This is a genomic window from Pseudomonas sp. TE21435 (genome assembly GCF_056279265.1).
In genome coordinates this window covers 228,546-285,601 of sequence record NZ_JBWBQZ010000001.1, presented here as the reverse complement: position 1 = coordinate 285,601, position 57,056 = coordinate 228,546, and the positions used below count along the sequence as shown (strand labels likewise).

The 57,056-nt window shown below is 65.1% G+C and carries 48 protein-coding genes, 1 tRNA gene and 1 pseudogene (1 of these 50 only partly in view); 20 read left to right on the top strand and 30 right to left on the bottom strand.

From position 1 onward, the window contains the following. Positions 1-58 precede the first annotated feature (58 nt). The gene (gene queF / locus ACZ9C1_RS01190) at positions 59-889 is read right to left on the bottom strand and encodes an NADPH-dependent 7-cyano-7-deazaguanine reductase QueF (RefSeq protein WP_476253407.1); all 831 of its coding nucleotides are present in this window, start codon (positions 887-889) and stop codon (positions 59-61) included. A 68-nt stretch (positions 890-957) separates the two neighbouring features. After that, positions 958-1,476: a cupredoxin domain-containing protein gene (locus ACZ9C1_RS01185; RefSeq protein WP_277503330.1), complete on the bottom strand. Its 519-nt coding sequence runs from the start codon at positions 1,474-1,476 to the stop codon at positions 958-960. A gap of 158 nt (positions 1,477-1,634) precedes the next feature. Here ACZ9C1_RS01185 and ACZ9C1_RS01180 point away from each other — a divergent pair, with 158 nt between their 5' ends. Further along, a complete protein-coding gene (locus tag ACZ9C1_RS01180; RefSeq protein ID WP_102683161.1) occupies positions 1,635-2,315 on the top strand; it encodes a heavy metal response regulator transcription factor in 681 nt (226 codons plus the stop codon). Continuing rightward, positions 2,312-3,658, top strand: coding sequence for a heavy metal sensor histidine kinase (locus tag ACZ9C1_RS01175; protein ID WP_277505578.1), 1,347 nt, complete (start codon positions 2,312-2,314; stop codon positions 3,656-3,658). The genes ACZ9C1_RS01180 and ACZ9C1_RS01175 overlap by 4 nt, the downstream gene beginning before the upstream one ends. 101 nt (positions 3,659-3,759) lie before the next feature. Here ACZ9C1_RS01175 and ACZ9C1_RS01170 read toward each other — a convergent pair whose 3' ends face one another. From ACZ9C1_RS01170 to ACZ9C1_RS01160, 3 genes are all read right to left on the bottom strand, one after another. After that, complete coding sequence (locus tag ACZ9C1_RS01170) at positions 3,760-5,004, bottom strand: lipoprotein-releasing ABC transporter permease subunit (RefSeq protein ID WP_277503329.1); 1,245 nt, start codon at positions 5,002-5,004, stop codon at positions 3,760-3,762. Between the two features lie 62 nt (positions 5,005-5,066). Next, entirely contained in the window at positions 5,067-5,750 is a 684-nt protein-coding gene (gene lolD / locus ACZ9C1_RS01165; protein WP_172670900.1) for a lipoprotein-releasing ABC transporter ATP-binding protein LolD, read from the bottom strand. Positions 5,751-5,757: 7 nt separating this feature from the next. After that, entirely contained in the window at positions 5,758-7,008 is a 1,251-nt protein-coding gene (locus tag ACZ9C1_RS01160; RefSeq protein ID WP_046856390.1) for a lipoprotein-releasing ABC transporter permease subunit, read from the bottom strand. 93 nt (positions 7,009-7,101) lie between these two features. Between ACZ9C1_RS01160 and ACZ9C1_RS01155 the strand changes: the two genes are divergently transcribed. Together ACZ9C1_RS01155 and ACZ9C1_RS01150 are read left to right on the top strand one after the other, a co-directional pair. Continuing rightward, positions 7,102-7,686: a PilZ domain-containing protein gene (locus ACZ9C1_RS01155; RefSeq protein ID WP_102683159.1), complete on the top strand. Its 585-nt coding sequence runs from the start codon at positions 7,102-7,104 to the stop codon at positions 7,684-7,686. A gap of 30 nt (positions 7,687-7,716) precedes the next feature. Next, positions 7,717-8,433 carry a glycerophosphodiester phosphodiesterase gene (locus ACZ9C1_RS01150; protein WP_102683158.1) on the top strand — a complete coding sequence of 239 codons (717 nt, stop codon included), beginning with the start codon at positions 7,717-7,719 and terminating at the stop codon, positions 8,431-8,433. A gap of 48 nt (positions 8,434-8,481) precedes the next feature. Here the strand turns inward: ACZ9C1_RS01150 and sthA are convergent, their stop codons facing one another. From sthA to ACZ9C1_RS01135, 3 genes are all read right to left on the bottom strand, one after another. Beyond that, a complete protein-coding gene (sthA, locus tag ACZ9C1_RS01145; RefSeq protein WP_023631920.1) occupies positions 8,482-9,876 on the bottom strand; it encodes a Si-specific NAD(P)(+) transhydrogenase in 1,395 nt (464 codons plus the stop codon). 203 nt (positions 9,877-10,079) lie between these two features. Continuing rightward, positions 10,080-11,114, bottom strand: coding sequence for an FAD:protein FMN transferase (locus ACZ9C1_RS01140; RefSeq protein ID WP_371918080.1), 1,035 nt, complete (start codon positions 11,112-11,114; stop codon positions 10,080-10,082). Between the two features lie 149 nt (positions 11,115-11,263). Continuing rightward, a complete protein-coding gene (locus tag ACZ9C1_RS01135; protein WP_046856393.1) occupies positions 11,264-12,727 on the bottom strand; it encodes a glyceraldehyde-3-phosphate dehydrogenase in 1,464 nt (487 codons plus the stop codon). Between the two features lie 167 nt (positions 12,728-12,894). Here ACZ9C1_RS01135 and mfd point away from each other — a divergent pair, with 167 nt between their 5' ends. The 3 genes from mfd to ACZ9C1_RS01120 are packed head-to-tail and all read left to right on the top strand — an operon-like array spanning position 12,895 to position 20,230. Beyond that, a complete protein-coding gene (gene mfd / locus ACZ9C1_RS01130; protein WP_476253406.1) occupies positions 12,895-16,344 on the top strand; it encodes a transcription-repair coupling factor in 3,450 nt (1,149 codons plus the stop codon). Positions 16,345-16,353: 9 nt separating this feature from the next. Further along, entirely contained in the window at positions 16,354-16,914 is a 561-nt protein-coding gene (locus tag ACZ9C1_RS01125; protein WP_110698734.1) for a CsiV family protein, read from the top strand. A gap of 4 nt (positions 16,915-16,918) precedes the next feature. Beyond that, on the top strand, positions 16,919-20,230 hold the full coding sequence (locus tag ACZ9C1_RS01120; protein WP_476253405.1) for a DEAD/DEAH box helicase: 3,312 nt from the start codon (positions 16,919-16,921) through the stop codon (positions 20,228-20,230). Positions 20,231-20,297: 67 nt separating this feature from the next. Here the strand turns inward: ACZ9C1_RS01120 and nagZ are convergent, their stop codons facing one another. Together nagZ and ACZ9C1_RS01110 are read right to left on the bottom strand one after the other, a co-directional pair. Continuing rightward, positions 20,298-21,296 (bottom strand): beta-N-acetylhexosaminidase, encoded by a 999-nt coding sequence (gene nagZ / locus ACZ9C1_RS01115; RefSeq protein ID WP_172670930.1) that lies wholly within the window; start codon positions 21,294-21,296, stop codon positions 20,298-20,300. A gap of 180 nt (positions 21,297-21,476) precedes the next feature. Further along, positions 21,477-22,181 (bottom strand): TetR/AcrR family transcriptional regulator, encoded by a 705-nt coding sequence (locus tag ACZ9C1_RS01110; protein ID WP_046856397.1) that lies wholly within the window; start codon positions 22,179-22,181, stop codon positions 21,477-21,479. A 209-nt stretch (positions 22,182-22,390) separates the two neighbouring features. On the opposite strand from ACZ9C1_RS01110, the gene lexA reads away from it, so the two are divergent. Together lexA and sulA are read left to right on the top strand one after the other, a co-directional pair. Then, positions 22,391-22,999, top strand: a complete 609-nt coding sequence (gene lexA, locus ACZ9C1_RS01105) for a transcriptional repressor LexA (protein ID WP_110698740.1) — start codon at positions 22,391-22,393, stop codon at positions 22,997-22,999. A 13-nt stretch (positions 23,000-23,012) separates the two neighbouring features. Next, positions 23,013-23,489 (top strand): SOS-induced cell division inhibitor SulA, encoded by a 477-nt coding sequence (gene sulA, locus ACZ9C1_RS01100; RefSeq protein ID WP_277503327.1) that lies wholly within the window; start codon positions 23,013-23,015, stop codon positions 23,487-23,489. Positions 23,490-23,540: 51 nt separating this feature from the next. On the opposite strand, the gene ACZ9C1_RS01095 is transcribed toward sulA, so the two are convergent. The 7 genes from ACZ9C1_RS01095 to ACZ9C1_RS01065 form a co-directional block, all read right to left on the bottom strand. Continuing rightward, positions 23,541-23,774: a hypothetical protein gene (locus ACZ9C1_RS01095; RefSeq protein ID WP_023630868.1), complete on the bottom strand. Its 234-nt coding sequence runs from the start codon at positions 23,772-23,774 to the stop codon at positions 23,541-23,543. Between the two features lie 51 nt (positions 23,775-23,825). Beyond that, the gene (locus tag ACZ9C1_RS01090; RefSeq protein WP_198753863.1) at positions 23,826-24,347 is read right to left on the bottom strand and encodes a DUF6586 family protein; all 522 of its coding nucleotides are present in this window, start codon (positions 24,345-24,347) and stop codon (positions 23,826-23,828) included. A gap of 109 nt (positions 24,348-24,456) precedes the next feature. Beyond that, on the bottom strand, positions 24,457-27,066 hold the full coding sequence (gene topA, locus ACZ9C1_RS01085; protein ID WP_476253404.1) for a type I DNA topoisomerase: 2,610 nt from the start codon (positions 27,064-27,066) through the stop codon (positions 24,457-24,459). Between the two features lie 100 nt (positions 27,067-27,166). After that, positions 27,167-27,418: a DUF1653 domain-containing protein gene (locus ACZ9C1_RS01080; protein ID WP_102683169.1), complete on the bottom strand. Its 252-nt coding sequence runs from the start codon at positions 27,416-27,418 to the stop codon at positions 27,167-27,169. A gap of 78 nt (positions 27,419-27,496) precedes the next feature. Continuing rightward, positions 27,497-28,672, bottom strand: coding sequence for an acetyl-CoA C-acyltransferase FadA (fadA, locus tag ACZ9C1_RS01075; protein WP_023629457.1), 1,176 nt, complete (start codon positions 28,670-28,672; stop codon positions 27,497-27,499). A gap of 30 nt (positions 28,673-28,702) precedes the next feature. Beyond that, positions 28,703-30,850, bottom strand: a complete 2,148-nt coding sequence (gene fadB / locus ACZ9C1_RS01070) for a fatty acid oxidation complex subunit alpha FadB (RefSeq protein ID WP_277503324.1) — start codon at positions 30,848-30,850, stop codon at positions 28,703-28,705. 475 nt (positions 30,851-31,325) lie between these two features. After that, a complete protein-coding gene (locus tag ACZ9C1_RS01065) occupies positions 31,326-31,763 on the bottom strand; it encodes a hypothetical protein (RefSeq protein WP_102683148.1) in 438 nt (145 codons plus the stop codon). Positions 31,764-31,873: 110 nt separating this feature from the next. Between ACZ9C1_RS01065 and ACZ9C1_RS01060 the strand changes: the two genes are divergently transcribed. Beyond that, positions 31,874-32,317, top strand: a complete 444-nt coding sequence (locus ACZ9C1_RS01060; RefSeq protein WP_046856401.1) for a universal stress protein — start codon at positions 31,874-31,876, stop codon at positions 32,315-32,317. A gap of 81 nt (positions 32,318-32,398) precedes the next feature. Here the strand turns inward: ACZ9C1_RS01060 and ACZ9C1_RS01055 are convergent, their stop codons facing one another. Further along, a complete protein-coding gene (locus ACZ9C1_RS01055) occupies positions 32,399-34,330 on the bottom strand; it encodes an ATP-binding cassette domain-containing protein (RefSeq protein ID WP_102683168.1) in 1,932 nt (643 codons plus the stop codon). Between the two features lie 206 nt (positions 34,331-34,536). Here ACZ9C1_RS01055 and ACZ9C1_RS01050 point away from each other — a divergent pair, with 206 nt between their 5' ends. Then, positions 34,537-36,465, top strand: a complete 1,929-nt coding sequence (locus ACZ9C1_RS01050; RefSeq protein WP_102683147.1) for a transglycosylase SLT domain-containing protein — start codon at positions 34,537-34,539, stop codon at positions 36,463-36,465. Positions 36,466-36,527: 62 nt separating this feature from the next. Here ACZ9C1_RS01050 and ACZ9C1_RS01045 read toward each other — a convergent pair whose 3' ends face one another. Together ACZ9C1_RS01045 and ACZ9C1_RS01040 are read right to left on the bottom strand one after the other, a co-directional pair. Further along, complete coding sequence (locus ACZ9C1_RS01045) at positions 36,528-37,331, bottom strand: MOSC domain-containing protein (protein WP_457377967.1); 804 nt, start codon at positions 37,329-37,331, stop codon at positions 36,528-36,530. A gap of 55 nt (positions 37,332-37,386) precedes the next feature. Beyond that, positions 37,387-38,322, bottom strand: a complete 936-nt coding sequence (locus ACZ9C1_RS01040; protein ID WP_102683145.1) for a chemotaxis protein CheV — start codon at positions 38,320-38,322, stop codon at positions 37,387-37,389. 338 nt (positions 38,323-38,660) lie between these two features. On the opposite strand from ACZ9C1_RS01040, the gene ACZ9C1_RS01035 reads away from it, so the two are divergent. From ACZ9C1_RS01035 to ACZ9C1_RS01025, 3 genes are all read left to right on the top strand, one after another. Next, positions 38,661-39,173 (top strand): histidine kinase, encoded by a 513-nt coding sequence (locus ACZ9C1_RS01035; RefSeq protein ID WP_139673188.1) that lies wholly within the window; start codon positions 38,661-38,663, stop codon positions 39,171-39,173. A 375-nt stretch (positions 39,174-39,548) separates the two neighbouring features. Next, positions 39,549-40,445, top strand: a complete 897-nt coding sequence (locus ACZ9C1_RS01030) for a sensor histidine kinase (protein ID WP_046856406.1) — start codon at positions 39,549-39,551, stop codon at positions 40,443-40,445. Beyond that, complete coding sequence (locus ACZ9C1_RS01025; protein ID WP_139672407.1) at positions 40,435-41,097, top strand: response regulator; 663 nt, start codon at positions 40,435-40,437, stop codon at positions 41,095-41,097. The genes ACZ9C1_RS01030 and ACZ9C1_RS01025 overlap by 11 nt, the downstream gene beginning before the upstream one ends. Here the strand turns inward: ACZ9C1_RS01025 and yegS are convergent. Then, the gene (yegS, locus tag ACZ9C1_RS01020; RefSeq protein ID WP_277503322.1) at positions 41,081-41,968 is read right to left on the bottom strand and encodes a lipid kinase YegS; all 888 of its coding nucleotides are present in this window, start codon (positions 41,966-41,968) and stop codon (positions 41,081-41,083) included. The two genes, ACZ9C1_RS01025 and yegS, sit on opposite strands and share 17 nt — an antisense overlap. A gap of 273 nt (positions 41,969-42,241) precedes the next feature. Here yegS and ACZ9C1_RS01015 point away from each other — a divergent pair, with 273 nt between their 5' ends. Together ACZ9C1_RS01015 and ACZ9C1_RS01010 are read left to right on the top strand one after the other, a co-directional pair. After that, positions 42,242-43,699 carry a mannose-1-phosphate guanylyltransferase/mannose-6-phosphate isomerase gene (locus ACZ9C1_RS01015; protein ID WP_476253403.1) on the top strand — a complete coding sequence of 486 codons (1,458 nt, stop codon included), beginning with the start codon at positions 42,242-42,244 and terminating at the stop codon, positions 43,697-43,699. Between the two features lie 64 nt (positions 43,700-43,763). Next, complete coding sequence (locus tag ACZ9C1_RS01010; protein ID WP_139672417.1) at positions 43,764-44,999, top strand: glycosyltransferase family 4 protein; 1,236 nt, start codon at positions 43,764-43,766, stop codon at positions 44,997-44,999. Here the strand turns inward: ACZ9C1_RS01010 and ACZ9C1_RS01005 are convergent. After that, positions 44,988-46,208 (bottom strand): molybdopterin molybdotransferase MoeA, encoded by a 1,221-nt coding sequence (locus tag ACZ9C1_RS01005; protein WP_457377969.1) that lies wholly within the window; start codon positions 46,206-46,208, stop codon positions 44,988-44,990. The two genes, ACZ9C1_RS01010 and ACZ9C1_RS01005, sit on opposite strands and share 12 nt — an antisense overlap. Then, entirely contained in the window at positions 46,192-46,731 is a 540-nt protein-coding gene (moaB, locus tag ACZ9C1_RS01000) for a molybdenum cofactor biosynthesis protein B (RefSeq protein WP_046856412.1), read from the bottom strand. The genes ACZ9C1_RS01005 and moaB overlap by 17 nt, the downstream gene beginning before the upstream one ends. Positions 46,732-46,911: 180 nt before the next feature. Here moaB and ACZ9C1_RS00995 point away from each other — a divergent pair, with 180 nt between their 5' ends. Beyond that, positions 46,912-47,133: a YgdI/YgdR family lipoprotein gene (locus ACZ9C1_RS00995; protein WP_023632528.1), complete on the top strand. Its 222-nt coding sequence runs from the start codon at positions 46,912-46,914 to the stop codon at positions 47,131-47,133. Positions 47,134-47,215: 82 nt separating this feature from the next. Then, positions 47,216-47,292: transfer RNA gene (locus tag ACZ9C1_RS00990), tRNA-Pro, on the top strand. Between the two features lie 97 nt (positions 47,293-47,389). Here ACZ9C1_RS00990 and mqo read toward each other — a convergent pair. The 4 genes and pseudogenes from mqo to ACZ9C1_RS00970 all read right to left on the bottom strand — a co-directional run bounded on the left by mqo (position 47,390) and on the right by ACZ9C1_RS00970 (position 52,821). Beyond that, entirely contained in the window at positions 47,390-48,955 is a 1,566-nt protein-coding gene (gene mqo / locus ACZ9C1_RS00985) for a malate dehydrogenase (quinone) (protein WP_476253402.1), read from the bottom strand. A 289-nt stretch (positions 48,956-49,244) separates the two neighbouring features. Further along, positions 49,245-49,949 carry a methyl-accepting chemotaxis protein gene (locus ACZ9C1_RS00980; protein ID WP_371918082.1) on the bottom strand — a complete coding sequence of 235 codons (705 nt, stop codon included), beginning with the start codon at positions 49,947-49,949 and terminating at the stop codon, positions 49,245-49,247. Positions 49,950-50,177: 228 nt separating this feature from the next. Then, a pseudogene (locus tag ACZ9C1_RS00975) lies at positions 50,178-50,288 on the bottom strand (hypothetical protein); the annotation flags it as partial. 769 nt (positions 50,289-51,057) lie between these two features. Then, positions 51,058-52,821, bottom strand: a complete 1,764-nt coding sequence (locus ACZ9C1_RS00970) for an ABC transporter transmembrane domain-containing protein (RefSeq protein ID WP_476253401.1) — start codon at positions 52,819-52,821, stop codon at positions 51,058-51,060. 246 nt (positions 52,822-53,067) lie between these two features. Between ACZ9C1_RS00970 and ACZ9C1_RS00965 the strand changes: the two genes are divergently transcribed. After that, positions 53,068-53,238, top strand: coding sequence for a PA1571 family protein (locus ACZ9C1_RS00965; protein ID WP_173862435.1), 171 nt, complete (start codon positions 53,068-53,070; stop codon positions 53,236-53,238). A 53-nt stretch (positions 53,239-53,291) separates the two neighbouring features. Here the strand turns inward: ACZ9C1_RS00965 and pdxB are convergent, their stop codons facing one another. The 3 genes from pdxB to rlmM all read right to left on the bottom strand — a co-directional run bounded on the left by pdxB (position 53,292) and on the right by rlmM (position 55,896). Continuing rightward, positions 53,292-54,434 (bottom strand): 4-phosphoerythronate dehydrogenase PdxB, encoded by a 1,143-nt coding sequence (pdxB, locus tag ACZ9C1_RS00960; RefSeq protein WP_476253400.1) that lies wholly within the window; start codon positions 54,432-54,434, stop codon positions 53,292-53,294. Positions 54,435-54,481: 47 nt separating this feature from the next. Beyond that, on the bottom strand, positions 54,482-54,724 hold the full coding sequence (gene tusA / locus ACZ9C1_RS00955; RefSeq protein WP_139672427.1) for a sulfurtransferase TusA: 243 nt from the start codon (positions 54,722-54,724) through the stop codon (positions 54,482-54,484). A gap of 107 nt (positions 54,725-54,831) precedes the next feature. After that, positions 54,832-55,896: a 23S rRNA (cytidine(2498)-2'-O)-methyltransferase RlmM gene (gene rlmM / locus ACZ9C1_RS00950; protein WP_476253399.1), complete on the bottom strand. Its 1,065-nt coding sequence runs from the start codon at positions 55,894-55,896 to the stop codon at positions 54,832-54,834. Positions 55,897-56,115: 219 nt separating this feature from the next. On the opposite strand from rlmM, the gene acnA reads away from it, so the two are divergent. Further along, positions 56,116-57,056, top strand: partial view of an aconitate hydratase AcnA gene (gene acnA / locus ACZ9C1_RS00945; RefSeq protein ID WP_476253398.1) — the 5' end (the start) only. It continues 1,801 nt past the right edge of the window; 941 of the gene's 2,742 nt are visible here — the first part of the coding sequence; its start codon is at positions 56,116-56,118; its stop codon lies beyond the right edge, outside the window.

Here is a 57,056-nt window from a genome sequence, read left to right as displayed (position 1 = left end):
ATCTGCTCTCTGTGGGAGCCGGCTTGCCGGCGATGGGCCGCTTCGCGGCCCGGTTACATTACTGCCGCACCAACCGCAGGTTCTGTGGGTTGATCGCCCCGGTGCTGCGGTACGGGTTGATATCCAGCCCACCCCGGCGCACATACCGTGCATATACCGTCAGGTGCTCAGGCTTGAGCAGGTTCTTCAGGTCCAGGTAGATCCGCTCCACGCACTGCTCGTGGAAGTCAGCATGCTGGCGGAAGCTGATCAGGTAGGTCAGCAGGCTGGCATGGTCCAGTGCCCGCCCTTTGTATTCCACCACCACGCTGCCCCAGTCCGGCTGGCCAGTAACCGGGCAGTTGGATTTGAGCAGGTGGCTGTGCACGGTCTCTTCCACCACGCGATCCGCCGCGAAGCGCAGCAACTCAGGCTGCGGCTGCTCGTAATTGCTGATGCTCACATCCAGCGCATCGATGCACTGGCCCGGCAAGGCGCTCACGCCTTGGCCTTCGACCTCGGCCAAGGTGCTGACCTTGACCGCGACCGGTTTGCCCGCAGCGGCAGACAAGTCGTTCGCCAGGCACGCCTGCAACTCGGCCACCGAGGCGAACACGGTCTGGTTCAGCGAGTTGAGGTACAGCTTGAAGGACTTGGACTCGATGATGTTCGGCGAGTCGCAAGGGATGGCGAACTCGCCGATGGCCACCACCGGCTTGCCTGAGGGCAGCAGCCAGGAAAGCTCGAAGCAGTTCCAGAAATCCACGCCCTGCCACGGCAGCGCGTCGCCACTGACACCCAGCTCGGCCCACTTGGCCAGGCGCGGGATGGGGAACAGCAGCGAGGGGGTGTAGGTGGCGATGTATTCACTGGACTTGCCCAGCGGGGAGTGTTCGGCGGCGGGATGCATGGAAACTGACCTGAAGGTTCGAAATTGCCCCTAGTCTACCGGTTTTGCCTCCCGCCTTGGAGGCGATGTCACTCGATGGTCAGCGGCCCGACCATGCCGGCCTGGTAATGGCCCGGTACGTTGCAGGCGAACTCGATGGGCGCCGATTTGCGGAAGGTCCAGGTCAGCTCCGCGCGCTGGCCAGGCTGCACCAGCACGGTGTTGCCGGTGTCGTGGCCATGGCCGCCGCCCATCATCTGGCTGTGGTCCATCTGGCCATGGTCCATGCCTTCGTGATTCATGCTGGCGGTAAAGATCTTGCCCTGCATGGCGACCATTTCCTTTTGATGTGCGGCATGCATGGCCTTGTCGCCGAGATTGAACTCGTGGGGCAGCTTGCCTTCATTGACCAGCACGAAACGTACGGTTTCGCCGGCCTTGACCTTGATGCTCTTGGGTTCGAAGGCGATGTCCTTGAGCACCACCTCGACAGTGCGGGTGGCCTTGGCTGCCGGCGCCGGCTCGCCGAAAGCGAAGGGTTTGGCTTCGCCAGCGAAGGTGGGCAGGCTGGTCAGGGCAAGCGCGGCGGTGAGGAACAGGTGTTTCATGGGTGACTCCAGATCAATGCAGCGAAGATGGCGCCATTGTCGAAAAGGCTGGCTGGCAGCTGGCTGACGGGAAGATTACAACTTTGTCAGCTTGGGCAGGCCGCCAGATCGTCACGTATCATTTCGGCATCACGTTGGCCCGAACCGTTGGTAAACACATGAAACTGCTGATCGTCGAAGACCAGGCCAAGACCGGCCAGTACCTGAGTCAGGGCCTGAGCGAGGCCGGCTTCGCCACCGAACTGGCCAGCGATGGCGACACCGGCCAGCACCTGGCCCTGAGCGGCGACCACGACCTGCTGATCCTCGACGTGATGCTGCCGGGGCGCAACGGCTGGCAGATCCTCCAGGCGGTGCGCCAGGCCGGGCTGGACACCCCGGTGCTGTTCCTCACCGCCCGCGATGCCGTCGAGGACCGCGTGCACGGCCTGGAGCTGGGCGCCGACGACTACCTGGTCAAACCCTTCGCCTTCTCCGAACTGCTGGCCCGTGTACGCAGCCTGCTGCGCCGTGGCGCCAGTGCCAGCCAGGATACCTGCCTGGCCCTGGCCGACCTGCGCCTGGACCTGATTCGCCGCCGCGCCGAGCGCGCCGGTCAGCGCATCGATCTGACCGCCAAGGAGTTCGCCCTGCTCGAACTGTTGCTGCGCCGCCAGGGCGAGGTGCTGCCCAAGTCGCTGATCGCCTCGCAGGTGTGGGACATGAATTTCGACAGCGACACCAACGTCATCGAGGTGGCCATCCGCCGCTTGCGCCTGAAGATCGACGACAGCCATGCCGCCAAGCTGATCCATACTGTGCGCGGCATGGGCTACGTGCTCGAAGAGCGCCACGACTGATGCGCCGCCTGTCCCTGGGCAGCCGCCTGGCGCTACTGTTCGCCGCCTGCACCGCGGCCGTGTCGCTGGGCGCCGGCCTGCTGTTCAACCGCGCCAGCGAGCAGCATTTCGTCGAACTCGACCAGCAACTGCTCAGTGGCCGGCTTTCGCTGATGAGCAGCCTGCTTGCCGGTGTCACCACCCAGCAGCAACTGGCCACGCGTCTGCCGGCGCTGCTCAACGAGCTGAGTCACCAGTCCGACCTGGCCTTGCGTGTGAGCGGCGCCGACGGCGAGCCGTGGTTCGCCAGCCGGGGCGAGCTGCCGCAGGCCCCCACCCCTACCGGCCTGGCCACGCTGCACAGCCACGGGGTGGATTACCGCAGCCTCAGCGCGCCACTGGTCGACGGCCAGCCCGCTTCGCCACAACTGACCCTGTTCCTCGACATCACCCACCACCAGCACTTCCTGCAAGGCATGCAGCGGTTGATCTGGCTCACCGTCGGCCTGTCAGCGCTGGCCACCGCGCTGCTCGGCGCCTGGGCCGTACGCCGTGGCCTGAAACCGCTGCGGCAGATGGGCAAGGTGGCCGCCAGCGTCACCGCCGGCTCGCTGACCACGCGCTTGCCGGCCGCCGAGATGCCCGAGGAACTGGCCGAGCTGGCCGGCACCGTCAACGCCATGCTGCAGCGCCTGGACGACGCGTTTCAGCGCCTGTCGGCATTCTCCGCCGACATCGCCCACGAGCTGCGCACGCCGCTGTCCAACCTGCTGACCCACACCCAGGTCACCCTCACCCGCCCGCGCAGCCTCGAGGAGTACCGCGAGGCCCTGCACGGCAACCTCGAGGAGCTGCAATGGATGGCCCAGTTGGTCAACGACATGCTCTACCTGGCCAAGGCCGACCACGGCCTGCTGATACCCAGCCGCCAGGCGCTGGACCTGGCAACGGAGGCCGATGCGTTGCTGGAGTACTACGCGCCGCTGGCCGAGGACGCCGAGGTGCGTTTGTTGCGTGAGGGCCAGGCCCATGCCAAGGGCGACCGGCACATGCTGCGCCGGGCGCTATCGAACTTGCTGGACAACGCCCTGCGCTTCACCCCCGCCGGGGGTGAGATTAGGGTAAGCCTGGAGCCTGGGCTGCGCATCGTGGTGGCCAACACCGGGCCGGCGATTGCGCCGCAACTGCTTGAGCGATTGTTCGACCGCTTTTACCGGGCGGATCCGGCGCGCCAGGAAGGCAGCAGCGAGCATGCGGGGTTAGGACTGGCGATCACCCGCTCGATCGTGCAGGCACATGGGGGACGCATCAGGGCAGAGTGCGCGGATGGCTGGACGCGGTTTGTGATCGAGTTGTCCGAATAGGGGCTGCTACACAGCCCATCGCTGGCAAGCCAGCTCCCACAGGGCTCTTGCAAGCCTGTACTTTGTGGGAGCCGGCTTGCCGGCGAAAGGGGCGCCATGCCTTACTCGTAACGCAACGCCATGGCCGGCTCGATCTGCGAGGCGCGGTAGGCCGGGTAGATCGTCGCCAGGAAGCTCATCACCAGCCCCGCCACGCAGATGATCGCCACATCGCCCCATTGCAACTCCGACGGCAGGCTGCTGATGAAATAGATGTCGGAGGTGAAGATATGCTGCCCGCTGACTCGCTCGAGCCAACCGACCACCGCGCTGACGTTCAGCGCCAGCATCACCCCCAGCACTCCGCCAAGCAAGGTGCCGACGATACCGATCAAGCTGCCCTGGACCATGAAGGTGCCCATGATCTGCGCCGGCGTGGCGCCGATGGTGCGCAGGATGGCGATGTCCGCGCCCTTGTCGTTCACCACCATCACCAGGGTGGCGATGATGTTGAACGCGGCCACGGCGATGATCATCATCAGCAGCAGGCCGATCATGGTCTTTTCCATCTTCATCGCGCTGAACAGGCTGCCCTGGGTGTGCGACCAGTCATCGGCGCGGTAGCCTTCGCCCAGGCCCGCGGCGATGGCCTTGGACACCTGTGGCGCGGCATACAGGTCATGCAGCTTCAAGCGCACGCCCTGCACCTGGCCCGGCGCCCAGCGCTGCATTTCGCCGGCATCGGCTACGTGAATGTAGGCCTGCGAGCCATCCAGTTCGGCACCCACCTTGAAGATGCCGACCACGGTGAGGCGCTGCATGCGCGGAGTGATGCCGCCCGGTTCCTTGCTGATCTCCGGGACGATCAGGGTCAGCTTGTCACCGGTGTTCAGGCGAAAACGCCGCGCCGTCAATTCACCGATGACCACGCCATACTCGCCCGGCACCAATGCCTGCAAGCTGCCCTGGACGATGTGCTGGGTGACGATGGAGACTTTGCCTTCCTCGGTCGGATCGATGCCGGCGACCTGGATCGGCTGCATCGCCCCCTTGTACGAGAGCATACCTTCCATCTCGGTGATCGGCGCGGCAGCCATCACCGCCGGATTGCCTTCGGCGGCGGCGGCGACCGTACGCCAGTCGTCCAACGGCTGCGCGCCGAGGATCGCAGCGTGTGGCACCAGGCCAAGCACCCGCGAACTCATCTCGCGCTGGAAGCCGTTCATCACCGACAACACCGTGATCATGGCCAGCACGCCGAGCGACAGGCCGATCATCGAGGTCATGGAGATGAACGAGATGAAGTGGTTGCGGCGCTTGGCACGGGTGTAGCGGGCACCGATGAACAAGGACAAGGGTCTGAACATGAACGGGAACACCCAAGTAGAAAAAGAACCGGGGCCGCCTCACGGGGCCCCGCGCAAGCGACTCAGATCGCCACCAGGTGCCCGTCTTCCAGGCTCAGCACACGGTCCATCTGGCGCGCCAGGTTGAGGTCGTGGGTCACTACCAGGAAGGCGGTCTGCGAGTGGGTCGACAACTCGCGCATCAGCTCCTGGATACCCTGGGCGGTGTGGTGGTCGAGGTTGCCGGTGGGCTCGTCGAGCATCACCAGGCCGGGGCGGTTGACCAGGGCGCGGGCAATCGCCACGCGCTGGCGCTCACCACCGGACAGCTCGGCCGGCTTGTGATTGAGGCGGTGGCCCAGGCCGACGCGCTTGAGCAGCGCCTCGGCGCGCTCGCGGGCCTCGCTGATCGGGGTCTTGCCGATCAGCAGCGGCATGCAGGCGTTCTCCAGGGCGGTGAACTCTGCCAGCAGGTGGTGGAACTGGTAGACGAAGCCCAGCGCGCGATTGCGCAGCAGGCCGCGGGCCCGCTCGCCCAGTGCCGACAGCTCTTCGCCGGCCAGCCAGACACTGCCCTGCGTCGGCGTGTCGAGACCGCCCAGCAGGTTGAGCAGCGTACTCTTGCCCGAACCCGAGCTGCCGACGATGGCCACCCGCTCGCCCGGGTGCAGTTCGAGGTTCAACCCAGACAACACCTGCACCGACTCCGGGCCTTCCTCGTAGCTCTTGCCCAGGTTGCGGCAGCTCAACACGGCTTTATCACTCATGCGCGACTCACTCATAACGTAGCGCCTCTGCAGGCTGGGTGCGCGAGGCGCGCCAGGCCGGGTACAGGGTGGCGAAGAAACTCAGGACCAGCGCCGCACCGCAGACCATGTACACGTCCTGGGCCTGGATCTGCGACGGCAGGTAATCGATGAAGTACACGTCGGCATTGAGGAACTTGTGCCCGATCAGGGCTTCGATGCCGGCGATGGCCGCGCTTACGTTGAGCGCGCCGAGGATGCCCAGCACCGCGCCGATCAGCGTGCCGACCACGCCGATCACCGTGCCCTGGACCATGAAGATGGCCATGATCTGCCCGGGCGTGGCACCCAGGGTGCGCAGGATGGCGATGTCGCCGCGCTTGTCGTTGACCACCATCACCAGGGTGGAAATGATGTTGAACGCCGCCACCGCGACGATCAGCAGCAGCAGCAGGCCAATCATGGATTTCTCCATGCGGATTGCCTGGTACAGGTTGCCGTGGGTGCGGGTCCAGTCCCGCGGGTAGTACTCCTGCTCGCCCAGCTGCTGGGCAATGGCCCAGGTGGCGCGGGGGGCCTGGAACAGGTCGTCGAACTTCAGGCGCACGCCCTGGACCTGGTCGGCCTTCCAGCGATGCAGGCGCGACAGGTCGGCAATGTTGGTCAGGCCCAGGTAGCCGTCGATCTCGCCGGCACCGACATGGAAGGTGCCGACCACGGTGAAGCGCTTCATGCGCGGGAACATCCCCGCCGGGGTCACGCTGACCTCGGGGGCGACGAAGGTCAGCTTGTCGCCGATGGCCACGCCCAGCTTCTGCGCCGCCTTGTCGCCGATCATGATCCCCCACTCGCCCGGCGCCAGCTTGTCTAGGCTGCCGTCGAGGACGAACTTGTCGATGATCGACACCTCGCGCTCGCGGGCCGGGTCGATGCCGTTGAGCAGCACCTTCTGCACCTTGCCCTCATGGGTCAGCAGGCCCTGCATCTGGGTGAAGGGCGCGACCGCCAGCACCTGCGGATTCTGCTTTACTTTAGAGGCGAGGGCCTGCCAGTCGTCGATCGGCTGACCGGTCTCCAACGTGGCGTGGGGGATCATACCCAGCACGCGGGTACGCATCTCGTGGTCGAACCCGTTCATCACCGACAGCACCACGATCATCACCACCACGCCCAGGGCGAGGCCGATCATCGAGGTGAGCGAAATGAACGAGACGAAGTGATTGCGGCGCTTGGCACGGGTGTAGCGCGTACCAATGAATACGAATAGAGGTCTGAACATGTCGGGGCTTGTTCGGATGAAAGGGAACGTCCTTGTGGCGAGGCGCCTACGGCGGCTTTACACTCGGACCACCGCCGTAACCTTGGGTTCGCCATGACGACATTAGACGAAGAAGATCGCCGCGAATACTACCGCATCGAAGATCGGATCGCACTTCAAATCAGCCCCCTCAGCGCGGCCGAAGCCCTTGAGACAGAACTGTTGCAGGATGATTCGGAGCTGTTCAACCTGCTCAGCGAACTGCACCTGTCCGACTTCGAGTCGCAACACCTGCTGCGCCAGTTGAGCGAGAAGGACCGCACCCTGGCCGCCTTCCTGCGCGCCCAGAACAAACGCCTCGACCTGCTGAGCGCCGTGGTCGCGCAAACCTTGATCGGCGAAATCGGCCAGCCGATGCCGGTGATCATCTCCGAAGGCGGCATCGAGTTCGCCCAGGCGCAGAAGATCGCGCCCGGCACCCGGGTCAAGGTGAAGATGGTGCTGATGCCCCGAGCCCACGGCCTGCTGCTGCGCGGCCGGGTCACCCATTGCGACCCGCGGCCGGACGGCGACTTCGAGGTCGGCACCGAATTCATCGACATGACCGACGCCCAGCGCCAGCTCCTGGCCCGCTACATCCTGCAGCGCCAGCAACAGCAACGGCGCCAGGCGCTGGAGCAGAACGAGCCGGACGCATAAGCCCTTTTTCCCTGATTTGAAGGAACGAACGTGACCCTAATCTATGGCCACCGCGGCGCCAAGGGCGAAGCACCCGAGAACACCCTGCAGAGTTTCCGCCAGTGCCTGTCCCATGGCGTGGACCGCTGCGAACTCGACCTGCACCTGTCGGCCGACAACGAGCTGATGGTGATCCACGACCCGAGCCTCAAGCGCACTACCGGCAGGCGCGGCAAGGTGGTCGAGCACACCGCCGCCGAGCTGGTGACCTACGACGCCCGCAAGGGAGGCCCGGGCCATGTACAGCCCTGCCACATCCCACGGCTCGAGGAACTGTTCGAGAAGTGCCCGTTCGAGCATTGGCAACTGGAGGTCAAGAGCGCCTCGCGCACCCGCGCCGCCAGCACGGTGCTGGCGATCCGCGAACTGGCCCTGCAGCACGGCCTGCTGGACAAGGTGACCATCACCTCGAGCTCACGGGAAGTGCTCGGCGCCGCCCAGGAGCTGGTGCCCGATGTGAAGCGCGGGCTGGTCGCCGAGTACGCCTGGCTCGACCCGTTGAAGGTCGCGCAGAACTACGGCTGCGAGATGCTGGCGTTGAACTGGACGCTGTGCACCCCCGAGCGCCTGATCAAGGCGCAGCGCCAGGGTTTGCACGTGTCGGTGTGGACGGTCAACGAACCGGCACTGATGCGCCGGCTCGCTGACTTTGGCGTGGACAGCCTGATTACAGACTTTCCCGGTTTGGCCAGGACCACCCTCGGGTAGGGCTGAAATCGGTCTCCCCGACCGGCTCAGGCCACCGGTCGGAGCCGCTCAAAAAAGCCGGTTCAGACCATCATAGGCGGCTACCCGATAGGCCTCGGCCATGGTTGGGTAGTTGAAGGTGGTGTTGACGAAGTATTTCAGGTTGTTCTGCTCGCCCGGCTGGTTCATCACCGCCTGGCCGATGTGGACGATCTCCGAGGCCTGGTAGCCGAAGCAGTGCACGCCGAGGACTTCCAGGGTCTCGCGGTGGAACAGGATCTTCAGCATGCCTTGCGGCTCGCCGGCGATCTGTGCGCGGGCCATGCTCTTGAAGAAGGCCTTGCCCACTTCGTAGGGCACCTTGGCCTGGGTCAGTTCCTGCTCGTTCTTGCCGATCGAGCTGATCTCCGGAATGGTGTAGATGCCAGTCGGCACATCGTTGACGAAGCGCCAGCTACCGTTGTCGACGATGCTGCCGGCCGCCGAACGGCCCTGGTCATGGGCGGCGCTGGCCAGGCTCGGCCAGCCGATCACGTCACCGGCACCGTAGATGTTCGGCACGCTGGTGCGGTAGGTCTCGTCGACCTCGATCTGGCCGCGGCTGTTGACCTTGATACCGATGTTCTCCAGGCCCAGCTTGTCGGTGTTGCCGGTACGGCCATTACACCACAGTAAGGCGTCGGCCTTGATCTTCTTGCCCGACTTCAGGTGCAGGATCACCCCGTTGTCCAGGCCCTCGACACGGTCATACTCCTCGTTGTGGCGCACGGTGATGTTGTTGTTGCTGAAGTGGTAGCTCAGCGCCTGGGAAATCTCCGAATCCAGGAAGCTCAGCAGCTGGCCGCGGTTGTCGACCAGCTCCACCAGCACACCCAGGCCGCTGAAGATCGAGGCGTATTCGCAACCGATCACCCCGGCGCCGTAGACGATCAGCTTGCGTGGGGTATGGCTGAGGCTGAGGATGGTGTCGCTGTCATAGACGCGCGGGTGGTGGAAGTCGATGTCGGCCGGGCGGTATGGGCGCGAGCCGGTGGCGATGATGATGTGCTTGGCGTTGAGCTTCTCGACCACGCCGTTGGGGCAGACCACTTCGACGGTCTGCTCATCGGCGAAGCTGCCGGTGCCGACGAACACATCGACGCGGTTGCGCGCGTAGTAGCCGGTGCGCGAGGCGACCTGCTTGCTGATGACCTTCTCGGCGCTCTTGAGCACATCAGGGAAGGAGAACCAGCGCGGCTCGCCGATGGCGCGGAACATCGGGTTGGTGTTGAACTGCATGATCTGCCGCACGGAGTGACGCAGCGCCTTGGACGGGATGGTGCCCAGGTGGGTGCAGTTGCCACCGACCTGGCGACGGCTGTCGACCATGGCCACCTTGCGCCCTGCTTTGGCGGCGTTCATTGCCGCGCCCTCTCCGGCCGGGCCGGAACCCAGCACCACTACGTCGTAGTTGTAGACAGCCATGCGTACTCCTTCAGAACTGGCCCGCCGGCCGGATGGCCGCGGGGCGCGATCATGTCGCCGGGGCGCCATGAGAAAATTCGGGTGCAGTCTAATCAAGCGTGAACGCCGCGCACATTAACCCTTGGTCGCGTCGTAGGCCATTATTGCCTGCACTACATGTCGTTTCACCGTTTCCCTGGCTTCGATCATCCGTGGCTTGCCTTTCACTTGCCTTTCACCCGCTGCTCGAAGGCCGGCGTGGAACGAGAGACGAAACCACCCTCGACCCGGGTCACCAGTACTGCGGCGATACCGTGGGCGATGGCGAAATCCCAGCCCTGCTGCGGCCCAAGGATCAACAACAGGGTCGAGTAGCCGTCGGCCAGCAGCGCCGAAGCGTCGAGCACCGTCACCGCCGCCAGGTCGTGCGCGACCGGGCGCCCGAGGCGGGCGTCGAAGGTGTGTGAATAGCGCCGGCCATTGTCCTCGAAATAATGCCGGTAGTCACCCGAGGTCGACACGGCCAGGTCCTGCACGTCGATGACCTGGCGGGCGATCTGGCGATCCTCGCGCGGCAGTTCCAGGGCCACCCGCCAGGCGCTGCCATCGGGCTTGCGGCCCACGGCCTTCAACTCACCGGTGGCCTCGGCAAGAAAGTTGTCGATGCCCATGGCGCGCAGGCGCTGGGCGATCAGGTCGACGGCGTGGCCGGCGGCGATGCTGTTGAAATCCAGCTCGACGGCGGCGTCCTTGCACAAGGCCTCGCCCTCAAGGCGCAAGTGGCGGTAACCCACGCGCAGGCGTGCCCTGGCCAGCGCCTGCGGCTCCGGCACCTGCATTTCGCGGGCCTGCGGGCCGAAGCCCCAGAGGTCGAGCAGCGGCTCGACGGTAAGGTCGAAGGCGCCCTGGCTCTGTTCGGCCAGGTGCTGGCCGAAAGTAACCAGTTCCAGCATGTCGGCATCGATGGGCAGGCACTGATTGGCCGGCAACTGGTTGAAACGGCTGACGATGGAGTCGCCGCGGTAGGTGGAGTAATGCGCGTCGACGGCCTGCAGGATGCTTTCGACCGCCGCCTGCACCTGCTCCGGCGCCGGGCCGCCGGGCTGGCGCACGTACTGGATGCTGTAGCTGCTGCCCATGGTCGGGCCGCCAAAGCGCTCGAGGGTCGGGGTTGGCTTGCAGGCTGAAAGCAGCGTAAGGATGGACAACAGTAGTATCGCGCGCAAACGAGAGCTCTCAGGAGACTGCACTGGCCTCATCGCCGGCAACGGCTCCCACAAAAGGCTCGGCGCCAGCGCCTCTGTGGGAGCCGGCTTGCCGGCGATGAGGCCGGTACAGGCACAGCAGTTATCAGGCAAAAAAAACGGGAACCCGAAGGTTCCCGTTTTCTCAACGCATTACAAGCGGATCAGCGTGGAAACGCTGGCGGGTTCACACCGGCCATGTCTTCCATCACGCGCACCACCTGACAGCTGTAACCGAATTCGTTGTCGTACCAGACGTACAGGACAACACGATTGTCGTTGCAGATGGTCGCCTCGGCGTCGACCACACCGGCGTGGCGCGAACCGACGAAGTCGGTCGATACCACTTCCTGGGAGCTGACGTAGTCGATCTGCTTGTGCAGCTCGGAGTGCATGGCGGTCTGGCGCAGGTACTCGTTCAGCTCTTCGCGGTTGGTGGCCTTCTCGAGGTTCAGGTTGAGAATGGCCATCGACACGTTCGGCGTCGGAACACGGATCGCGTTACCGGTCAGCTTGCCCTTGAGCACTGGCAGGGCCTTGGCGGCGGCGGTCGCGGCACCGGTCTCGGTGATGACCATGTTCAGCGGCGCGGCGCGGCCACGGCGGCTGCCCTTGTGGAAGTTGTCGATCAGGTTCTGGTCGTTGGTGAACGAGTGAACGGTTTCGACGTGGCCGTTGACGATGCCGTACTGGTCGTTGATGGCCTTGAGCACCGGCACGATGGCGTTGGTGGTGCAGGACGCCGCCGAGATGATCTTGTCGTCGGCGCTGATGTCGCCGTGGTTGATGCCGTGCACGATGTTCTTCAGCGCGCCCTTGCCAGGTGCGGTGAGGATCACGCGGGCGGCGCCCGGGCAGGCCAGGTGCTGGCCGAGGCCGTCGGCGTCACGCCAGACACCGGTGTTGTCGACGATCAGCGCATCGTTGATGCCGTACTGGGTGTAGTCGACTTCGCTCGGGCTCTTGGCGTAGATCACCTGGATCAGGTTGCCGTTGGCAGTGATGGTGTTGTTGGCTTCATCGATGACGATGGTGCCGTCGAACGGACCGTGCACCGAGTCGCGGCGCAGCAGGCTGGCGCGCTTGACCAGGTCGTTCTCGGCGCCCTTGCGCACAACGATGGCGCGCAGGCGCAGGCCGTCGCCGCCACCGGTCTTCTCGATCAGGATACGCGCCAGCAGGCGGCCGATGCGGCCGAAGCCGTACAGCACGACGTCGGTGCCCTTGCGTGCGGAAGCGTTCTGCTGACCCACGACGTCGGCCAGTTCGTCACGGACGAACTGTTCGGCGCTGCGGCCATTGCCTTCGACCTTGAACTTGTTGGCCAGCTTGCCCAGGTCCACCGAGGCGGCGCCCAGCTTCAGCTCGCTCATGGCCTTGAGCAGGGGGAATGTCTCGTGGACGGACAGCTCGGTCTCGTCGGTCTGACGGTGACGGGCAAAGCGGTGTGCTTTGAGGATCGAGATAACCGAACGGTTGATCAGGCTGCGGCCATAGATCGAGCTCACCACGTTGTTGTTGCGGTAGAGCTGACCGATAAGCGGGATCATCGCTTCAGCCAGGGCTTCACGATCGATCCACTCACCAAGACACTGGTCGGGCTTCTGAGTCACGGTAACCTTCCACATGTAGGGGAACAAAAAAGGGGCTACATTATGACGCCCCGCGGCGTATCGGGCAATGAGCGCCTGTCGCCGGCGCCAGCCCCCGTCGCCAAGCCCTTTCGAACCTGACAGCGCGCCTCGTCACCGGTACAATCGACCTCTTTGCCGCAACGCTTGGAGTCCGATCTCCCGTGTCAGTTCTGCGCCTACCGCAAATGTCGGCCACGGCCGGCAAACAAACCTGGGGCAACCTGCCCGGCGCGGCCTTGAGCCTGGCCGTCGCCGAGGCTGCCAGTACCGCCGGTCGCTTCACCTTGCTGCTCACCGCCGACAGCCAGGCGGCCGACCGCCTGGAGCAAGAGCTGCGCTTCTTCGCGCCAGAACTGCCGGTGCTGCCTTTCCCCGACTGGGAAACCCTGCCCTACGACCTGTTCTCGCCGCACCAGGACATCATCTCCCAGCGTATCGCCAGCCTCTACCGGCTGCCGGAGCTGGACCACGGCATTCTCGTCGTGCCGATCACCACCGCCCTGCACCGCCTGGCCCCCACGCGCTTCCTGCTGGGCAGCAGCCTGGTGCTGGACGTCGGCCAGAAGATCGACGTCGAGCAGATGCGCGCGCGCCTGGAAGCCAGCGGCTACCGCTGCGTCGACACGGTCTACGAGCATGGCGAGTTCGCCGTGCGCGGCGCGCTGATCGACCTGTTCCCCATGGGCAGCAAGCAGCCGTACCGCATCGACCTGTTCGACGACGAGATCGAGACCCTGCGTACCTTCGACCCGGAGAGCCAGCGCTCGATCGACAAGGTCGACTCGATCCGCCTGCTGCCGGCGCGCGAGTTCCCCATGCAGAAGGACGAGGTGACGCGCTTCAAGGCGCGTTTCCGCGAACGCTTCGACGTCGACTTCCGCCGCAGCGCGATCTTCCAGGACCTCACCAGCGGCATCATCCCCGCTGGCATCGAGTACTACCTGCCGTTGTTCTTCGAAGAAACCGCCACCCTGTTCGACTACCTGCCGGCCGACACCCAGGTGTTCTCGCTGCCGGGCGTGGAGCAGGCCGCCGAACACTTCTGGAACGATGTGCGCGGGCGCTATGAAGAGCGCCGCGGCGATATGAGCCGGCCGCTGCTGCCACCGGCGGAGCTGTTCCTGCCGGTGGAGGATTGCTTCGCCCGCCTCAAGCAGTGGCCACGAGTGGTGATCAGCGGCGAAGATGTCGAGGCCGGCGCTGGCCGTGAGCGCTTCGCCGCCCGCGCCCTGCCCAACCTGGCCATCGAGGCCAAGGCCCACCAGCCGCTGGCGGAGCTGGCCAACTTCCTCGACCAGTTCAGCGGCCGCGTGCTGTTCACCGCCGAGTCCGCGGGCCGCCGCGAAGTGCTGCTCGAGTTGCTCGAACGCCTCAAGCTGCGCCCGCAGACCGTTGACGGCTGGGCCGACTTCGTCACCGGCGGCGAACGCCTGGCGATCACCATCGCCCCCTTGGACGACGGCCTGTTGCTGGACGACCCGGCCATTGCCCTGGTAGCGGAAAGCCCGCTGTTCGGCCAGCGCGTGATGCAGCGCAGGCGCCGCGAGAAACGCGGCGAGGCGGCCAACGACGCGGTGATCAAGAACCTCACCGAGCTGCGCGAAGGCGCGCCGGTGGTGCACATCGACCATGGCGTGGGCCGCTACCTGGGCCTGGCCACCCTGGAAATCGACGGCCAGGCCGCCGAGTTCCTCACCCTCGAATACGCCGAGGGCGCCAAGCTCTACGTGCCGGTGGCCAACCTGCACCTGATCGCGCGCTACACCGGCAGCGACGACGCCCTGGCCCCGCTGCACCGGCTGGGCTCCGAAGCCTGGCAGAAAGCCAAGCGCAAGGCCGCCGAGCAGGTGCGCGACGTCGCCGCCGAGCTGCTCGACATCTACGCCCGCCGCGCCGCGCGCAAAGGCTACGCCTTCGCCGACCCGGCCGCCGACTACGCCACCTTCAGCGCCGGCTTCCCGTTCGAGGAAACCCCCGACCAGCAGACCGCCATCGAGGCGGTGCGGGCCGACATGCTCGCCGGCCAGCCCATGGACCGCCTGGTGTGCGGCGACGTCGGCTTCGGCAAGACCGAGGTGGCCATGCGCGCCGCCTTCATCGCCGTGCACAGCGGCCGCCAGGTGGCGGTGCTGGTACCCACCACGCTGCTGGCCCAGCAGCACTACAACAGTTTCCGCGACCGCTTCGCCGACTGGCCGGTGAAGGTCGAGGTGATGAGCCGCTTCAAGTCGGCCAAGGAAGTCGCCAGCGCCGCGGCGGAACTGGCCGAAGGCAAGATCGACATCCTCATCGGCACCCACAAGCTGCTGCAGGACGATGTGCGCTTCAAGGACCTGGGCCTGGCCATCATCGACGAGGAACACCGCTTTGGCGTGCGCCAGAAGGAACAGCTCAAGGCGCTGCGCAGCGAGGTGGATATCCTCACACTGACCGCAACGCCGATCCCGCGCACGCTGAACATGGCAGTTTCGGGCATGCGCGACCTGTCGATCATCGCCACCCCGCCAGCGCGGCGCCTGTCGGTGCGCACCTTCGTCATGGAGCAGAACAAGAGCACCGTGAAGGAGGCGCTGCTGCGCGAACTGCTGCGCGGTGGCCAGGTGTACTACCTGCACAACGATGTGAAGAGCATCGAGAAGTGCGCCGCCGAGCTGGCCGAGCTGGTGCCCGAGGCACGTATCGGCATCGGTCACGGGCAGATGCGCGAACGCGAGCTCGAGCAGGTGATGAGTGACTTCTATCACAAGCGTTTCAACGTGCTGATCGCCTCGACCATCATCGAGACCGGCATCGACGTGCCGAGCGCCAACACCATCGTCATCGAGCGCGCCGACAAGTTCGGCCTGGCGCAATTGCACCAGTTGCGTGGTCGGGTCGGGCGCAGCCACCACCAGGCCTATGCCTACCTGCTGACGCCACCGCGCCAGCAAATCAGTGCCGACGCCGAGAAACGCCTGGAGGCCATCGCCAACACCCAGGACCTGGGCGCGGGCTTCGTCCTGGCCACCAACGACCTGGAGATCCGCGGCGCCGGCGAACTGCTCGGCGAAGGCCAGAGCGGGCAGATCCAGGCGGTCGGCTTCACCCTGTACATGGAGATGCTTGAGCGCGCGGTCAAGGCCATCCGCAAGGGCACCCAGCCGAACCTCGAACAGCCGCTCGGTGGCGGCCCGGAGATCAACCTGCGCCTGCCGGCGCTGATCCCCGAGGACTACCTGCCCGACGTGCATGCGCGCCTGATCCTGTACAAGCGCATCGCCTCGGCGGCCGACGAAGAGGGCCTCAAGGACCTGCAGGTGGAGATGATCGACCGCTTCGGCCTGCTGCCGGAGCCGACCAAGAACCTGATGCGCCTGACCCTGCTCAAGCTGCAGGCGGAAAAGCTCGGCATCAAGAAAGTCGATGCCGGCCCCAACGGCGGCAAGCTCGAGTTCGAGGCCGAAACCCCGGTCGACCCGCTGACCCTGATCAAGCTGATCCAGGGCCAGCCCAAGCGCTACAAGTTCGAAGGCGCGACCCAGTTCCGCTTCCTGGTGCCGATGGAACGCCCCGAAGAACGTTTCAACACTCTGGAAGCGCTGTTCGAGCGCCTCACCCCACAAAATCCATAAGGAAGCTTCATGCGTGCCATCCGTTGCCTGACCCTGCTGCTGGCCCTGCTCGCGCCAGCTGCCTTCGCCGCGGGCCCCTACCAGGTGGAAATGGTCCTGGTGCGGCAGAACGCCGTGCCGGCGATCACCAGCCCGTTCGCCCCGGAAGACTGGAGCGCCGGCGCGCCGCGCCTGGAAAAAGGCGCCGAACGCCCGACCGGCCTGGGTGACGAAGTCACCCGCCTGCAGGCCACCGCCGACTACACCGTGCTGCTGCACAAGGCCTGGCAGCAGGATGGCGAAACCGTTGCCCTGAGTGCCGGTGACGAACAGTTCGGCCACTTCCCGATCGAGGGCAACCTGAGCATCCAGGAAAGCCGCTTCATCGCCGTGGACGCCAACCTCTGGGTCAACCAGCTCGACAGCAATGGCAGCGTGCTGCGCAGCGAGCAGTTCAAGCAGAGCAACAGCAACATGAAGGCCGGCCAGCTGACCTTCCTCGATGGCGGGCACCTGGCCGTGCTGCTCAAGGTTTCACCGGCCGGCATGCGCAAGATGCCGCTGCCCGACCCGGAAATGATGGAGCAGTGAAACCGTGAACGCCGATGTGCAGAAGCTGGCGGCCGAGAACCCGAGCTGGAAGCGCGACTTTTCCGCGGCCACCCTGCAACGTGGCGAGCGCTACGCCGAACAGGGCCTGGTGCAGATCCAGTCCCACGGCGATTCACGCATCGAGTCCACCTGCCGCGGCAGCGGCGGCAATGTCTACCGCCAGCGGATCATCATCACCGCGGGGCCATCCGGGCAATGCCATGTGCGCGGCAACTGCTCCTGCCCGGTCGGCGAGAACTGCAAGCACTGCGCCGCCGCGCTCTACACCCTGGCCAGCAGCTACGGGCGCGGCGCGGCCAGCGGCGAGCAACTGCCCCATCACCTGCAGCATTGGTTGCAAGGCCTGGAGCAGCCCACCCCCTGGCAAGACGGCGCTGAAGACCGGCGCGGGCGCATGGTCTGCTACCAACTCATGCTCAAGGACGACAAGAGCTGCGCCTTGCGCGTGCGCAAAGGCACCCGCGAAGAGCATGGCATTCGCTACAGCCGCATCCATTCGCTGTACGAACTGCTCTACGAGCCGCCAAAATACGTCAAGGAAGAAGACCTGCGCATCCTGCGTCAGCTGTCGGCGCAGAACGCGCCTTTCGGCCAGGAGCGCGGTTTCGCGCTGAAAGGGCACGAGGGCGGCGAACTGCTGCAGCGGGCACTGGATACCGGGCGCCTGATGTTCATCGAAGACTTTCCCTTGATGGTTCAGGGCGCCCCGCGCCAAGGGCAATTCCGCTGGGTACGCCTGAACAGTGGCGACTATCGGGGCATGTGGTACAACGGCGAGGAACCGCTCAATTGCGTGCTGCCGCTGGTGCCGCTGTTCTACTTCGATGTCGACAGCCAAGAAGTCGGCACCGTCACCCACACCCTCGACCCGCACACCGCCCTGCAGCTGTCCCTTGCCCCCGATGTACCGGAACACCTTATCGTGCCCCTCAGCCACAAGCTCAACGCGCTCAACCATCGCCTGCCGACCCCCACCGCCGTGCAGGAGGAACAGCTCGACGGCATCGAGCCGACCCCACACTTGACCCTCGGCAGTCTCGAATTCAGCGCCTACACGCCCAAGACCGGGCGCATGCAACGCCAGATGCAGCACCGCGCCGCGCTGGCGTTCGACTACGACGGCCTGCGTGCCAGCGGCAGCGACGACAAGTCACTCAGCCGCCTGGTGGGCACCACCAGCCAACGCATCCAGCGCCAGCCACAGGCCGAGCAGGCCCTGCGCATGGCCCTGCGCGACCACGGCTTCAAGGTGGCGACCCGCCAGAGCAAGGCCCTCCCCGACAGTGCCGGCGAAATGTACCAGTTGCCCGACGACGAAGCCTGGCTGCGCTTCGCCCGCGAGGGCCTGCCGCGCCTGCGCGAAGCGGGCTGGGCGATCGACGTGCACCGCGACTTCGCGTTCAACCTGCACGAGGTCGACGACTGGTATGCCACCATCGAGGAAGCGCCAGGCCACGAATGGTTCGACCTCGAGCTGGGTATCGTGGTCGACGGCCAGCGCCACAGCCTGCTGCCCATTGTCCTGCAACTGCTGCGCACCAGCCCGGAACTGCTGCGACCCAGCGAACTGGCGCGGCGCAATGACGACGAGCACCTGCTGATTGACCTCAACCGCGCCCGCCATGACGGCCCGGCACTGCGGGTCGCCCTGCCCTACGGGCGCATCAAGGCGGTGATGGGCACCCTGGGCGAACTGTACCTGCACGAGGACGCCGTGGGCCCGAGCCTGCGCCTGGACCGCACCGATGCCGCGCGCCTCAACGAAATCGACCACCTGCCGCTGCAATGGGAAGGCGGCAGCCATGTGCGCGACCTGGGCCGACGCCTGCGTGACGCTCGCGACCTGCAGGTGATGCCGCCCAAAGGCCTGAACGCCACATTGCGCCCCTACCAGCAGCAAGGCCTGAACTGGCTGCAGGCCCTGCGCGAGATGGGCACCGGCGGCATCCTCGGCGACGACATGGGCTTGGGCAAGACCCTGCAGACTCTGGCCCACCTGCTGCTGGAGAAAGAAAGCGGGCGCCTGGCACATCCGGCACTGGCGGTGATGCCCACCAGCCTGGTGCCCAACTGGCTCGACGAAGCCCGGCGCTTCGCCCCCGACCTGCGCGTGCTGGCCTTGCACGGCCCAGGCCGCAACAAGCACTTCGCCAATCTGGCCGACTATGACCTGGTGCTGACCACCTACGCCCTCGCCCCTCGTGACCTCGAACCACTCAAGGCCCAGCCCTGGCACCTGCTGGTGCTGGACGAGGCGCAGAACATCAAGAGCAGCACCAGCAAGGCGGCCCAGGCCGTTCGCGAGCTGCAGGCCAGCCAGCGGCTGTGCCTGACCGGCACGCCGATGGAGAACAACCTCGGCGAGCTGTGGTCGATCTTCCACTTCCTGATGCCCGGCTGGCTGGGCGACAGCAAGCGCTTCACCCAGGACTACCGTACCCCGATCGAGCGTCACGGCGACGCTGAGCGCATGGCCCATCTGGCCAGCCGCATCCGCCCGTTCCTGCTGCGCCGTACCAAGGAACAGGTGGCCACCGAACTGCCGGCCAAGACCGAAATGATCCACTGGGTCGAGCTCAGCGACGCCCAACGCGACACCTACGAGGCGCTGCGGGTGGCAATGGACAAGAAGGTCCGCGACGAGATCGCCCGCAACGGCGCCGCGCGCAGCCAGATCGTCATCCTCGACGCGCTGCTCAAGCTGCGCCAGGTGTGTTGCGACCTGCGCCTGGTCAAGGGTACCGAGGCCAAGGGCACATTCGCCGACAAGGGCAAGCTGGGCAGCCTGCTGGAGATGCTTGAGGAGCTGCTCAGCGAGGGGCGCAAGGTGCTGCTGTTCTCGCAGTTCACCTCGATGCTCGCGCTGATCGAGTTCGAGTTGGAGAAGCGCGGCATTCGCTACAGCCTGCTGACCGGCGATACCCGTGACCGTCGCGCCCCCGTGCAGCAGTTCCAGAATGGCGACAGCGAGGTATTCCTGATCAGCCTCAAGGCCGGCGGCACGGGGCTTAACCTGACCGCCGCCGACACCGTGATCCACTACGACCCGTGGTGGAACCCGGCCAGCGAGAACCAGGCCACCGACCGCGCCTATCGCATCGGCCAGGACAAGCCGGTGTTCGTGTTCAAGCTGATCACCCGTGGAACGGTGGAAGAGAAGATCCAGCAATTGCAGCAAGAGAAGGCGGCACTGGCAGCCGGGCTGCTCGATGGCGGGCAGGCCGGGCAATGGCGGTTGGGGGATGAAGAGATCGAGGCGCTGTTCGCGCCGCTGCCGGGCAAGCGAAGTAAGTAAAAGCCCGCTCCCACGAACCCTCAGGGGGGGCGTGGCAGCGGGCTTGCCCGGGACGAGGCCAGCGAGGTCAATCGACCAGCTGGGCTTCCTTCAACGCCCCCAACGCCTCCAGCCAGCGCGGCTGCTGGCGGTAATCGGTACGTGCGAAGCCCTGCCCGCGCATCCGCGCAATTCGCGGCGACGGCTTGACCTTCATGCGCTGCGCCGCGCTTAGCGCCAGCTCGGCCGAAGCCCGGTCATTGCACACCAGGCCCATGTCGCACCCAGCACTGAGCGCCGCCTCGATGCGGCTGGCGGCATCGCCCACCACGTGGGCGCCGGCCATGGACAGGTCGTCGCTGAAGATCACCCCGTCGAAGCCCAGCTCGCCGCGCAGGATGTCCTGCAGCCAGCGCCGGGAGAAGCCGGCCGGCTGGTTGTCGACCTGCGGGTAGATCACGTGGGCCGGCATCACCGCCGCCAACTGCCCGCTCAGGCGGGTGAACGGCACCAGGTCGGCCGCGCGCAGCTGTTCCAGGCTGCGCTCATCGACCGGGATCGCCACATGGGAATCGGCCTCGGCCCAGCCGTGACCGGGGAAATGCTTGCCACAGGCGGCCATGCCCGCGGCATTCATGCCACGGATGAAGGCGCCGGCCAGTTCGGTAGCCCGCTGCGGATTGCCTTCGAAGGCGCGGCTGCCGACCACGGCACTGCGCTGATGGTCGAGGTCCAGCACCGGGGCAAAGCTCAGGTCCAGGCCTACCGCCAGCACCTCGGTGGCCATCAGCCAGCCGCACTGCTCGGCCAGGTATTCGGCATTGGCGTTGTCGGCGATGGCGCGCATGGCCGGCAGGCGCACGAAGCCCTGGCGCAGGCGCTGGACCCGCCCGCCTTCCTGGTCCACGGCGAGGATCAGCTCGGGGCGGATGGCGCGGATCGAGGCGCACAGCTCGCGCACCTGGCGCGGGCTGTCGATGTTGCGGGCAAAGATGATCAGGCCGGCCACTTCGGGCTGGCGCAGCAGATGGCGGTCTTCGGCGGTCAGCCATTTACCGGCGATATCCACCATCAGGGAGCCTTGCAGGCTGGCAGTCATTGGGAATCCTTCATTGGAGATCCGGAGGTCGCGCAGACGCACGCACACATCGGACAACGCGGTGTCCGATGGTTCAGTGGCGAAGCTGCCGTGCTGACGGGAATTGCGGCGGGGGCGAGTTCAGGCATGGGCGCTAGCTTAGCGCAAGCGCCCTGCCCCGCCCAGTGCTCAGGCCTTGGCGGGCGCGCCGGACTTGCTGCGTGGGCGCAATTGCGCCGCGGCCATGGCCTGGTCGGTGACACCGCTGTCGGCACGCATGCCGGCGGCCAGGAACGGCACCATCAGGCGCATCACCTGCTCGATCGAGGTGTTGATGCCGAAGTCGGTTTCGGCGATGGCGCGCAGGGCCTTGATACCCGACATGCTGAACGCCGCGGCGCCGAGCATGAAGTGCACGCGCCAGAACAGCTCCAGTGGCGGAATGCGCGGCGCGGCCTCGTTGACCAGCAGCATGTAGCGGCGGAACACCTTGCCGTACATGTCTTCCAGGTAACGGCGCAGGTGCCCCTGGCTCTGGCTGAAGGCCAGGCCCAGCAGGCGCATGAAGATCGACAGGTCGTTGTTGCTGCGCGGTTGCACGACCAAGGCCTGCTCCACCAGCATTTCCAGCAGCTCCTCGAGCGAAGCCTTCTGCTCGGGACGCGCCTGGTGGCGGTCGAGCTCACGCTCCAGGCTGGCGCAGAACGGGCCCAGGAAGCGGGAAAAGACCGCCTGGATCAGGGCTTTCTTCGAACCGAAATGGTAGTTCACCGCCGCCAGGTTGACTCCGGCCTTGCTGGTGATCAGCCGCAATGAGGTTTCCGCGAACCCGCGCTCCGCGAACAGCTGCTCCGCCGCATCGAGGATGCGCTCAACGGTTTCCGATTGGGCCATGACTACTCCGCCTGACAAACAGTTGTTTGAAACATACGTTTCAAGCCTGATTATGTCAAGGCTCAGTGACTGGGTGGTCGCTCATTTAAACACAGCCACAAGGCATTGAATGCGCACGCTTTGCAGCGGTTGTTCGGCAAGGGTGCTTGCAGCTTGCCAGCTACTGTATATAATTCCAGTCACTGTATATAAAGACAGAGCCCTCGCCCATGCTGAAACTGACGCCACGCCAAGCCGAGATTCTGGCTTTCATCAAACGCTGCCTCGAAGACAACGGCTTCCCGCCGACCCGTGCCGAGATCGCCCAGGAGTTGGGCTTCAAGTCGCCCAACGCCGCCGAGGAGCACCTGAAAGCCCTGGCCCGCAAGGGCGCCATCGAGATGACCCCTGGCGCTTCCCGCGGTATCCGCATCCCCGGCCTCGAGCCCAAGCAAGAGGACAGCGGCCTGCCCATCATCGGTCGCGTCGCTGCCGGTGCACCGATCCTCGCCGAGCAGCACATCGAGGATTCCTGCAGCATCAACCCGGCCTTCTTCCATCCGCGCGCCGATTACCTGCTGCGGGTACACGGCATGAGCATGAAGGACATCGGCATCTTCGACGGCGACCTGCTCGCCGTGCACACCACCCGCGAAGCCCGCAACGGCCAGGTGGTGGTAGCCCGCATTGGCGACGAAGTGACCGTCAAGCGCTTCAAGCGCGAAGGCAGCAAGGTCTGGCTGATCGCCGAGAACCCCGAATTCGCCCCCATCGAAGTCGACCTGAAAGACCAGGAACTGGTGATCGAGGGCTTGAGCGTCGGCGTCCTGCGCCGCTGAACCAGGAGGCGTCATGCAGCCGTTCACCCATGCACCCCAGCAAGCCCAGCTGCCGCTGTTCGAGGCCTTCCTTGCCCAGCCGGTGCTACCAGGCCTCAAGCCCAGCGCGCCACCGCGCAAGAGCAGCCAGCCAGAGCTGTTCAGCGAGCTGGCCCTGCGCGGCGCGCCAGGGCACTGCCAGAGCCTGCTGGCGCCGATCCTGCGCGAACTCAGCGAAGAAGACGACAGCCGCTGGCTGACGCTCATCGCCCCACCCGGCAGCCTCACCCAGGCCTGGCTGCGCGACGCCGGCCTAAACCGCGAACGCATCCTGCTGCTGCAACCCGGCGGCAGGCAGACAGCCCTGCAACTGGCCTGCGAGGCACTGCGCCTCGGGCACAGCCATACCGTGGTCAGCTGGCTGGGCACCATCAACAGCAACGCCCGCCAACAGCTGCAGCGCGCAGCGGCCAGCGGAAACGCACAAAGCCTGAACATCCGCCTCGGCTGATGTTCAGGCTTTGCCTGTCAATCGCTTGAAACCCTGGGCCGCTACCGTGGCTCAGTGAAGGACGCGTGGCCCCTCTTCACGCTCGAAGTCACCTTCAACCAAGCGACCGGCCATTTGCACGCCAACGCTGAGCATGGCCTTGGCCACCTCCACATGCTGTCCTTGCAGGAATGCCTTGGCATCCTCGGAGAAATCCAGGGTTACCAGGGAGCCTTCATCCTCGGCGCGGCGCAGCTCGATCCGGCCATCAGGCAACTCGACAATTTCTAGAAAGGACGTTGACATAAAGGGCCTGCTTTTCACGAAAGGCCATTAGTGTACCAGCCATGGAAGCGCTCAGCACTCACTCAGCGCATCGCGGAATCGTCTCACCAGGCTTTTCAGGTTCTGCCGCCAGGCCTCCAGTTCCTCCCGGGAAAGCTCGACCGGCTCAGGCTCGTCCAGATTGACGGCCTGGATCAGCGGCTGGGTAACGTCACCCTTCAGGGTTTTCTTCGCGACCGGTGGTCGGAACAAATCGGCATAAGCCGCCAACAGACGCGCCAGCCAGGTTTCCGGCTGGCGGGCCAACTCCAGCAGCTCGGCCATTTCCGGGATCGCCACGCTCTGCAGCACCTCGTCGCTGAACAGCAACTCCGCCCGTGCCGCCGAGGCCTGGGGCAGGCGGTAGAAGCCGGCGATCTCGTGGCACAGCCCAAGCAGCGCGCCATACAGGTGGAACAGCGCCGACTCGCGCTCGGCCTGGAGCAGCCCCTGGGCATTCAGCGCCTGGCTGTCCGCGGCCTTGGCCATGGACTCCAGCGCGAGGCCGGCGAAGAACAGTTTCTGGTTGGTGCGAGTGTAGAGTTCCTGGGCCATTTCGACTGACTCCTGAAGGCTGCAAGGCGATTGCTTGCAGTTTCAGGGATTGCGCTTTGCTTGTCATCAAATGACTGGGGCCGCTCCGCGCCCCAGTCACGCCTTCAGATCAGCGCTTGTCTTCGACCTTCCACGCCTTGCCGTCGTAGAACGCCTTCCAGCCGGTAGGCTTGCCGTCAACCTCGGACTGCACGTACTGCTCCTTGGTCTTGCGGCTATAGCGGATCACCGTCGGGCGCCCTTCCGGGTCCTTCTGTGGCGCCTCGCAGAGGAAGTGATACTTCGGATCGATCTCATGCTTGTGCGGGACGATCTCCAGCACCAGCGGCGCACGGGTTTCGCGGTTTTTCGGGAACTGGCTGGCGGCCAGGAACAGACCTGAGGCACCGTCACGCAGCACGTAGGTATCGTCGACCTTCTCGCACTTGAGCTCCGGCATGTCCACCTTGTCCATCTTCGGTGGCGCCGCCTCGCCGCTCTTGAGCAGCTTGCGGGTGTTCTTGCAGCTTGGGTTGGTACAGCCGAAGAACTTGCCGAAACGGCCGGTTTTGAGCTGCATCTCGCTGCCGCACTTGTCGCATTCCAGGCTCGGGCCTTCGTAGCCCTTGATGCGGTAGTTGCCTTCTTCGATCTCGTAGCCGACGCAGTCCGGGTTGTTACCGCAGATGTGAAGCTTGCGCTTCTCGTCGAGCAGGTAGGCATCCATCGCCGTCGCGCAGATCGGGCAGCGGTGCTTGCCGCGCAGCACCAGGGACTCGGACTCGCCCTCGTCGTCAGCGGCGATTTCGTCGCCCGGCACCAGGTTGACCGTTGCCTTGCAACGCTCCTTTGGCGGCAGGCTATAGCCCGAGCAGCCGAGGAACACGCCGGTGGACGCGGTACGGATCATCATTGGCCGGCCACATTCCTTGCACGGAATGTTGGTCAGGGTCGGCTGGTTGGCGCGCATGCCGTGCTCGCTGGACTCGGCGGTCTGCAACTTCTTGCTGAAGTCGCCATAGAACTCGTCGAGGACGTTCTTCCAGTCACGCTCGCCCTGGGCCACATCGTCGAGGTTCTCTTCCATGCCGGCGGTAAAGCCGTAGTCCATCAGGTTGGAGAAGCTCTCCGACAAGCGCTCGGTGACGATGTCGCCCATCTTCTCGGAGTAGAAGCGACGGTTGTGCAGGGTAACGTAGCCGCGGTCCTGGATGGTGGAAATGATCGCCGCATAGGTGGATGGGCGGCCGATGCCGCGCTTTTCCATCTCCTTGACCAGGCTGGCTTCGGTGAAGCGCGCCGGCGGCTTGGTGAAGTGCTGGCTGGGATCGAGCTGGATCAGCTTGAGCGCTTCACCCTGGGCCATTTCCGGCAGCACGTCGTCTTCGCCCGGTTTGCTCTGCTGCGGCAGGACACGGGTGTAACCATCAAACTTGAGGATACGGCCCTTGGCGCGCAGCTCGAACTCGCCCGCCACCACGGTGACACTGGTGGACAGGTACTGCGCCGGCGGCATCTGGCAAGCCAGGAACTGGCGCCAGATCAGCTCGTACAGGCGTTCGGCGTCACGCTCCATGCCACTGAGCTTGGTCGGGTGGGTACTGACGTCGGACGGACGGATCGCTTCGTGCGCCTCCTGGGCCCCTTCCTTGCTGCCATAGACGATGGGCGCGGCAGGCAGGTACTGCTTGCCGAACTCCTTCTCGATGTAGCTGCGGGCCATCTCGACAGCGTCGGTCGACAGGTTGGTCGAGTCGGTACGCATGTAGGTGATGTAGCCGGCTTCGTACAGACGCTGGGCCATCATCATGGTCTTCTTCACCCCGAAGCCCAGGCGATTGCTTGCGGCCTGCTGCAGGGTGGAGGTAATGAACGGTGCCGAAGGCTTGCTGCTGGTCGGCCGGTCCTCGCGCTTGCTCACGCTGTAGCTGGAGGCCTTGAGCTTCTCCAGCGCGGCCATGGCCTGGGCTTCGTTGAGCGGTTTGAAGGCCTCGCCCTTCTCACGGGCGACCTCGAAACGCACCTTGGCGTTCTTGGCAGTACCCAGGTCGGCGTGGACTTCCCAGTACTCTTCGGGATTGAACGCCCGGATCTCGCGCTCGCGCTCGACCACCAGCTTCACCGCCACCGACTGTACGCGGCCGGCGGAAAGGCCACGGGCGATTTTCGCCCACAGCAGCGGCGAGACCATGTAGCCAACCACGCGATCAAGGAAACGCCGCGCCTGCTGGGCGTTGACCCGGTCAATATCGAGCTCGCCCGGCTGGGAGAAGGCTTCCTGGATGGCTTTCTTGGTGATCTCGTTGAACACCACGCGCTTGTAACGGCTGTCGTCGCCGCCGATGGCCTCGCGCAGGTGCCAGGCGATGGCTTCCCCCTCGCGATCCAAGTCGGTTGCGAGATAGATGGTGTCGGCATCCTTGGCCAGGCGGCGCAGCTCCTCGATGACCTTCTCCTTGCCGGGAAGGATCTCGTACTTGGCCTTCCAGCCCGCCTCGGGGTCGACGCCCATGCGTGCAACCAGGGTACGGCGCGCCTTTTCCTTCGGCGACAAGGCCGGAGCCTCGGCCGCGGCCTTGCCACGCTTGGCCGCCGGTTCCTTGCTCGCACTGGCGGAACCGCTGGTGGGAAGGTCACGGATGTGGCCGATACTCGACTTCACCACGTACTGGCTGCCCAGGTACTTGTTGATGGTCTTGGCCTTGGCCGGGGATTCCACAATGACCAGCGATTTGCCCATGGATCGGAGTATTCCTGAATCTGAAGATGAAAAACGCGTCAGGTGCCGGACGCGGCACCGCTATATATAGTGGCAAAAGAGTGAGGTCAAGCGCGGTCTATCACTCGTGCACCTTGCCCAGCCGCTCGCCAAGGCCCTCTTCGGCCTTGACCAAAGCAAAGCGTGGCACCTGCTCGCCGTCAACCTCGACGGACTCCTGGAACATCGAAAGTGGCCTGACCCAGAAGCTGTAATCACCATACAGACACTGGTAGAACACCATCCACTCCTCGCTCTCGGAATGTCGCGCAGCGCTGAAAACACGGTACTCAGGGCCTTTGTAATGCCGGTACACACCAGGTTGTATCTGCATGTCGCTCGCCCTCTTGAACAAATCCTGTAAAAAACAAAAGCCGGGGCACATGGCCCCGGCTGCTGTCCTGCGACGCGATCAGACGCGTTCGAAGACAGTGGTGATGCCTTGGCCCAGGCCGACACACATGGTGGCGACGCCCAGGGTACCGCCATTTTGCTTCATGACGTTGAGCAGGGTGCCGGAAATCCGCGCCCCCGAGCAACCGAACGGGTGACCCAGGGCGATAGCGCCGCCGTGCAGGTTAACCTTCTCATTCATCTTGTCGAGCACTTTCAGATCTTTCAGCACCGGCAGGGCCTGTGCGGCGAAAGCTTCGTTGAGCTCGAAGAAGTCGATGTCGGCGATGGTCAGACCAGCGCGCTTGAGGGCTTTCTGCGTCGACGGGACCGGGCCGTAGCCCATGATCGCCGGGTCCACGCCGGCGACCGCCATCGAACGGATGACCGCCAGTGGCTGGATCCCCAGGTCCATGGCGCGCTGGCCGGACATGACGATCATGCACGAGGCGCCGTCGGTGATCTGCGACGAGGTGCCCGCGGTGACGGTGCCGCCTTTCGGGTTGAACGCCGGCTTGAGCGACGCCAGGCCTTCGAGGGTGGTTTCCGGGCGAATGGTCTCGTCGTAGTCGAAGACCTTCAGGAAGCCGTTCTCGTCGTAGCCCTGCATCGGGATGATCTCGTCCTTGAACTTGCCTTCGACCGTCGCCTTGTGGGCGAGCTGGTGCGAACGCACACCGAACAGATCCTGTTGCTCACGGGTGATGCCGTGCATCTTGCCCAGCATCTCGGCAGTCAGGCCCATCATCCCGGAAGCCTTGGCAGCGTGCAAGGACAGGTGCGGGTTGGGGTCGACGCCATGCATCATGCTGACGTGGCCCATGTGCTCGACACCACCGATGACGAACACGTCGCCGTTGCCGGTCATGATCGCCTGGGCGGCGGTGTGCAGCGCGCTCATCGACGAGCCGCACAGGCGGCTGACGGTTTGCGCGGCGGAGGTGTGCGGGATCTGGGTCATCAGCGAGGCCATGCGGGCGATGTTCCAGCCCTGCTCCAGGGTCTGGTTGACGCAGCCCCAGATCACGTCTTCGACTTCTTTCGGGTCGACCTTGTCGTTGCGCTCCAGCAGCTTGCTGATCAGGTGCGCGGACATGTCTTCGGCACGGGTGTTGCGGTGCATGCCACCCTTGGAGCGGCCCATCGGCGTGCGACCGAAGTCGACAATCACCACGTCTCTTGGATTCAGGCTCATATCAATATTCTCGCTCTAGCTCGTGGGCGCTCAGTTGAAGAAGCGCTGGCCGTTCTTGGCCATTTCGCGCAGCTTCGCAGTGGGGTGGTACAGCGGCCCCAGGTCGGCGTACTTGTCGGCCAGTGCGACGAACTCGGCGACCCCGATCGAATCGATGTAGCGCAGCGCGCCACCGCGGAAGGGAGGGAAACCGATGCCGTAGACCAGGCCCATGTCGGCTTCGGCGGCGGTGGCGACGATGCCGTCCTCCAGGCAGCGCACGGTTTCCAGGCACAGCGGTACCATCATCCAGTTGATGATGTCTTCGTCGGTGACTTCACGCTGCTCGAAGATGACCGGCTTGAGCACGTCGAGCACGCTGGCGTCGGCGACTTTCTTCGGCTTGCCGCGCTTGTCGGTCTCGTAGGCGTAGAAGCCCTTGCCGTTCTTCTGGCCCAGGCGGTTGGCCTCGTACAGGGCGTCGACGGCCGAGCGACGCTCGTCCTTCATGCGGTCCGGGAAGCCTTCGGCCATCACGTCGCGGCCGTGGTGGCCGGTGTCGATGCCGACCACGTCCATCAGGTAGGCCGGGCCCATCGGCCAGCCGAACTTCTCCATCACCTTGTCGATGCGCACGAAGTCGACGCCTGCGCTGACCAGCTTGGCGAAGCCGCCGAAATACGGGAACAGCACGCGATTGACCAGGAAGCCCGGGCAGTCGTTGACCACGATCGGGTTCTTGCCCATCTTCTTGGCGTAGGCCACTGTGGTGGCCACGGCCACGTCGCTGGACTTCTCGCCACGGATGACTTCCACCAGCGGCATCATGTGCACCGGGTTGAAGAAGTGCATGCCGACGAAGTTTTCCGGACGCTTGAGCGCCTTGGCCAGCAGGTTGATGGAGATGGTCGAGGTATTGGAGGCGAGGATCGCATCCTCTTTCACCTGGCCTTCCACTTCAGCCAGCACGGCTTGCTTGACCTTCGGGTTCTCGACCACGGCCTCGACGATGATATCGACGTTGCCGAAGTCACCGTAGGACAGGGTCGGGCGAATGGCGTTGAGGGCCTCGGCCATCTTGGCCGGGGTCAGGCGCCCTTTCTCGACGCGCTTGCCGAGCAGCTTGGAGGCCTCGTTCAGGCCCAGCTGGATGGCTTCCTCGCGAATATCCTTCATCAGGATTGGCGTGCCCTTGACCGCCGACTGGTAGGCGATGCCGCCACCCATGATACCGGCGCCGAGCACGGCGGCCTGTTTCACGTCGTGAGCGATCTCGTCGTGGGCCTTGGCCTTGCGCTTGAGCTCCTGGTCGTTCAGGAACAGGCCGATCAGGCTCTCGGCGACCGAGGTCTTGGCCAGCTTGGCGAAGCCTGCGGCCTCGACCTCGAGGGCCTTGTCACGGCCGAAGTTGGCGGCCTTCTGGATGGTCTTGATGGCCTCGACTGGCGCCGGGTAGTTCGGGCCGGCCTGGCCGGCAACGAAGCCCTTGGCGGTCTCGAAAGCCATCATCTGCTCGATGGCGTTGAGTTTGAGCTTTTCCAGCTTGGGCTGGCGCTTGGCCTTGTAGTCCAGCTCACCGCTGATGGCGCGCTTGACCAGGTCCAGGGCACCGGCCTGCAGCAGCTCAGGGGCGACCACGGCATCGACGGCGCCGACTTTCAGGGCGTCCTCGGCGCGGTTTTCCTTGCCGGAGGCGATCCACTCGATGGCGTTGTCCGAGCCGATCAGGCGCGGCAGGCGCACGGTGCCGCCAAAGCCTGGGTAGATGCCCAGCTTGACTTCCGGCAGGCCGATCTTGGCGCTGCTGGCCATGACCCGGTAGTCGGCGGCCAGGCACATCTCCAGGCCGCCGCCCAGGGCGATGCCGTTGATGGCGACCACGGTCGGCACCTGCAGGTCTTCGAAGTCACTGAAAATGCGATTGGCTTCCAGGTTGCCGGTGACCAGTTCGGCCTCGGGCAGCTTGAAGTTGTCGACGAACTCGGTGATGTCGGCGCCGACGATGAACACGTCCTTGCCACTGCTGACGATCACACCCTTGACCGAGGCATCGGCCTTGATCACGTCCACGGCCTGACGCAGCTCGTTCAGAGTGAGACGGTTGAACTTGTTGACGGACTCACCCTTGAGGTCGAACTTCAGTTCGACGATGCCGCTTTCAAGAGCCTTAACCGTGATGGCTTTACCTTCGTAAATCATCAACTGATCTCCACGATATGGAAGCTGAACAGTACACGTCGATCGCTGGCAGCTAGAGCCGGTCTACCGGTCCCTCGCCCCAGGCACACCCGTCGACGCGCTAATCGGGATTCTGTAAGAGCCGTCTGACATACAAACGCTCAATTCATACGCCCGTTTGACTTGGGTGTGCACACATTCCCCGAAAAGAACCGCGTTGTCAAATACTCGCGAAGGCCGTGAAAACGCGACTTTCCAGTCATCTTCTACCCTCCGGGTACGAAAAATGATGACAGTGATCGCCCTCCATTCATGTCAGCGATAGGCCACCCCGATGGCAGACGTGCTTTTTTTCTAAACGCATCCGGCCAGGATGGCTACACTGCGACTGATTGAAAGTATTTCCGGCCTGCCTGGCCCTGTGCTTGCACGCACAAACGCAAAACGGCGCACAGGAGCATGTTTGCTCCTGTGCGCCGTTTTGTGTCACACGGGCTCAGGCGAGGGTTTCGAGGGTCTGGGCAATATCCTGCAAAACAGATTTGTCGCCCCGCTCGCTCCAGTACAGCGCAATCATGCGACTGTCGGCCTCGACCTTGTAGACCGTTGCCGGCAGGCGGGCGAAGGTCTCGGCCAGGCGCTGATCCTCGCAGGGCTCGCGCCACTGGTTCCACCACACGCCCGGGGTGATCTGCCAGTAGCACCAGCTGTCCGCGCGCCCCTTGCGTCGTGCCCGGTGGTACTGCGGGCAGGGGCTTGGCGGCTCGTTTACCAGCCAGTGCGGCCACTGCTGCGGCGCCAGTTGCATGGCCAGCCCCATGCGCCGCCCCTCCAGACGCAGGCTCATCTGCTCGCTCTGTTTGCGCGAGGGGCGCAACCAGGCCAACGGGCTGAGAATCAGCGCAAGGATTGACACCACCAGCCATACCGTCATATCTGTAGACCTTATAAAGCGTTGCAAATGAGCGGGTTAGTCAGGTTTCACGGAAGATCCGCGCGAAAGCGACCATACTTCTACTATCGCGATTGTCAGGAGTACTGCACATGTCCTATGAACATCTTCTGGTCGCTGTCGACCTGACCGAAGAATGCGACCCGGTGATCAAGCGGGCCAAGGCCATTGCCCTGGCCAGCGGCGCCAAGGTCTCCCTGGTGCATATCGTCGAACCCATGGCCATGGCCTTCGGCGGCGACGTGCCGATGGACCTGTCGCAGTTGCAGCAGCAACAGTTCGACCAGGCCAAGGAACGCATGGAGCGCCTGTACAACAAATACCCAGATATCAATCGCGGCGACTCGCACCTGGTCTACGGCCAGCCGCGCCAGGAAATCCACCAGTTGGCCAAGGATCAGAAGTGCGACCTGATCGTGGTCGGCAGCCATGGCCGCCACGGCCTGGCCCTGCTGCTGGGCTCCACCGCCAACGACGTGCTGCACGGCGCGCCGTGCGATGTGTTGGCGGTGCGGTTGCAGAAGAAGGCCGAGTAATACTTTCATCGCGGGGCAAGCCCGCTCCCACAAAGCCCGTCAAACAGGGCTGCGTGGGAGCGAGCTTGTCCCGCGATGGCTTCAGCCTTCCAGCTCGGCCCAGCGCTCCACCAGCACGTCCAGCTCGCCCTGCAGCTTCTCGATCTTGGCCAGCACCGCCGCAGTCTCGGCAATCGGCCGCTGATAGAAGCCCGCCGCACTCACTTCTTCCTGTGCCTCGGCCATCCGCCGTTCCAGCTCATCGATCTGCCCCGGCAGCATTTCCAGCTCACGCTGCAGCTTGTAGCTGAGCTTCTTCTTGCTGGCATCGGCCGCAGGCGTAGCAGCGGCAAGCGGCGCCACCTCCTCCACCGGCGCCTGCACCACGGCGCTGTTGAGCTCGGACTTGCCACCCTTGCTCTCGGTCACGCCGAGCAGCTTCGGCGAACCACCCTGACGGATCCAGTCCTCGTAACCGCCGACGTACTCGCGCACGCGCCCTTCACCTTCGAACACCAGAGTGCTGGTCACCACGTTGTCGAGGAAGGCCCGGTCGTGACTGACCATCAGCACCGTGCCCTTGTAGTTCGACAGCACCTCCTCGAGCAGTTCGAGGGTCTCGACGTCGAGATCGTTGGTCGGTTCGTCCAGCACCAGCAGGTTGGCCGGCTTGCTGAACAGCTTGGCCAGCAGCAGGCGCGCGCGCTCGCCCCCGGACAGCGCCTTGACTGGTGTACGCGCACGCTGCGGGCTGAACAGGAAGTCGCCGAGGTAGCTGAGCACATGGCGGTTCTGGCCATCGATCTCGATGAAATCGCGGCCTTCGGCCAGGTTGTCGATGACGGTCTTTTCCAGGTCCAGCTGATGGCGCATCTGGTCGAAGTAGGCCACCTCCAGTTTGGTGCCACGCTCGACCTTGCCACTGGTGGGCTCCAGGTCGCCCAGCATCAGCTTGAGCAGGGTCGTCTTGCCGGTGCCGTTGGCACCGAGCAGGCCGATACGGTCCTGGCGCTGCAGCACCATGGAGAAATCCTTGACCAGCTTCGGTCCATTCTGGTGGGCGAAGCTGACGTCCTCCAGCACCATCACCTGCTTGCCGGACTTGTCCGCCACCTCGATCTGGATATTGGCCTTGCCCTGGCGTTCACGGCGCTCGCCGCGCTCCACGCGCAGCGCCTTGAGCGCGCGCACGCGGCCTTCGTTGCGGGTACGTCGGGCCTTGATGCCCTGGCGGATCCACACTTCCTCCTGGGCCAGGCGCTTGTCGAACAGCGCGTTGGCAGTGGCCTCGGCGGCCAGTTCGGCCTCCTTGTGCACCAGGAAGCTGGCGTAGTCGCCGTTCCAGTCGATCAGCCCGCCACGGTCCAGCTCGAGGATGCGCGTGGCCAGGTTCTGCAGGAAGGAACGGTCGTGGGTGATGAACAGCACCGCGCCACCGAAGCCTTTGAGCGCCTCTTCCAGCCAGGCGATGGCGCCGATGTCCAGGTGGTTGGTCGGTTCGTCGAGCAGCAGCAGGTCAGGCTCGGACACCAGCGCCTGGGCCAGCAGCACGCGCCGGCGCCAGCCGCCGGACAGCTCGGCCAGGGTCTTGTCGGCCGGCAACTGCAGGCGGCTCAGGGTGCTTTCGACCACCTGCTGCAAGCGCCAGCCGTCACGGGCCTCGAGCTCGTGCTGGACGTGCATGAGCTTTTCCAGATCCTCGTCGCCGTGGATGTTCTGGCTCAGGTGATGGAACTGCGCCAGCAGCTCGCCGACGCCGTCAAGGCCGGCGGCCACCACGTCGAATACGCTACGCTCGTCGGCCACCGGCAGCTCCTGCGGCAGCTCGCCAATCTTCAGGCCTGGGGCGCGCCAGATATCGCCGTCATCGCCCTTCTGCTCGCCCTTGACCAGGCGCAGCATGCTCGACTTGCCCGTGCCGTTGCGGCCGATGATGCACACCCGCTCGCCACGGGCGATCTGCCAGGACACTTTGTCCAACAGCGGCATGGCGCCGAACGCGAGGGACACATCGCTGAATTTGAGCAGGGTCATGATCATCTCCAAAAACCGGGCGCGCATTCTACCTGACTTACCCCTTCACGGCATCAAAAGCCCGTTGCCGCGACAGAGCGTCGGATAACAACTCGATACAAGCACAGTGCTTTCGCCGGCCACCGGCAAACGGCTAAGCTAAGCAGTAATACTCAACAGTGCTGGCTCCGCCGTCACTTTCCATGGTTCCACTGCCCGGACGTATCATGCGCAGCCGCCTGTTACAAATTGCTTCCTGCCTGTTGCTGACCACCCTCGCCGCGAGCGTCGCACAGGCCGCCGACCTCACCCAGCAACGTCAATACTACGACGAGGCCAAGCGCGCCCTGGCCAAGGGCGACAAGGGCCCCTACCTGCGCTACGCGCAGGCGCTGCGCGATTACCCACTCACGCCCTATCTCACCTACGACGAGCTGACCGCCCGCCTCAAGAGCGCCAGCAACGAGGAGATCGAGGGTTTCCTCAAGGCCCATGGCGACCTGCCCCAGGCCAACTGGATGAAATTGCGCTGGTTGCGCTGGCTGGCCGAGCGCGGCGAATGGAACACCTTCACCCGCTATTACGACCCCAAGCTCAACTTCACCGAACTGGATTGCCTCAACGGCCAGTACCAGCTCTCCCACGGCCAGCGTGCCGAAGGCTTCGCCAGCGCCGAGAAGCTGTGGAACGTCGGCAAGTCCCAGCCCACGGCCTGCGACACCCTGTTCGCCATGTGGGCCGCCGAAGGCCAGCTGACCGAGGCCAAGCGCTGGCAGCGCGCCAAACTGGCGGCACAGGCGCGCAACTATGGGCTTGCGAACAATCTGGTGAAAACCCTCACCACCCTCGCCCCCCAGGGCAAGCTGCTGATCGACGTGGCGCAGAAGCCCGAGTTGCTCAACCAGCCTTCGCGCTTCACGCCCGTCAACGAGGCCATGTCCGACGTAGTCAGCCTTGGTCTTCGTCGCCTGGCCCGGCAGAACCCGGAGCAGGCCATGGCGCTGCTCGACGACTATGCCCAGCGCATGCACTTCTCCCGTGACGAGAAGGTCGCCATCGCCCGCGAGATCGGCCTGACCCTGGCCCGCCGCTACGACCCGCGCGCCCTCGACCTGATGACCCGCTACGACCCGGAGCTGCGCGACAACACTGTCAGCGAATGGCGCCTGCGCCTGCTGCTGCGCCTGGCCCGCTGGGAAGAAGCCTACGAACTGACCAAGCGCCTGCCCCAGGACCTGGCCAGTAGTAACCGCTGGAAGTACTGGCAGGCGCGCAGCCTGGAGCTGGCCCAGCCGAACAACCCGCAGGTCCCGCTGCTGTACAAGACCGTCGCCCGCGAACGCGACTTCTATGGCTTCCTCGCCGCCGACCGGGCGCAGACCCCCTACCAGCTGAACAACAAGCCGCTGGCACTGAGCCAAGCGATAACCAACAAGGTCCGCAACACCCCCGGCATCCGCCGCGCACTGGAGTTCCACGCCCGTGGCCAGATTGTCGAGGGGCGCCGCGAGTGGTACCACGTCAGCCGCCACTTCAACCGTGACGAAATGGTCGCCCAGGCCCGCTTGGCCTACGACATGCGCTGGTACTTCCCGGCCATCCGCACCATCAGCCAGGCCCAGTACTGGGACGACCTGGACATCCGCTTCCCCATGGCCCACCGCGACACCCTGGTGCGCGAAGCCAAGGTTCGCGGCCTGCATTCGAGCTGGGTATTCGCCATCACCCGCCAAGAAAGCGCCTTCATGGAAGACGCCCGTTCCAGCGTCGGCGCCAGCGGCTTGATGCAGCTGATGCCGGGCACCGCCAAGGAAACCGCGCGCAAGTTCAGCATCCCGCTGGCTTCGCCGGCCCAGGTCTTCAACCCGGACAAGAACATCCAGCTCGGCGCTGCCTACCTGAGCCAGGTGCACAGCCAGTTCAACGGTAACCGCGTGCTGGCCTCGGCCGCCTACAACGCCGGCCCCGGGCGCGTACGCCAGTGGCTCAAGGGAGCCAAGCACCTGAGTTTCGATGTGTGGGTCGAATCGATTCCGTTCGACGAGACGCGCCAGTACGTGCAGAACGTGCTGTCGTATTCGGTCATCTACGGGCAGAAGCTCAATTCACCGCAGCCGCTGGTGGATTGGCATGAGCGGTATTTCGACGATATGTGATTAGAGCCCTGTCGCGGGGCAAGTCGCATCGGTGCGCCGATGCGACTTGCCCCGCGATGACGCTATTCCAGAACCTCGACGTCCATCCCCACCTTCAGTTCCCCCTCGCCATCCACCGCCAGGTTCTGGCCAAACAGCACATCCCCTTCCTTTTCGCGGAACGTCTTGAGCGTGGTCAACGGCTCACGGTCCGGGCTGCGTTCGCCCGTGGCGGGATCGAGGGTGGTGAGGATGCAGCGCACGCTCGGCTTGAGCACGCGGAAGGTCATGTCGCCAATACGGATGCGCTTCCAGCGGTCTTCGGCAAAGGCCTCGGCCCCCTCGACCACCAGGTTCGGGCGAAAACGCAGCATCTCCATCGGGCGCCCCACCCGACGGCTCAACTCATCCAGCGAGGCCTGGCCGATCAACAGCAGGGGGAAACCATCGGGAAAGGCCGCCCGGTCACTGTTGAGACCGTAGCCGCTGGGCAGGTAGCGGGCCCGCTGCTCGGGGCAGTACACCAGCCTTACCGCCTTGCCCAGCAGCTCGCTGAGCCAGGCTGCGGCGGCATCGCCGGCATCCGGCACGCGCAAGGTGTCGCGCCAGATGGTGACGCCGCGCAGGGCCTCGTCGGCGGGCGGTACCGGCACCTCCAAGGGTGCCTGCCCCGGCGCCTGGAGCAGCAGTTGGCCCTGCTCGCCGTAATTGGCGCCAACCTGCCCCAGCCTCGGCCAGGCGCGCTGGGTCAGGAAGCGGCCGTTTTCCTGCTCCACCACCAGCCAGCGCCGGTCCCCGTCCAGGCCCAGGTTGCCGACAACCGACGCCTGCAGGCGCTGGGCCTGCGCCGATTTCACCGGGTACCGATACAACGCACTGAGAAACATCCCTGCCACCTTGCGCCAGTCGAAAGGCCAAGCTTATACCGGATCGGTACAGCCGTTACACCGTGGCGTCGTCCAGACTCAGGCGTTGACGCACCACATCCACCAGGCGATCGGGCTGGAACTTGGACAGGAAGTTGTCGCAACCGACCTTCTTGACCATGGATTCGTTGAAGCTGCCCGACAGCGAGGTATGCAGTACCACGTACAGGCCACGCAAGCGCGGGTCGTTGCGGATTTCGGTGGTCAGCCGGTAACCATCCATCTCGGGCATCTCGGCATCGGTGAAGACCATCAGCAACTTCTCGCAGACATTCTCCCCTGCGTCCGCCCAACCCTTGAGCAGGCGCAGGGCCTTGAGGCCGTCGCTGGCCACGTGCAGCTTGACCCCCAGTTGCGAGAGGGTATCGCGCAGTTGCGCCAGGGCCACGGTGGAGTCGTCCACCAGCAGCACCTCGCGGCCACGGGCGCGGGCCAGCACCGGGTCTTCGAGCTTGTCGCGGGAGACCTTGGCGTTGTAGGGCACGATCTCGGCCAGCACCTTCTCCACGTCGATGACCTCCACCAGTTGCTCGTCGACCTTGGTGATCGCCGTGAGGTAGTGCTGGCGGCCAGCGCTGGCCGGCGGCGGCATGATGGCTTCCCAGTTCATGTTGACGATACGATCCACGCCCCCCACCAGGAACGCCTGCACCGAGCGGTTGTACTCGGTGACGATGATGGTACTGTTTGGCCCCGGCTGCAGCGGACGCATGCCGATTGCCTGGGACAGGTCGATGACCGGCAGCGTCTGGCCGCGCAGGTTGACCACGCCACAGACGAACGAATGGCGCTGCGGCATCAGGGTCAGCTTGGGCAGTTGCAGCACCTCCTGGACCTTGAACACGTTGATGGCGAACAACTGCCGGCCGGCCAGCCGGAACATGAGGATTTCCAGGCGGTTCTCACCCACCAGTTGCGTGCGTTGGTCTACCGTGTCGAGAATGCCAGCCATTGGAAGCCCCCAGGCGTGAGTCGGGAAAAAGTGAATGCATCCCCCTGTATCGGCGGACACGGGCACAGCTTGACCCCTGATGGAAAAAGCCATGCGGGGTGATTGATATCACTTTACCATCATGCTTTACTGCTGCCACATCCTGCCATGCCCGTCGTTCGCAACGAACGACCCGCCTGAAACCGCATCAGGGAAACCCCTAGTGGCAATCGGGTCCAACCTGATGTTCGCAATATCCATTAGCCATTAATGTGACGCCATTCTCACTGCATGAACGGAGTCAGGCTTTTGCGAGCGATCATCTTGGTACGGCCAATCCCTGAAGACGGGGCGCCATGATGGATAGCACTCCACTGCACAACGCCGCCGTGGCGGCCTTTCTGCAGGATGCGCAGGTCCTGTTGGCCAGGTCCCAGGAATGCCTGCAGCACCTGGAGCTGATCACCAACGATCCGGATGCCTGCCACAGCCTCAATGCCGCACTCGACACTCTCGCCCGACGAGCAGTCGCGCTCGACCTGCTCGAAGTGGCCCACCATGCCCTGGCCCTGCAACGACTGCTCGCGCCCGCGTGCGCCCAGCAGCACCTGCACGGTACCAGCCTGCCCGCGCTTGCGGCCTGCCTGACCCTGCTGGACTGGCAACTGGAGCTGCTCGACCCGCAGACCGGCCGCCTGGACATGGACACCGAGGAGCAACGACGCCTGCTGGCCGAGCTCGCCACCACCCTGGGCCAGCCGGCATCGCAACTGTGTGCCGATTGCCAGGAAGCCGGCACGTTCTGCGCCCACCCCCACGCCCAGGATGCGCTTGCAGAGCAAAGCCTCAGTGCAGCCGACCGCCATCATTAACCCGACTAAATGCGCGGCAACTAAACTCACTCAGGGTTTAACTTGAAAAGTTTGGCAAGTTTTTCCAAATGTTTTTGCCCGCTGGTTTTTTAGTTGATCGAGGCGCACTGGAAACATCTTTTAATAATGGCACTATGCTAGCCAGCGCCTTGCCCGCCAGACCCGCCACAGCCCGGAAAATCCGAGGTTTCAAGCAGTTATCCCCCCGCGACCAAATTCAATCAAAGTGATAACATGCGCACGTTCGAACATGCGCACCCAGACTATCGGGTGATTGGATACGTGCCCGGTGCTTGATTGAATGCACGGCACCAGCACCTCTGGCCAGGCATGTGCAATGCCCTCAACTGCAATAACTCAGTGGCTTCCCTATCTATGCTCCCACGCTTGAAGTTCCTCCAGCGTTGCCGCTCCAGAGTTGCCCTGCTCCGCTGGACGACCACGCTGCTGTGCATTGCATCGCTGGCGGCAAACCTGGTGGTGTACCTGCGCACCCTGCCATTGTCGGCCAGCCTGCTGTTGCTCCAGTTGCTGGCGATGATCGGCGTCGGCTGGCACCTGCGCCATTGGGCGCGCTCGATCAACCTGCGCCCGGCGGAACTGGCCACGCGCATGCTCAAGGTGCAAGAGAGCGAGCGCCAGCGCCTGAGCCGTGAACTGCATGACGATATCGGTCAACTGCTGACCGCCGCCAAGCTGCAGGTCGACTGGCTGCAACGCCGGGTGCCGGCGGACCTGCAGGAGCACTGCGCTACCTTGCGCAGCACCCTGGACCATACGCTGGGCAACGTGCGCGACGTTTCCACCATTCTCAATCCTCGACAACTGGCCAGCCTGGGCCTGGAGGCGAGCCTGCGCGCGCATTTGCTGCGCACCCTGGAAAACACCGAGGTGCACTGGAGTCTTGAATGCAACCAACGCCTGGGCGGCATCAGCGAAGAGGTGACCATGGCGGCCTTTCGCATCACCCAGGAAGCGGTCACCAACATGCTCCGCCACGCACACGCACGCAATCTGGTGGTCCGCCTGCAGCGCACCTCAGCCGGCCTGGCGCTGTCGATCCAGGATGACGGCGGCGGCTTCGTGCCGGCGCAGACGCCAGCAGAAAGCGGCCTGCGCGGCATGGCTGGCATGCAGGAACGTGTGACAGCGCTGCAGGGCAGCCTGAGCATCACCAGCCAGCCCGGCCAGGGCACCCGGATCGACGCCCTCTTCCCATGGCCACCCCGCAACCAAGAACGTGCCAGGACTCCCGCTCCCGATGACCTGTAGATTATTGCTGGTGGACGACCATTCCCTGATTCGCGCAGGCGTCAGGGCCCTGGTATCGGACATCCCCGGCTACACCGTGATTGGCGAGGCCGACGATGGTGGCCAACTGCTGGAGCACGTCCGGCGTCTCGCGCCAGACATCGTCCTGCTGGATATTTCCATGCGCTCGACCAGCGGCCTGGACGCTCTCACGCAGCTACGGGCAAGCGGCTGCACCTGCAAGGTGCTGATCCTGTCCATGCACACCGACCCGGAGCTGATCATGCGCGCCCTGGAGAGCGGCGCCCATGGCTACCTGCTCAAGGACACCACGGCCACCGAACTGGAGCAGGCACTGACCGCCCTGCGCAACGACGAACGCTACCTCAGCCCGGCCATCGCCCACACTGTGATCAACCAGGCGCTGTTGCGCGCCCAGAGCGGCCGTCAATCGAACAACGAAGGCCACCACAACCTGACCGCCCGTCAGTTGGAGATCCTGCGCCTGATCGTGCGTGGCAAATCCACCCGGGAGATCGCCGGCGGCCTGGGCCTGTCGATCAAGACCGTGGAAACCCATCGCTCGCAGATCATGAAGCGCCTGCAGATCTACGATGTGGCGGGCCTGGTGCTGTTCGCCGTGCGCGAGAAGATCATCAGCCTGGACGACTGAGCAATGGCGAATCCGCCGGCAGGTGCACGCGCAGCGCCTTGGGCACGGCCTCGAAACGCAGGCTGGCCGCTTGCAGGGGCTCGCCGTCGAGGTTCATATCCAGCCCCTGGGCGCCCTTGATCTCCACCCATGGCAAGCGGGCGCGCACGAACAGCCCCTCACCGGCCAACAGATCGCGCAAAGCCCCGGCCATCTCCTGGGGCGCCGGCAGGATGCCGACATCCAGCAGGCCATCGTCCACGCTCGCCTCAGGGCATAGCACGTGCCCGCCGCCGGCCTGACGACCATTGCCGATGCCCAGCGCCAGCAACTCGCCCTGCCACTGGAACCCCGGACCCTGCAGCTCGACCGAGACCGCCTGCAGCTCACTGAAGCGCGACAGCCCGGTGAACAGGTAGGCTGCGCCGCCCAGCACTTTCTTCAGGTCTTCAGAGGTATTGGCGGTGACCTGGGTGCCGAATCCGCCGGTAGCCATGTTCAGGAACAGCTGGTCACCCACCCGGCCCAGATCGATCGGCCGTGCCGGTACCTCCAGCAGGTCGAGGGCCGCTTGCGGCTCAAGCGGCACACCGGCCGCCTTGGCGAAGTCGTTGGCCGTGCCCAGCGGCAGCAGCGCCAGGCTGGCCTGGGTAGCCGCCAGCCCCATGGCCTCGGCCACGTCGCGCAACGTGCCATCACCGCCGCCGGCCACCACGTGAGCATAGCCCGCCGCCAGAGCCTCCTCGACCAGGCGCTGGGCATCACCGCCCTCCCAGGTCAGGCGCACATCCAGCTTCCAGCCACGCTCACGCAGCTGACCCACCGCGGCTCGCACGTCTTCGTTGGTGGCCTGCTTGCCATGCAGGATCAGCAATGCCTTGCGCTCGCTCATGTCGCCCTCCCGGAACAGTGCACAGAAATGTCCTACTGCAATCTCGACCATGAACGCGCACGGATTGCTGCATGCCTCGCCCAAAAACCGCCGTTTCCTGCAATTGCCATTGAAAGCCGCTCGTGACAGGCGCATCATTCGACAAATATTTGGCCTTCATGGAAGATGCCGCTCATAAAAGTCAGTTTATTGACTTTGCGCCGCCAGACGCCTGACAGGTCGTGATTCCCTTGCATTGCGCTGCCCACAGCGCACCGATTCGAGGTTGTGACTATGAGCGTTCTGATCCCCTGCATCATCGCTGGCGGCGCCGGCACCCGATTGTGGCCGGTCTCGCGTGAAGCGATGCCCAAGCCCTTCATGCGCCTGCCCGACGGCATGAGCCTGCTGCAGAAGACCTTCAGCCGCGCCAGCAGCCTGCCCGGGGTCGAGCGGGTGCTCACGGTGACCAACCGCGAAGTGGTGTTCCGCACCCAGGACGAATATCGCCAGGTCGGTGCAGCACGCGTGGCCCTCGATTTCATTCTCGAACCCCTGGGTCGCAACACCGCCCCTGCCATTACCGCCGCTGCACTGCACTGCGCCCGCCTGCACGGCGAAGACAGCCTGCTGCTGGTGCTGCCCGCCGACCATTTGATTCAAGACCAGGGCGCTTTCGAGGCGGCCGTCGGGCAGGCCCTGGCACTGGCCGGACAAGGTTGGCTGACCACCTTCGGCCTGCAACCGACCCGTGCCGAAACGGGTTTCGGCTATATCGAGCAGGGCCAGCCGATCACTGACGGCGGCTACCAGGTCGCCCGCTTCGTCGAAAAGCCCGACGCCGACACCGCCCAGGGCTACCTCGACGGTGGTCGGCACCTGTGGAACGCTGGCATGTTCTGCCTGCGCGTCGGCACCGTGCTGCAGGAGCTGCAAGTCCATGCCCCCGAGGTCCTGCGCAGCGTGGCCGACTGCCTGGAACAGAGCCAGGTCAAGGAGGGCACGGGCGGCCGTCAGGTGGAACTCGACCCCGACCGCTTCGCCCTGGTGCCGGATATATCCATCGACTATGCCCTCATGGAACCGTCCGCCCAGGTGGCCGTGGTGCCATGCGACATCGGCTGGAGCGACATCGGCTGCTGGGAAGCGGTACGTGAGCTGCGCCCGGCCGACGGCCAGGGCAACCACTGCAACGGCGAAACCGTGCTGCATGACGTGAGCAACTGCTACATCGACTCGCCACGGCGCCTGGTCGGCGCGGTCGGCCTGGACAACCTGATCGTCATCGACACCCCCGACGCCCTGCTGATCGCCGATGCCGCGCGCAGCCAGGAAGTCAAGGTGATCGCCCAGCAGCTCAAGCGCCAGGGCCATGACGCCTACCGCCTGCACCGCACCGTGACCCGCCCCTGGGGCCTGTACACGGTGCTCGAGGAAGGGCCACGGTTCAAGATCAAGCGCATCATGGTCCGCCCTGGCGAATCGCTGTCGCTGCAGATGCACCATCATCGCAGCGAGCACTGGATCGTGGTCAGCGGCATGGCCTGCGTGACCAATGGCCAGGAGGAGTTCCTGCTGGACACCAACGAGTCCACCTTCATCAAGCCCGGGCGCAGCCACCGCCTGACCAACCCCGGGGTCATCGACCTGGTGATGATCGAGGTGCAGAGCGGCGAATACCTGGGCGAAGACGACATCGTACGCTTTACTGATATCTATGGACGCGCCCCGGCGGCAGCAGCACCTGCCTGACTGCCAGAGGGCGCGTTTTTGCCATCCAGGGCCGACACCCGGCCAACCGCGAGGATTCGGGCTCATGCGCATACTCTGGACCCTGCCCTACCTGCCCTGGCCCACCACCAGCGGCAGCAAGACCCGGCAATACCACCTGCTGCGCGCCCTGGCGCAGCATGGCCACCGGATTACCTTGCTGGTGCAGTCGAAGATCCCGTTGAGCGACACCGCGCGCGAAGCCCTGGAACCCCTGGTGGAACGCCTGATCGTGCTCCCCAGGCGGCCACTGAACAGCCCGCTGAACCTGCTCGCCTCACCCATCATCGACTACCCCATGCGGGCCATCATCAATGGCCTGGCACCTTGCCTGCGGCACCGCTTCGAGCAACTGCTGGACGAACCCTGGGATGTGATCCAGATCGAGCACAGCTACAGCTTCCAACCGTTCGAGAGGGCCCTGCAGGCCCGGGGCCTGCCCTACATGCTCAGCGAGCATTACCTGGAGTCGGTGATGGGCGCCGCCTGCCATGACCGCCTGCCATTGTGGTTGCGCCCGCTGAACGCCTTCGACCGCTGGCGCTATCGGCGCTGGGAGCAAAGGGTGCTGCGCCAGCCCACGGAAGTGGTGGCGGTCAGCGCCCAGGATGCCGAGCTGATCGGCCAGATCAGCGGCCGCCCGGTGAATGTGGTGGTCAATGGCGTGGACTGTGACCACTATCAGGACGTGCGCCCCACCCTGCACAGCCAGCGCCTGCTGTTCGTTGGCAATTTCGAGTACGGCGCCAACCTGGAGGCTATCGAGTGGGCGCTGGAGGAGATCCTGCCCCAGGTATGGATGAGCAACCCGGCGGTGCGCCTGGCCATTGCCGGGCACGCGTTGCCGGCCAGCTGGAAGCTGCACTGGAATGACCCGCGCATCGAATGGGTAGGTTACCGCCCCGACCTGCGCGAGCTGCAGCGTCGCTCGGCGCTGTTCTTCGCGCCGCTGCGCCATGCCGGTGGCTCCAAGGTGAAGATCCTCGAAGCCATGGCCGCCGGGCTACCGGTCATCACCACCAGCAAGGGCGCCTCGGGCCTGGCCATGAACAATGGCGAACACTACCTGGGCAGCGACGACAGCGGCCAGCTGGCGCTGCTGGTCACGCAACTGCTCAACCAGCCTTGGCGCATGTGCCAGCTCAGCGAGGCCGGGCGCCAGTTCGCCCGCCAGCGCCATGACTGGAGCGTTGCCGCCCAGCAGCTGGAGAACGTGCACATGCGCCTGACCCAGCTGGCGCCAGCAGGCGCAGGCGCCCCCGGCGGCGTGCTAGCCAAGTAGCTCGCTGAATGGGATGAATACCACGGGGTCCCCCTGCCGTGGCGTGCTGCCTTCAAGCACCTCCACCACCCCATCGGCCCAGGCCGCGCTGCGCAGCACACCGGAGCTCTGGTTCTTGTAGATGCGCACCCGGCCATCCTCGATGCGCGCGCGCAGGAATTCGCGCCGCGTACCGGCCTTGGGCCAATCGAAACCCGCCGGCACGCTGAAACGCAGCGGCGCGACATTGTGCACACCCAACCGCCGCAGCAGGTAGGGCCGCGCCAGCAGGCCGAAAGTGACCAACGTCGAGGCCGGGTTGCCCGGCAGGCCGATCACCGGTACCCCCTGGTAATGGCCGAAGGTCAGCGGTTTGCCCGGCTTGATCGCCAGCTTCCACAGCGCCAGTTCGCCCGCTTCGCGCAGGGCCAGGCCAAGGAAATCGGCCTCGCCCACCGACACACCACCGGTGGACAGGATCAGGTCGACATCGCCCAGCCCGGCCAGGCACTGGCGGGTGCGTTCGAGGTCGTCGGGCAGGATCCCGGCGTCCACCACCTCGCAGCCCAGGCGTTGCAGCCAACTGACCAGCAGGCGCCGGTTGCTGTTGTAGATCTGCCCGGGCCCCAGCGGCAGGCCCGGCTCGACCAGCTCGTCACCAGTCGACAGCACCGCCACCCGTGGCCGGCGCCGCACTTGCAGGGTGCCGAAACCCAGGGTCGCGGCCAGCCCGAGCTGGATCGGCCCCAACCGCGTGCCGGCGCTCATCACCTGTTCGCCAACACGGGTTTCCTGGCCTTTGGGGCGAACGTTCTGTGACAGTGCCAGGGGTTCGAGGAACCGTACCCGGCCATCCTCGAGCACTTCGGTGTTTTCCTGCATCTCAACGCAATCGGCGCCTTCGGGCAGCGGCGCGCCGGTGAAGATCCGTGCGCAGGTGCCCGGCTCCAGGGGCTGTGGCGCGTGGCCGGCGAAGATGCGCTGGGTCACCCGCAGCGGTTCGCCCTGCCAGTCGGCCAGGCACAGTGCGTAGCCGTCCATGGCGCTGTTGGGCCACGGCGGCAGGTCGAGGCCGGCCACCAGCTCATGGGCCAGGACGCGCCCTTCGGCTTCGGCCAGCGCGACGTGTTCGGTCTCGGCGATGGGCGCCTTGTCGGCCAGCGCCAGCAGGCGCTGCAAGGCCTCTTCCATCGGCATCAACGGCCGGGCTCCCTCAACCACGGCTGTCACAGGCCGCTGCCTGCTTCAGGTGCGGCACGAAGTTGCACGGCCGGTGGCGGGCATCCAGCTGCTCGGCGAGGATACCGTCCCAACCGGTGCGCACGGCATTGGTCGAGCCCGGCAGGCAGCAGACCAGGGTGCCGTTGGCAAGGCCTGCCAGGGCGCGGGACTGCACGGTGGAAGTGCCGATGTCGGCCACCGAGATCTGCCGGAACAGCTCGCCAAAGCCCTCGACCTGCTTGTCCAGCAGGCACGCCACGGCCTCCGGAGTGCTGTCGCGCCCGGTAAAGCCGGTGCCGCCGGTGATCAACACCACCTGCACCTGGTCATCGGCGATCCAGGTCGCGACCTGGGCGCGGATCTTGTACAGGTCATCCTTGAGCAGCACGCGCTCGGCCAGGCGGTGGCCGGCGGCGCTCAGGCGATCGACGAACAGCTGGCCGGAGGTATCGGTGTCGAAGGTACGGGTATCGCTGACCGTCAGCACGGCGATGTTCAGCGCTACAAAAGGGGTATCTGCCTTGGCTTTCATGGGAGTCCGTCGCAGGGGAACAGGGAATGTGCGCTGTTATATCACAGGCCACGGCGCCCAGACCGCGACGTTGTTCTTGGTCAATGCCAGCACGATGGCGCTATGCTGCACTGTGCAAGGAACTTGCGTGGACGCCCTGCGTCTTAATGACATCTAGCACCATCGCACTGGAGAAACACGATGATCCAACGGACCCTTCCCGCCTTCCTGCTTGCCCTGGGCCTGGGCGCCCTCGCCGGCTGCGCCTCGCCAACCGTCATCACCCTGAACGACGGCCGCGAGATCCAGGCGGTGGACACCCCTTCGTATGACGACGACTCCGGCTTCTACGAATTCGAACAGCTCGACGGCAAGCGCACGCGCATCAACAAAGACCAGATCCGTACCGTCAAGGAGCTGTGATCCAGCCCTGCGTTTTTGGCGCAACTCCTTTTTGCAACAAGGGGTTGCGTTGAAAAAATCGATGCAGTAGCATTTCGGACATCGGAGTGTAGCGCAGCCAGGTAGCGCGTCTCGTTCGGGACGAGAAGGCCGCAGGTTCGAATCCTGTCTCTCCGACCAAATCCTGCAAAAAACCCGCCTTGCGCGGGTTTTTTGTTGCCCGCGAAAAAGCCAGTCACTGGTGGGAGCAGGCCAGCCCGCCCCCACGCTTGTGCGATTACTCCGGCAACACGGGCACATGCAGCAGCTGCAAACGCGCACTGCTCCATTCGCGGGTCTTGTTGGTCAACTCAAGATCATTGTTCAGCTTCTGGCCGTAGGTCGGCACGATTTCCTTGAGCTTGGCCTGCCACTCGGCGCTCTTGATCCGATCCTTGAAGGTCTTCTCCAGCACGCTCAGCATGATCGGCGCGGCGGTCGAGGCACCGGGCGAGGCACCCAGCAGCGCGGCGATGCTGCCATCCTCGGCGGCCACCACTTCGGTGCCGAACTGCAACACGCCACCGTGCACGGGGTCCTTCTTGATCACCTGCACGCGCTGACCGGCCTGGAGCAGCTGCCAGTCTTCGTTCTTGGCGTTGGGGAAGTACTCGCGCAGGGCCGCCATGCGGTCGTCGAAGCTGAGCATCAACTGGCCCATCAGGTAGGTGCTCAGGTCGATGTTGTCGATGCCGGCCTGCATCATCGGGCGGATATTGTGGGTGGTCAGCGAACTGAACATGTCCAGCAACGAGCCGTGCTTGAGGTACTTGGTGGAGAAGGTCGCGAACGGACCGAACAGCAGCACCTCCCTGCCATCGATCACCCGTGTGTCCAGGTGCGGCACCGACATCGGCGGCGCGCCGACCGAAGCCTTGCCGTACAGCTTGGCCTTGTGGCGAGCGACCAGATCGGCGTTGTCGGTCATCAGGAACTGGCCACCGACCGGGAAGCCGGCATAGCCCTCGGCTTCCGGGATGCCGGACTTCTGCAGCAACTTTAGCGCGCCGCCACCGGCGCCGATGAAGACGAACTTGGCCTTGACCGCAGACTCCTTGCCACCTTTGGCCAGGTCGGCCACCACCACATTCCAGCTGCCGTCGTCGTTGCGCACGATGTCGCGCACTTCATGGCCCAGGTGCAGTTGCACGTTCGGGTTGCGGGTCATGGCAGCAAACAGCTGGCGGGTGATCTCGCCGAAGTTCACGTCGGTACCGATGGCCATGCGGGTCGCGGCCACCTTCTGCCCGGGGTCGCGCCCCTCCATCACCAGCGGCACCCACTGGCGGATCTGCTCGTGATCCTCAGTGATCTCCATGCCGCGGAACAGCGAACTGTGCTGCAAAGCCTCGACGCGCTTGTGCAGGAAGGCGACGTTCTCGTCACCCCAGACAAAGCTCATGTGCGCCACGTTGTTGATGAACGATCGCGGGTTGCTCAGTACGCCCTGCTCGACCTGGTAGGCCCAGAACTGCTTGGACACCTCGAACTGTTCGTTGACGTTGACCGCCTTGCTGATGTCGATGCTGCCGTCCTTGCCGACGCTGGTGTAGTTCAGCTCGCAGAACGCCGAGTGGCCGGTGCCGGCGTTGTTCCAGGCGTTGGAACTCTCTTCGGCGACCTGGTCCATGCGCTCGTAGACGTCGACTTTCCAGTTCGGTTCCAGTTCGGTGAGGTAGGTCCCGAGGCTTGCGCTCATGATGCCGCCGCCGATCAGCAGCACATCGACGGACTTTTGCGGCTCCGCGGGCTTGGAGCAGCCGATGACACTCAGGCACAGGAGCGTCAGCAGGATTTTTTTCATTAGCTCAATCCAATTGAAGTGAAGGATTGGCAGTCGTTGCCCCCGGTGTGCACGCCCGGTTGTTGTTGTGGTTGGCAGGAGTTTCGCGAAATCGGGGCACGATCGCCTCGGGCCTTGGCCCGGGGCGCCGTAAAGCAGGGAGTGTGCCAGGTTGCTCTGGGCCAATGGTTCAGGGCTGTCGCAACGGGATCTGTCGGGTTGGTGGCGGCAATCCGCCAGCTAAACAGGCGCTTTGCCTGGCAGGTTGGCGGAATTCCCCCTAAGGGCCGCTTCGCGCCCCGCACTACCGTCAGGCGGTCAGGCGGGAAGTCACTTCGCCCAACTGACCCGACAGTCCGTGCAGGCGCTGTCCGGCCTGTTCGGTGTGCTGCACCGCCTGCTGGTTGGCGGTGGCGATGCGGGTGATCTCGACCAGGTTGCGCGAGATGTCCTCGGCGACGCTGGTCTGCTCCTCCGCGGCGGTGGCGATCTGGCGGTTCATATCGCGGATCGCCTCCACCGCCGTGGTGATGCGCTGCAGCATCTGCCCGGCCTGCTGCACCTGTTCGGCGCCCTCCTCGCTGCGCTGCTGGCCACTCTCGATGGCCTTGACCGCCTCCACCGCGCCCGACTGCACCGCCTCGATGATCTGGTGGATCTCGGCGATCGATGCCGCGGTGCGCTGGGCCAGGCTGCGCACCTCATCGGCCACCACCGCGAAACCCCGTCCGGCCTCGCCGGCACGGGCGGCTTCGATGGCGGCGTTGAGCGCCAGCAGGTTGGTCTGTTCGGCGATGCCGCGAATCACTTCAAGCACCTTGCCGATGCGCGTGCTGTCGTTTTCCAGGTGGCGAATCACCGCTGCGGTGCCGGCGATTTCGCGGTTGACCACGGCAATGGTGTCGATGGTGCGCTGCATGACCTGCTCGCCCGCCTGGGCGCTGTGGTCGGCCTCGTCCGCCGCGCGGGCGGCATCGGCGGCATGGCGGGCCACTTCCTGGGCGGTGGCGGACATCTCGTGCATGGCCGTGGCGACCTGGTCGGTACGCAGGAATTGATCATGGGTGCCGTGGGCCATGTCGCCGGCAATACGGCTGAGCTGGCCGCTGGCGTTCTCCAGTTCCTCGGCGTTGTCCTTGAGCCGGCCAACGGTGTCGGCAAGAAAATCGCGCAGGGTGTTGGCGGCCAGCGCCAGGCGTCCGAGTTCATCCTCGCGGCGGCTGTCGACCCGGGCGGCGAAACGCCCCTGGCTGAGCTGGGCGACGTAGTCGATCAACTGGCGAATCGGCTCGACCAGGCTGCGGTTGACCAGCCATAGGCTGAACAGCCCGACCAGCACGGCCGAGGCCAGCATCACCAGCACGCCCAACCACACCGTGCGCTCGGCGCTGGCGCTGATGGCGTCGGCACGCCCGTGGGCATCGGCGCGCAGTTGCTCCACCAGTGCACTCATCTGGTCGCTGGTGGCGCGGTCCACGCCCTTGACCGCCAGGTCGCCGGCCACCGGGTCGCCACCGGCGGCCAGGAATGCCTGGCGCCCTTGCTCGTAGGCCGAACCCAGCTGGCGGTGGCTGGCCTTGAGCTGCTCCAGGCGCGCCTTGAGCGCCGGGTCGCTGCTGTCGATCAATTGCCCCAGCAATTGCTGAACCTGCTGCTCGCGGGCCTGGAACTGCTGCCAGTACTTGTCCAGCTCCGCGGGCTGGCGACCACGCAGCAGCACGTTCTTCCACTCCTGCACCTGGATCTTGAACTGCAGGTTGGCTTCGTCGATCAGTTGCGAGGCACGCAAGGGGCCGTCCACCAACTCGGCGTAGCCGCGCACACTGGACGACAGGAACTGGAAGCACACCAGGGCGATCAACAGGATCGCCAACAGGCTGCCACCGAGCAGGGAGAGAATTTGCACTCTGAGGGACTTACGCAAGATTGCGGATCTCGGAACAAGGAAGAGGGAAACGGCGCACGCCGGCACCGCCGACAGAGGCGTCCTTGTCCTCGTTCACTGCCCCATCAACGCCGCCATCGGGCGATGGCAGCCAGGGCAAGCACCTGCGCAATAGCCGAGGCAGATAGTCTCAGGCAATTGCTACAGAATTGTTACAAAACAGCGACAACAAAGACGCTCAGCCCGAGTTGAATTGCAGTGCTGCCAGGCGGGCGTAGAGTGGGCTTTGCTCGATCAATTGTCGATGGGGCCCGACTGCCGCCAGTCGGCCTTTGTCGATCACCGCGATACGGTCGGCATGCTGCACCGTCGCCAGGCGGTGGGCGATGACCAGCGTGGTGCGCCCGGCCATCAGTTCTGGCAATGCCTGCTGGATCAGATACTCGCTTTGCGCGTCCAACGCGCTGGTGGCTTCGTCCAGCAGCAGGATCGGCGCATCCACCAACAGCGCCCGGGCAATCGCCAGGCGCTGACGCTGGCCACCGGACAAGCCCACGCCCCCTTCGCCCAAGGGTGTCTGGTAGCCCTGAGGCAGCTGGATGATGAACTCATGGGCATGGGCACCGCGCGCCGCCGCCTCGACCTCGGCCAGGCTGGCCTCGGGCCGACCATAGCGGATGTTGGCCTCGACCGTGCCGCGAAACAACGCCGGTTGCTGGGCCACCAGGGCAAACTGGCGGCGCAGGTCGGCAGGCGCCAGACCGGTTATCGGCTGGCCATCGAGCAGAATCGCGCCACCTTGCGGATCGTAGAACCGCAGCAGCAGGTCGAACAAGGTCGATTTGCCGGCCCCCGACGGCCCAACCAGCGCCACGGTCTCGCCGGGACGGACATGCAGGCTCAGGCCGTCGACGGCCGCCACCGCGGGCCGTGACGGGTAGGCGAAGCGCACCTCGCGCAGTTCGATGTCGCCACTGGCGCGCCCGTGCGCCAATCCCGCCGGCTGTGACGGCGCCAGGATCGCCGTCTGCGCCGCCAGCAGCTCGGCGATGCGCTCGGCGGCACCGGCGGCCCGTTGCAATTCGCCAATCACCTCGCTCAGGGTGCCAAAGGCGCTGCCGACGATCAGGCTGTAGAACACGAACGCGGCGAGCTCGCCGCCGGAGATACGCCCGGCGATCACATCCATGCCGCCGACCCAGAGCATCACCCCCACTGCGCCAAGCACCAGCACGATCACCAGGGTGATCAGCCAGGCGCGCTGGGCGATGCGACGGCGCGCCACATCGAACGCCGCCTCCACGGTGTCGCCGAACAGTGCCTGGTCGCGCGCCTGGTGGTTGTAGGCCTGCACCGTCTTGATCTGGCCAAGGGTCTCGGCGACATAGCTGCCGACATCGGCCACCCGGTCCTGGCTCTGCCGCGACAGGCTGCGTACGCGCCGGCCAAACAGCAGGATCGGCGCCAGCACCAGGGGCAGGGCCAGCACCACGATGCTGGTCAGCTTGGGGTTGGTGACGAACAGCAGGATCACCCCGCCGACCACCATCAGCGCATTGCGCAGGAACATCGACAGCGACGAGCCGATCACCGACTGCAGCAAGGTGGTGTCGGCGGTCAGCCGCGACTGGATCTCCGAACTGCGGTTGTCCTCGAAAAAACCCGGGTGCAGGCCGACCAGGTGGTCGAACACCGCCCGGCGGATATCGGCCACGCAGCGCTCGCCGATCCACGACACCAGGTAGAAGCGGGCGAACGTCCCCACCGCCAGGGCCAGCACCAGCAGCAGGAACAGGCCAATGGTCTGGTTGAGCTGGTGCGCCGAGCCGGTCATGAAGCCCTGATCGACCAGCAGGCGGATCCCCTGCCCCATGGACAGGGTGATGGCGGCAGTGACCACCAGCGCCAGCAAGGCCAGCAGCGCCTGGCGGCGATAGGGTCGCACGAACTGCCAGCCCAGGTGCAGGGCGCGGCGTTGGCGGGGAGAGATCGGATCGGACATGGCAAAGGTCGTTCCACAGGGGATTGGTAGCAGACTACCACTCGTCGGCGCTATGCAACGCCTGGGAATGCGAGGTCGTCCCATGCCCGGACGGAGCGACAGTGGCTATGCCCATTCGTTCTAAAGTGTGACTGGAGCTTTGCCGCGCTTTCTGGTGGACTGATCCAGCATGAAGCCGAAAAGCTGTCACAGACCAGTCACGGCGAAGCGATACCTTGAGCTTGAACCTGAAAGAGGAGACAGGACATGAGCTTGCAGCACACCGATACGCCCAAGACCCAGCCCCCTGCGCAACATCAGGTCTGCGGCTCGATCATCGATGCCCAGGGCCGCGAGGTACCCATCACCGAGCAGATGATCCAGAAGGCCTGCAAGGACCTGGAAGCCAGCCGGGCCGAGAAAACCCGCAAGACCTGACCCCTGAATTGCGTGCAACCCGGCGCTTGCGCCGGGTTTTTAGTGGCCGAGCCTCAGGCCAGCACCGCCCCCAGCGCACTGACCAGTTGCGCCAGCTGCGGCGCCTCCCCACGTACACCCACCGCCAGCCCCTCGATCTCACGCCTTACCGGGTAGTGTTTGCGCAGCAGGTCGAACGCCGCACGCTGTTCGAGCGGATCTTCGCTCAGGCTGCGACGGAAATCGGCATCGTCACGACGTGGGTCGTAGACCGCCCGGCACAGGGTGGCCAATGCCCACGCCGAATCCGCGCTCGCGTCAAACTCGATCCGCGCAAGGCCCGGCGCCGGCAGCAGGTCGGCAAGGCGCACCTGCTCGGGCTCCCCGCGCCAGCGGCAGAAGGCCTGGTAAATCTGCGCCGTGCCCCGCTGCTTGCCGTCCAGGCTGTAGCCGGCGATGTGCGGCGTGGCCAGGGTGCACAGGTCAGCCAGTTGCAGGTCCACCTGCGGCTCTCCCTCCCACACATCAAGCACCGCGTGCAGATCCTCGCGATCCAGCAGCAGTTCGCGCAGGGCCGCGTTGTCCACCACAGGCCCACGGCTGGCGTTGATCAGCCAGGCGCCTGCGCGCAAGCGGGCCAGGCGCGACTTGTCGAGCAGGTGCCAGGTCGGGTGCTCGCCGCCACGCTGCAGCGGCGTGTGCAGGCTGATCACATCACACTGCGCGAGGACACTATCGAGATCGACAAAATCGCCGGTCTCGCTGGCCTGGCGCACCGGGTCGCACACCAGCACCTTCCAACCAAGGCCGCGCAGCACCCGCACCAGCCGCCCGCCGACCTCACCCGCGCCGACCACGCCATAGACGCGCTTGCCCAGGTCGGCCCCCTCGAGCTCGGCCAGGGTCAGCAGGCTGCCCAGCACGTAATCCACCACGCCACGGGCGTTGCAGCCCGGCGCACTGCTCCAGTGGATACCGGCTTCGGCGAAATGCTCGAGGTCGAGATGATCGGTGCCGATGGTGCAGGTGCCGACGAAGCCCACCCGACTGCCCTCAAGCAGTTGCCGATCGACGCGAGTCACCGAGCGTACCAGCAGCACGTCGGCGTCCTTGACGCAGTCGGCGTCGATGGCCCGGCCGGGATAACGGCGAATTTCACCGAAACCGGCAAAGAAGGCATCGAGCAGCGGGATATTCTCGTCGGCAACTATCAGCATGGCGCTCTCCTGTCAGGGGAGCGCAGTGTAGCGCGATCGCGGCAGGCTCAGTCGGCCTTCTTGCGGATCCAGTACAGGTAGGTTCCGGCGTCTTCTTGCTGGCCGAGCAGCTCGTGGCCGAGGAAGATGCAGAACTTGGGGATGTCGCGGCGGGTCGACGGGTCGGTGGCGATGACCTTGAGCACGCCGCCGGATACCAGCTCGCGCACATGCTTGTGCAGCATCATCACCGGCTCCGGGCAGTTCAGGCCGGTGGCGTCGAGGATCGCGTCGTGGGTGAAATCGGTCATGAAAGGCTCCGCAAAATGCTCGTCATTGTGGCGTATCGGCCGAGGGGCGCCAAGCCCACTCCCACAAGGGCCGGGTACCGTGGGAGCGGGCTTGCCCCGCGATGGGCTCAGCGCGGCTTCAGGTCCAGCCGGCGCAGGTGGCAGGTGACTTCCTCACGGTCGTGATACAGCTGCTTGCAGGCGATCGAGACCTTCACCTTGCGCGCCTTGAACCCAGCCTCAATGCGGTCCAGCAGCTTGCGAACCTCGGCATGGCGCTGCTTCATCGGCAGCTTCAGGTTGACCACCGCCTCGCGGCACAGCCCTTCGCCCAGCCAGGTCTCGATCAGCGAAGCGGTGCGCGCCGGCTTCTCGACGATGTCGCAGACCATCCAGTCCACCGTCTGCTTCGGCTGCCAGGTGAAACCGTCGGCCATCAGATGGGTGACCAGGCCGGTATCCATAAGGCTCTCGGCCATCGGGCCGTTGTCGATGGCGGTGACCAGCATGCCACGCTTGACCAACTGGTAGGTCCAGCCACCGGGCGAGGCGCCCAGGTCGACACCCGTCATGTCGTCGTTCAGGCGCGCGTCCCATTGCTCGCGCGGGATGAACTGGTGCCAGGCTTCCTCGAGCTTGAGGGTCGATCGGCTCGGGGCCTCGCGGGGGAACTTCAGCCGTGGGATGCCCATCGGCCACAGCGCCGAGTTGTCGGCCTCGGCCAGGCCGAGGAACACCCGGCGGCCGCTGATGAAGGTCAGCAGCAGGCGCGGACGGCGGGCGTCATCGACCAGGCGGCCGGCCTTCTCCAGGGCCTTGCGCAGCGGCACTTCGAACTTGCGGCAGAAGGTCGACAGCTCCTTGCCCTCGTTGCTGTCGAGCACCTCCAGCCACAGGCTGCCGCACACCGGCAGCCCGGCCAGGTGCTCGAGCAGCACGCTGATACGGTCGGTCTCTGGCAACTCGACGTACATACCGCGGGCCCACTGGCGCGGGAAGATCAGCTGCGAGAAGCGCAGCACCTGCATCATGCGTTCGGCGCCACCGGGCTCGGTGCAGACGAACTCGGCGCAGGCACTCTGCGGCTTGCCCTTGGCATAGCCGGGCACGCCCAAATGGGCGGCGTGTTCGCTGATTTCGGCGCAGACCTCGCCCTCGAAGCCGGGCCGGCAATGCATGAACAGGGTATTCATTTCTCACTCCACATCACTGGCGCAGACGGCGCCAGGGCGGCGAATGATAAAGGAAGTCGGGAACCAGCGACACGCCCCATCGGTCCAGAAAAGGGTCGGGGCCGGCAAACCGGTCTAACCTGACTGTTCAGCCAGGTCCGTGCCGTGCGGACCGGTCCAGAGCGGTGATACCGGCGAGCGACCCGCAGTCGCCGGGCACCGGAGCACAAGGAGTTGTAAATGCCCTCGCTCGATAGCCTGAAAACCCTCAAGACCCTCCAGGTGGCCAACCGCGCCTACCACTATTTCAGCCTGCCCGACGCCGCCCACCAGCTCGGCGACCTGCAGCGCCTGCCCATGTCGCTCAAGGTGCTGCTGGAGAACCTGCTGCGCTGGGAAGACGGCAAGACCGTTACCGGTGACGACCTGCGCGCCCTCGCCGCCTGGCTGCAGGAGCGTCGCTCCGACCGCGAGATCCAGTACCGCCCCGCGCGGGTGCTGATGCAGGACTTCACCGGCGTGCCGGCGGTGGTCGACCTGGCCGCCATGCGCGCGGCCATGGCCAAGGCCGGCGGCGACCCGCAGCGGATCAACCCATTGTCGCCGGTGGACCTGGTGATCGACCACTCGGTGATGGTCGACCGTTATGCCACCCCGGCCGCGTTCGCCCAGAACGTCGACATCGAGATGCAGCGCAACGGCGAACGCTACGCCTTCCTGCGCTGGGGCCAGAGCGCCTTCGACAACTTCCGCGTGGTGCCGCCGGGCACCGGCATCTGCCACCAGGTCAACCTCGAGTACCTGGGCCGCACGGTATGGACCCGCGAAGAGGACGGCCGTACCTATGCCTTCCCCGACACCCTGGTCGGCACCGACTCGCACACCACCATGATCAACGGCCTGGGCGTGCTCGGCTGGGGCGTGGGCGGCATCGAGGCCGAGGCAGCCATGCTCGGCCAGCCGGTATCGATGCTGATCCCCGAGGTGATCGGTTTCAAGCTCACCAGCAAGCTGCGCGAGGGCATCACCGCTACCGACCTGGTCCTGACAGTCACGCAGATGCTGCGCAAGAAGGGCGTGGTGGGCAAGTTCGTCGAGTTCTATGGCGACGGCCTGGACGACCTGCCGCTGGCCGATCGCGCCACCATCGCCAACATGGCCCCCGAGTATGGCGCCACCTG

Coding starts and splice junctions, on each gene's coding strand:
- ACZ9C1_RS00995 (WP_023632528.1), top strand. CDS start 46,912: ATGATCCAACGGACCCTTCCCGCCTTCCTGCTTGCCCTGGGCCTGGGC.
- ACZ9C1_RS01055 (WP_102683168.1), bottom strand. CDS start 34,330: ATGACCCTGCTCAAATTCAGCGATGTGTCCCTCGCGTTCGGCGCCATG.
- ACZ9C1_RS01040 (WP_102683145.1), bottom strand. CDS start 38,322: ATGGCTGGCATTCTCGACACGGTAGACCAACGCACGCAACTGGTGGGT.
- ACZ9C1_RS01060 (WP_046856401.1), top strand. CDS start 31,874: ATGTCCTATGAACATCTTCTGGTCGCTGTCGACCTGACCGAAGAATGC.
- fadB (WP_277503324.1), bottom strand. CDS start 30,850: ATGATTTACGAAGGTAAAGCCATCACGGTTAAGGCTCTTGAAAGCGGC.
- ACZ9C1_RS01030 (WP_046856406.1), top strand. CDS start 39,549: ATGCTCCCACGCTTGAAGTTCCTCCAGCGTTGCCGCTCCAGAGTTGCC.
- queF (WP_476253407.1), bottom strand. CDS start 889: ATGCATCCCGCCGCCGAACACTCCCCGCTGGGCAAGTCCAGTGAATAC.
- moaB (WP_046856412.1), bottom strand. CDS start 46,731: ATGAAAGCCAAGGCAGATACCCCTTTTGTAGCGCTGAACATCGCCGTG.
- ACZ9C1_RS01160 (WP_046856390.1), bottom strand. CDS start 7,008: ATGTTCAGACCTCTATTCGTATTCATTGGTACGCGCTACACCCGTGCC.
- ACZ9C1_RS01035 (WP_139673188.1), top strand. CDS start 38,661: ATGGATAGCACTCCACTGCACAACGCCGCCGTGGCGGCCTTTCTGCAG.
- ACZ9C1_RS01140 (WP_371918080.1), bottom strand. CDS start 11,114: ATGAGGCCAGTGCAGTCTCCTGAGAGCTCTCGTTTGCGCGCGATACTA.
- lexA (WP_110698740.1), top strand. CDS start 22,391: ATGCTGAAACTGACGCCACGCCAAGCCGAGATTCTGGCTTTCATCAAA.
- pdxB (WP_476253400.1), bottom strand. CDS start 54,434: ATGCTGATAGTTGCCGACGAGAATATCCCGCTGCTCGATGCCTTCTTT.
- ACZ9C1_RS01155 (WP_102683159.1), top strand. CDS start 7,102: ATGACGACATTAGACGAAGAAGATCGCCGCGAATACTACCGCATCGAA.
- ACZ9C1_RS01180 (WP_102683161.1), top strand. CDS start 1,635: ATGAAACTGCTGATCGTCGAAGACCAGGCCAAGACCGGCCAGTACCTG.
- rlmM (WP_476253399.1), bottom strand. CDS start 55,896: ATGAATACCCTGTTCATGCATTGCCGGCCCGGCTTCGAGGGCGAGGTC.
- lolD (WP_172670900.1), bottom strand. CDS start 5,750: ATGAGTGATAAAGCCGTGTTGAGCTGCCGCAACCTGGGCAAGAGCTAC.
- ACZ9C1_RS01095 (WP_023630868.1), bottom strand. CDS start 23,774: ATGTCAACGTCCTTTCTAGAAATTGTCGAGTTGCCTGATGGCCGGATC.
- yegS (WP_277503322.1), bottom strand. CDS start 41,968: ATGAGCGAGCGCAAGGCATTGCTGATCCTGCATGGCAAGCAGGCCACC.
- ACZ9C1_RS01015 (WP_476253403.1), top strand. CDS start 42,242: ATGAGCGTTCTGATCCCCTGCATCATCGCTGGCGGCGCCGGCACCCGA.
- tusA (WP_139672427.1), bottom strand. CDS start 54,724: ATGACCGATTTCACCCACGACGCGATCCTCGACGCCACCGGCCTGAAC.
- ACZ9C1_RS01050 (WP_102683147.1), top strand. CDS start 34,537: ATGCGCAGCCGCCTGTTACAAATTGCTTCCTGCCTGTTGCTGACCACC.
- topA (WP_476253404.1), bottom strand. CDS start 27,066: ATGGGCAAATCGCTGGTCATTGTGGAATCCCCGGCCAAGGCCAAGACC.
- sthA (WP_023631920.1), bottom strand. CDS start 9,876: ATGGCTGTCTACAACTACGACGTAGTGGTGCTGGGTTCCGGCCCGGCC.
- ACZ9C1_RS01170 (WP_277503329.1), bottom strand. CDS start 5,004: ATGTTCAGACCCTTGTCCTTGTTCATCGGTGCCCGCTACACCCGTGCC.
- ACZ9C1_RS00965 (WP_173862435.1), top strand. CDS start 53,068: ATGAGCTTGCAGCACACCGATACGCCCAAGACCCAGCCCCCTGCGCAA.
- ACZ9C1_RS00980 (WP_371918082.1), bottom strand. CDS start 49,949: ATGTCCGCCACCGCCCAGGAAGTGGCCCGCCATGCCGCCGATGCCGCC.
- mqo (WP_476253402.1), bottom strand. CDS start 48,955: ATGAAAAAAATCCTGCTGACGCTCCTGTGCCTGAGTGTCATCGGCTGC.
- sulA (WP_277503327.1), top strand. CDS start 23,013: ATGCAGCCGTTCACCCATGCACCCCAGCAAGCCCAGCTGCCGCTGTTC.
- ACZ9C1_RS01080 (WP_102683169.1), bottom strand. CDS start 27,418: ATGCAGATACAACCTGGTGTGTACCGGCATTACAAAGGCCCTGAGTAC.
- ACZ9C1_RS00970 (WP_476253401.1), bottom strand. CDS start 52,821: ATGTCCGATCCGATCTCTCCCCGCCAACGCCGCGCCCTGCACCTGGGC.
- ACZ9C1_RS01025 (WP_139672407.1), top strand. CDS start 40,435: ATGACCTGTAGATTATTGCTGGTGGACGACCATTCCCTGATTCGCGCA.
- ACZ9C1_RS01090 (WP_198753863.1), bottom strand. CDS start 24,347: ATGGCCCAGGAACTCTACACTCGCACCAACCAGAAACTGTTCTTCGCC.
- fadA (WP_023629457.1), bottom strand. CDS start 28,672: ATGAGCCTGAATCCAAGAGACGTGGTGATTGTCGACTTCGGTCGCACG.
- ACZ9C1_RS01185 (WP_277503330.1), bottom strand. CDS start 1,476: ATGAAACACCTGTTCCTCACCGCCGCGCTTGCCCTGACCAGCCTGCCC.
- ACZ9C1_RS01065 (WP_102683148.1), bottom strand. CDS start 31,763: ATGACGGTATGGCTGGTGGTGTCAATCCTTGCGCTGATTCTCAGCCCG.
- ACZ9C1_RS01045 (WP_457377967.1), bottom strand. CDS start 37,331: ATGTTTCTCAGTGCGTTGTATCGGTACCCGGTGAAATCGGCGCAGGCC.
- ACZ9C1_RS01110 (WP_046856397.1), bottom strand. CDS start 22,181: ATGGCCCAATCGGAAACCGTTGAGCGCATCCTCGATGCGGCGGAGCAG.
- ACZ9C1_RS01125 (WP_110698734.1), top strand. CDS start 16,354: ATGCGTGCCATCCGTTGCCTGACCCTGCTGCTGGCCCTGCTCGCGCCA.
- ACZ9C1_RS01010 (WP_139672417.1), top strand. CDS start 43,764: ATGCGCATACTCTGGACCCTGCCCTACCTGCCCTGGCCCACCACCAGC.
- ACZ9C1_RS01135 (WP_046856393.1), bottom strand. CDS start 12,727: ATGTGGAAGGTTACCGTGACTCAGAAGCCCGACCAGTGTCTTGGTGAG.